We start from the raw sequence: 57671 nt of genomic DNA, 5'->3' as shown, positions 1-57671 counted from the left end.
AATTCTTTTTTAGTAGCATTCGCCAATTGCCGTTGTCTCACCGTATCAAACATGGCTCGAGACACCTGCTGACCATAAGGAGAATTGGTAAAATAATCGCGAAATACGCTGCGTAAAAATGCGGTGTTTGCGAGCTGAAGAGAAGACTCAGCGGCAGGAATGACCCCCTGGGCGCCATATTGTTGAAGAAAGTTACCAACTTCATTCAAATCAACACCTTGGGCTAAAAGCGAGTTCTTCATGTTTTGCTGAAAATTGGTTTCACTCATCGCCACAGTCAATTTACTGTGCAATGTCGGACAATCTACAACCACACCTGCTGGATTATTGGCCTCGAGGTAACTTCTACCTTCTAGGTTAACGTTCTCAACCCTCATCAAGGGGAAGATGTCCCGCGGTTTAGCTGACAATAACTTATCAATACCATTGCTAGCATTTGGCGTGATTAAGTTGCTAGCAACAAAACACTCATTCAGATATGAGTTGAGTGTTTTGCATACGTTGTAACCCTGGTCAGCATCATTTGGGATACAGGTATCTGAATAGTTGGTATCCGACAAATTCACAAAGTGTTGGATTGGACTTAAAGCCTGCCATGAGTCAATGTCAGCTATAGAAAACGCCTGAGCCATGAAATCTGCAATTGTTGTACCGGTGGAAGTTATCAGCCAGCCACCGATAGCTGGCAATAATGGTACATTATCTATTATCTGGAAAGATGAATCGCGCTTTGAAACAACTCTTACGTCTGTGAGACTCTGAGGGCCTAACAAGGCCAAGATCATAATAATTGAGAACACAAACCCCTTTGCAGGAAAGGGGGCCTTTTCTTGATTCATAGCCCAGTTTAGTGTGTTCCAGAGAAGGCCAAGCACCAATGCAGAGGAGATCATTAGATAAACATCATTCGTTGACCATAGCCTTGCTATGCCACGAAAGACTTCAATCAAGAACGTTGGATTACCGACCGAGTAAATTTCCCACATACCTGGCCCACCCTAGCGACTTTTGGAAATTAATTGGAGAAGAGAAATAGTTTGCAAGCTCTTGTTATATTCAGCAATTTTGGGATTAAGAGACTTCTCAATGAAATCGTTATATTGATTGCGGACCTCATCAACATTTTTGCTCAGTTTACCCATACCAACGGGGAAAATAGCCCCCTCTTCCATAGTTGAGGTTTGCTTATCTAGCGCATTTTTTGTCGTAGTGATGACGTCTTGCATCGTGTAATTCATGGCAGACACTACGGCTTTATATGCCAAAAACTCGCTGTATGATTGTGCAAAGTAGTCATCGGTACCGAACGTTTTCATCATAGATAGCATATCCGCACCAAACCATTGCATCAGTTTTGCCTCATTAGCTGTTAATGGCTGGTTGGGTTGATGTACCAATTTTTGCCACAGGTTATAAATGTCCTTTCGTAATTTCGGTAATAGGCGTGATGTTGTAGTGGTTGCGGTAGATATTGATGTACAGTCTGCGTTGTTACATCGATAGTATTTGAACGCAAAGGACTCTGAATTCGAGCCTACATTTTGTGGATCGAAAAAGAAATTCACGAGAAACTCGGTTCCCAAAGATGGGTATGGATTTATACACGTCTTTTCATCAGAACTGGCTTGCGCAGTACACTCTGTAGGATCTGTGGAGGTTACCGTGGTCCCAAGCAAACTCATGACCAACTCAAACTTTTTCACTGGGCCAAACGTATTAAAGAATGCTCCATTTGCCTCAATATCTTCAAATGCTTTAAACGCCGAATTCATTGTTATTTTGGCGCCCGTTTCTGCTGCTTTAACAGAGGCAGACTTACCCGCTCCTGGGCCAAAATAACCATCAAACGTATCGGCGGCCCCCCCAACCTCAACTGTCAGATTGCTAAGGGCGTTGCTAAGTGCATTAGATTCTTGTTGAGGTGTGGCGTCGCCGCTATAGACTTCCGAAGCAAGCTTTTGACCTATCCTGCAACCATTAATATTGAAGCGGTTGACTTGATTAATGAGATCTTGAAGTTCTGACATTACACTGCCAGCCATAGGAGAAATCGAATCTATGGCGATTTTAAATGCATATGTGGCCGCGCCTTGCATAATTCCGCGTCCGACTTGTGACAATTCATCACCGGAAATCATCGAGAAACTTCCCGCAAAGAAATCTATATCTCCGCAATCACCCACACTTAGATTAGGTGTCCTTGCACTAACAATCGGTCCGACTTCAGTCCTAGGCGGCCGATATGAAAATCCACCTAAGTTCACGCCATAGCGACCGTTTTGGAGCTGTGAAACCCCGGGCGTTGAAGTGGAATACATACCATTAAAAATATCCTGCATGGGATCTGAATAAACAGGTAAAGATGCTGCCAATAATGTCGCTAATGTCGTTAACTTAAGTTTCAACATATCAGTTTGCTCTTACTTTGGAGGGTAAAAATGGAGTACCTATTGGGGAGTCAGACAGGTCAATACGGTCTTGAAGCACACTAAGAAGGACTCCTGGCTTATCAAGATCCGACTGGCTAATTTCGATATTCCCATTACTCAAGACATTGGAGCCCTTCACCGTCTGTACAGATTCAAACTCACTATCCGAGATCCAGTCATATTTATGGGCAACATCGATCAGCGTATTTTGAAGCTTAGGTAATGAGGCGACGCCATTGCTAACAACGTCGAATTTGCTAGCATCATTTGAAACAAGGTATGTGGTCGGCGTGGTTGTTATATTGAAATCCCGGGCGACCTTTCCATCGTGATCAACTACCGTCTTATCTTGAGGAATTGTGGGAATAATCCCGCCATCAAGTGAAATATAAAGTACATTCATCCCATATTGCTCTTCTAGCGACTTTAAAATCGGTAATTGCTTAAGGCAGTAAGGGCAAGTGCTAGAGAAGAAAAACCAAAGACCTGCTTTCTGAGACACTTTGTTGATCACCGGTCTTTGAGCCTTCAATAAATCACGTTTGTACTTAGACAAGACGAACGATTCAGTAGGGCGGCGATGCTCCTCGGACAGCCAGTTTGCATCTTTACGAAAAAAATCCGTACTCGAGCTAGCAAATTTTGAGCTCATATCGATCATTACGCGTTGAGCCGCATAGTAGGCCCCTAAGTTATCAACAGTCGGATTACTAATGGCTGTCATGCGAAGCTTGGGGATGTTGTCTTTAAGCCACTGGGCATCGATGGTGACAGTCTGATCTTGAGGTACATCATCATTTACTGGTTCTGATGGCGAAGGTAACTCTTCAACTGGTATTTCCTGCGGAGGGGGGGACTCATGCCAAAACCAGCCTCGTTTAGACTGGTTATAAAAGTCATCACCAGCTACTGTACTGGTACACACTAGGCCAACAATGGGAAACACCCAGCAACGATTGAAGATACGCATATCCACCCCTTTTTGGTACGTAAGGGGAATAATATGGCTTTTTTGATGCTGGGTTACTTAGTTCAATGCTCAAATCGAGCATTGAAAATTATACCTATCCTGCAGCTCGCTGTCCTTGGATTGATTTAACTTCATGATTCTCTATCGTATGTTGCCTGTGGAAATGATTCATACTATCTAGTGCAACGGTGGCAACGCGCAATTCACGCTCTTGCTTGGCGATTTTTTCCTGGGTACGTAATCGACGTTGAGCAGCTTGTGAAGCGAGTTCTTTGGTATTAACAGCTTCATTCTCAGAATTATTTTCTAATAATGCTGCCTCAGCACAAACCCAGCATTTATTTCTAATGTGCAATGACTCGTGAATAAATCGATTCTTACACCCCTTTGATGAACAAGTGGAAATCATATACTCATGATCAATGACTTTTTCTAGTAAGCAGCTGAACCGGGATATATCACAAATTTGCTCATCTATAAGAACAGGAAATTGACACACTGCCAATTCAAAAGCATCTATTACTTTATCAAGACGTACACCCGCTCGCAATTGATGGTCGCCAGTTACATTTCCATATATCTTAAATAGAATATTACTATATTTAAATCCTACATGAGTACGAGTCCAACTAGATGAGAAACCTCGCGAAAATGAAAGATTTGCATCTCTGGCATCTATTTTATTTAAAAAGCGTCTTGACACTCCTGGCAAATATTTCATTATGAGAGATGGCAACATTCCCCCTTTTGCAGCCCTCTCTGCTAAAATATAAGACTCACCCAATCTGCTTTCTGTATCTACATTATGACTCATAGATCATCCTACACATTCAAAGAGAATAAAGAATATTCAACACTAGCAATTCCCTTTGCCCCAAGATCAAAAAACGACACCAAAGGAATAGACTCATTAAAAACAAACAGCGGTGGTACACTTTCGTAGTAATGAGAGGTATTAAAATCAAAATAATCAACTTTAATTTTTTCAATTACACTATCTGTTAGCAACAGAAGACCTTGACTAAATGAAGGTGCTAAAAACACTGCTCTTAATACAACCTCAAAAATTGAAGATTGATAACGCAAAAAATCGTTACCTAAAACATCTTCGCAATTGATATTATTATTTGAGGTCAATCTATTATTAATAAGCTGGCCTATGTTTTCTTCTGCGTCCAAATGATTTACCCAATACTCAAACAAACAGGTGTTGGCAAAATCCTTCCTCGTTGCAAGTACCCAGAAATTTAACCTATTTACATAGTTGCTCCAGGCATGTTCATCAACAGCCCGCAACAATGAAACTTCTTCAGGTTTCAAATTGAATAGCATCATCCCAAGATCTGGCGTCTGAGAAACGCACTGCTTCAACGCGATCAAGTATCGTGCCTGCGCCTTCAATAGCGCTTCAAAACATTTCCTCTGTTCCTGTTGCATATCGCAAAATCCTAATAAACCACTTACGTAACACAGACCTGTTTTACTCTATACTTATTTAAACATACCACTTGCTGTAAAGATATGACTAGTGTCAATTTTTTAACCGGTAACCATTTTTTGACACAACAACGAAAAAAATACGTCACAAAAGTTCGTGGCAGACACCGTGGGGGAGTGCCCAATGTGACGGCTTGCGCCATGGCTCCGTAGCCAGATTGGTTACTCACATTCCGCAATGAAAATGTTGAACAAATTTCTATATACGTAGCAAAAAACATTGCAAAAAAGTGCGCGATTAAGTTCGTACCATTTTTCGGATAGGCCGTAGCAAACCGCTGACGGTTTGCTACAGATAGTTATTTAGGTAAACAACAACTCATCCTCCTGGGTCAGAGGGTTTGCGTTTTCAACGCTCATTTTGGGCGTTGAAATGTGATGCGCCGATTTGCCAAGGTGAAAAAATACTGGTGATTAACTGGCGAGGAAGTTCTGTGTCACTTGAAAAAGATAGTTTAGAAACGGCCCTAGAAACCATCACCGATGTCTATGATGAAATGGTAGATAAGGCTCACCTATTAGTTACCAGCTACTGGACCGAATGGAAGGATGAGAATAAGCGGATAGCCAATCTCAATCAGCGACTAGGTGATGAGAACTATGTCCATATGGGGCGTATCGCTCCGCGTTTAAAAAAGGCCACCAATACACACCGAGTATATTTGGTCTGGACTGATTACAAGGTCACCCCATATAGAAAGTTCCAAAATAAAAGATCTGGCGTTGATATAAAGCCTAGTAAACGAACGGGTTACACCTGGTCACTTATGTCAAAACGGGCAAACACATGGGAACGAGCTTTCTTCGACAAATACGAACCTCTGTTTATTAAGTTAAGAAAAGTTCTGACTTTAATAGCGGATCAAATAAGCATGTTAAAAAAAGCCTTAAAAACAATATAGGAGATGGTCATATGACTACAAAAATTGAAGATACTAAACGCACCCCAAAATCAAATAGCAAAGACACTATTCGCAGAAAAACCGGTGTGGCTGAACTTGAATTCAAATCTGAAGCTGTATTTCTATTCATGAGAAGTCGCTCAGGGCGTACTCTGAATAATGCAATGTACAGAATTGCCGAACTATTCAAGATGACAAATAACGCAAATAACCTAGAAGTATTCAATCAACTGAAAGAGTGGTTCAGCAATGAGATAATTGGCAAAGCGCAAAAAGAAATTGAGAAACTTATTGCACATTATGAGAAACTACAAGAGGAGAGTATCTCAAGCATTAATTTTGTCGACATAAAAAACCCAAGCATGAAAGTCAAATTTGATGTTATCCATAAAAGTCACATGGCAGTTATTGATCTGATTTCAAAAATCGACTTCATAATGGATGATATTGAAGCGATGGAGTTATCATCTTCATGGAACGAAGATTCAGTTGAAAAGGATTCGCGAACACAAGCCCTGTATATCCTCACTCAAATTTCGATGAAAGTTTTCAGTACCACAAAGCCTGGGAAACGAGAAGGTGGAGCATTTAGTGCTGAATTTTTCATTGAGGGGTTAAAGAGTGGAGTCTTCACTTTATATCCTGATGAAACCATTAAAGGTGAGCCAGGTGTTAATGAGGTAAATAAACTCGACGATACTGAGGGTCAGCCAGCAACTAATTTAGATGATACTGACAAAGGTGAAAGCAAAGATTCAACAGTTGAAGTTAAATCCGAACCGGCAGCAATTAAACCCAAAAAAGCTAAGGCACCTATTGAATCTGAGCAGGAAGAACTGTCAGAGGCCGTCTAATGAGTTTAGGTATTAAGGTTAAATATCTGCTTGCCAGAACGAAGGATAATATCCAAGAACGTTTTGGCAAACATTTTTCAATTAGGAAGGCGGATAGACTCAATCAGCAGATTGAGTCTGAAGCTCAGGTATTAGACAACCTATTACACTATCCTCTAAAGAATTCGCTTATCCCAATTTCCAGTGCTGAAATGTTAATCAGACGGCACGATGCGAAAATCAAGATAATAGAAAGAGACATCGGGCTGGCTATAGATGGTGCCCAGTTTGCCCAACGTGATTTGGTATTGCACACCATTCGGGAATTTATAGGCTATTGCCATCTCATCCCTGCTTCTGAAATGGATCACCATCAATACATTGGTGGCCTGTTAGAACACTCCCTAGATGTGTCTATTCGCGCTCTTCAGAACGCTATGAGCTATATGCTAGATGAGATGGGCTTAATCGACGAGGACCAAGCCAGGAGACCTCGGTACGAATATGCCGCCTGGGTATGTGGATTGCTTCACGATGCCGGCAAGGTTATATCAAATGTTCAGGTCATTGGGGAAAATGGGGAAGTATGGCACCCGCTGAACGAGAACATTTTTGAGTGGGCCCAGAGAAACAATATTCAGCGTTACTCCGTCATCCATAACAAAAACCGACTGCAGAATGACCATGAAACCAATTCGGTTCATTTCTTGCCGCTCGTGTTGAACCGAATGGCTAAAGACTACCTACTTGGAAGCCATGACGATTTGTACTCTATGATCACTCAAACATTAGTACATTATCACTCCTATCGTGGCTACCTCTTCAACGCGGTGAGAAAAGCAGACTCAGATTCAACCTACGCTGACTATGCCCGTGTTTGGTTACATGACTCATCTCGAAAAAAATCACTCACAATGGGAGTCGTCAATGCGCTTCGTATGTTGTACTCAGACTGGAAAGTAAATAGACCTGGTTCTGACGTTTTTATCTTCAATGGTGAAGTTTACTTGGCTGCAGAGCGACCAATCAGACAGGTCATCGAAAAGTGTCTCGAGTACGATATAAAAATCCCTACATCCAGCCGAGCGCTCATTAGCATTCTCATCGACAAACGAATCCTGTCTGCAATGAGCAGTAAGAGTACGTTCGCAAATTTATACCTGGGAAAATACAGTGAAAACGACATCCACCAGTTTATCGAGCACCGAACAGGTGAGTTGGCGAAGACCTCGCCAATAACAGTTATTAAATGCGAATGGCCAAACTTTGTCATCGGCGATAATCCGCTCCCGAACAATGTCATGGGCTCGCTGCGCTACAACACTCAGAAAACTCTCAATGTGCATCAACTCTATAATGATGATGGTTTTTCAGTTGTCACCCCCAAAGTAGAGATACCACCGGAGGAACCAGCAGCCCCTAAAGAGCCGCTAGGGTTAGTTCAACCAGCGGAGAAATCGCCACAATCAGCTCCTTCACAACCAGGAACTAAGAAGGACTCCCCTAAACGCGGCAGTGCTAAGAAACCTAGTTCCAAAAGGAGCCCAGCAAAAACACCTCAACCAACGTCCTCCTCGACCGAGAAAGAAGCAGCTAATAGAACGACCGAGGTCGACCAAGTTGATGCATCTACTCAAACAAATGGTCAGTCTGCAACCGATGCGCCACTGCACTACCCTTGGATGACGAAGAAGCGAAGGGCGAAACCGTTGGATGAAGCTTTACTGAAGCTGTTAAACAATAGTGCTCCCGATTCCATCTGGACAAATGACAACCAGGAGGTCTGCATAAACTTGGACTTCCTCACCACTGAGTCAGGCCAAAACAGACCACAAATTCTTAATGCGTTGACCTTCCTACAAATGCTGAAGCTCTTTGACAACAAGCGAAATACCAGCGTAATGAATCTCAAGGGTACCAAGGTAACCTATATCGTATTGGCCGATGATGTGGCTGCTCATTTTAAATTAGACAAAATCAGTAAAGGCCAACCTTGCCAGGATCAGACTGAAGCACAACATAGCCTCCCCCTCGAGGATTCGACCGCCGCAGAGACCACCAGCGATACTCCTGATGCACCGGTGGCCTCCAGTGATGTTCCTGATACACCGGAGACCACCAGCAATACTCCTGATGCACCGGTGGCCTCCAGTGATGTTCCTGATGTACCGGAGACCGCCAGCAATACTCCTGACGCACCGGTGGCCTCCAGTGATGTTCCTGATGTACCGGAGACCACCAGCAATACTCCTGATGCACCGGTGGCCTCCAGTGATGTTCCTGATGTACCGGAGACCACCAGCAATACTCCTGATGCACCGGTGGCCTCCAGTGATGTTCCTGATACACCGGAGACCACCAGCAATACTCCTGATGCACCGGTGGCCTCCAGTGATGTTCCTGATACACCGGAGACCACCAGCAATACTCCTGATGCACCGGAACAGGTCCCAAAGAAAAGTACGCGACAACGTAAGGTTCCCACTCAGCCGGTGATCGACCATAACGGTGAAGAACCATTATCGGTTCATGAGCCAGAAACAATGCCGTATCAAATGCTTTTAAAAATACTGAAAGACATTGATAGCTCACTCACCCGGAGTCAGCTCAGGGCAATGCTCAAGGCAGAAAAAATTTCACCTATGACAGATTCCGAAGGAAACATTACGGTCTGCATTCCCTCTGTTCAGCTTGAAGAACTGAAATGGAAATTGAGAAATAACAATGAGAAATAGAAATAGCATCACCTTCTCTGAAACCATCTATCGTCCTTTGTACGAACTTAACTCCGCGTATGTATACGTAGGAGCTGGGATCACGACAGCCATAGTGGGAGGGTTCAATACGCAAGAAACCGCGGCAGATATGCCACTAATCTTCGCTGGTGGCCTTGTCGGCGTTGGTCTAATTAAGATGCTCGCAGCCTATCCTAAGATGAAGATGCAACTGAAGCTCTTTGTCAATAAGTTAGAGTTCATTGATATTGGACTTCTAAGGTTTATTAACCGGGCAGAGCAAAACTCTCAACCCGAGAACTTCCACCATACAAACAAGCGTGAGTTATTCATCGGTAGAGGGTTCGAATGGGGGCCTGTACAGGCCCAGCGCGCATATCAGATAAGTGATATGACTAACAATCATGAAGAAATTGAGCTGCCATTTGCCCTCAAACCAATTGTCAAATATTACAAGAAGCACACCCTTTCTCTGGGTGGCAAAACATGGATACACGCTCTCGGTGACGAGCAGGACATCCTGGTGAACGAGGAGGTCTTCTATGGCCATACGTTCATTACAGGGCAAGTGGGCTCAGGCAAAACGACACTGCTACGTCTGTTAGGTACCGGTTTTCTACACATGGGCAACGCACTGATTATCATCGATCCTAAAGATGATCATCAGCTTAAGAATGGATTACGTGAAGAGACCCAAAAGCTAGGTATCGAACATAAATTCTATGAGTTTTGCCCTGCCCGGCCGAGTGAGTCTTGTGCGATTGATATTCTCAAAAACTTTGCCACGCCATCTGAGATCCCCACGCGTATAGCTTCATTGCTTAAGACAGGAGCTAACGCAACAGATTCGTTCATTGAATTTGGTTGGCAAACTATCTCGCAAGTCACTGACGGAATGATTTACTGCTCAGAAAGCCCCAAATTAACCGAGATATACCGTTACATGAGAACGGGCAAGTCCGAGTTGCTTCAGAAAGTGCTCTCAGTATTTTATCGCAAGCGATTTGGCAACAACTGGCAGGAAGAAAAGTCAGAGATCATGCTAAACATGGGAGAGACACTTCTACTTGGCATGTTGAGTTTCTACAACACCGAAATCCCCAGTTCTGAAAAGGAAGCTGCTGTCGATGATGTGGTCCAATTCGTCACACACAACCATGAACACGCTCAAAAAATGCTGGCTAGCGTTTTCCCATTATTCAAGGTGTTATGCAGTAACCCTCTAGATGAGCTGCTTTCTCCTAAACGTGACACTGATAGAGAAGTGATCGACATCAAGCGGGTCATTCAAAACGGTGGTGTGATTTACTGTGCCTTAAACTCGATGAATGACCCCCGTACTGCTGGCCACCTTGCAAAATTGCTACTTGCCGATGTGTCAGGCTGCTTAGGATTCCGTTACAACTATGGCAATGGGGAAGAACGTCGCCTCAGTATTCTTGTCGATGAAGTACACGCCGCGGTAGCAGGAAATGACTCGCTGCTCAACAACCTGGCCCAGGGTCGTGCAGCCAAATGTCAGTTTGTTTTGTCCACACAAACCATACCAGATTTAATAGACCAGACAGATGACGCAACGGCAGAGCGCTACCTTGGCCTATGCAACAATTACTTCTCAATGAAGGTAACGGACTATAAAACTCAGGAATACGTGTCCAGACAATTTAGCAAGACAAACATTCGGGATGTCGGCGTGCAATACGCCATCCAGTCGGCAACCGGACAAGGGTTGACCGAGTTTTCCGGTGGTTATAAGGAGAACGTGACCAAATCCAGAGAAGATATGTTCCCGCCGGCACTCCTAGGTGACTTACCTAAATTGCAGTATGTGGCGCGACTTGCAAACGGTCAAAAACTCAAATGCAAGCTCCCCATTATCACAGGAAAGAGTCAATGAATATCAAACAACTTACCGCTAAACATGGCGGGGTGCAGCAAGTTTATGACCGTCTTCACAGCTACGTGGGTGGCAACACCCTATTGGTCTGGAAGGATCTAGCTTTAATTGACTCAATCATGGTCAAAGCGTCGCTCGCCTGGGAGTCAGAGTTCGACAATGGTATTGAGTCCCAATTCACGGCATTTGCACAGGCCATTTTGGGGGAGCTATACAAGATCAGCCATTTCAAGGTGAGCTACAAAGTCACGGCGCATGAACGGATCTACTGGGATTGTGTGAACCAGACATTTGACGACTTCCGCAAGCAGATAGAGCTCGAGTCCAAATGGGCTAAAAAGTGTAAAGTCAGTGATTGTTTCTCTCCTACCGCAACCTGTGATTGCTTGCGAGTCGAATATATTGAAAAACAATCTGAAATACCGGAAATGTGCATCTGCATGTTGTTAGCGAGGCATGTATTTGATCGCCGGCAATTGAATATGCTTGGGCTTCCCTTGCCGAATATGGATAGCGTCTATCGCTTAGGCCAACCAATTTAAAGGATTGCTAACTGATGGCTGAACTAGTCAAAGAACATGGGGCAACCAAGCTGCTAGGGGTTATCCTACTGATTTTCACCCTTTCACTGATTGTGGTACTGGCGTTTGTGCCAAGCAATACTTTTCAACAACAAATGGAGACAGAGGTCAAATCTCTATCGTTGCTGCTCAACAATACACGGTGGAGCTATGTCACCAACGACGTATCGGTGAACTACTTCAAATACTACGAAAACTCAGGGTTACGAGAAAAGGTCGATCAAACGTTAACCCCAAAAGGAGACTATAAATTAAAGCAAATCGTGCAGAACTATAAGGGAGAAACTGTTCTAAAAAGGGCTGCCACAAACATCCACATTATGACTTACCAGATCATCTATAGGATCACAGTGATCCAATTTTGGCTCTGGATGATGCTGCCAATGTTGTTTGCCATGATTTACGAGGGTTACACCGCAAGACAGATAAGACTCTACGAACCCGAGCAGATCTCAATAAAAGGGAGCAGGTTTTGGACTCGTTCACTCGTCTACCTAGTAATCATCACTTTCACCTACCTGGTGTTACCAAACCTCCTGGGCCAGTACGCCCCCTGGTACCCGGTCGCAACATTGTTTCTCACTGGATACGCAATCCGAAACACAGTGAAAAACTACATGAAAATTGCTTGAGGAATCATATAATTATGGATAAGAATGCAGAACATGAGCTACTGTCGGTTGCCAAGGACATTTTAAAGGTCTACAAGCGAACCACCTATGGCAAAGTTGGGTTGTTAGCCTTTGTCATTGCCCTGGGGCTCGCTACAAACCTCATCAATAATTTCAATGTCGAAGCTCAACACATAGCGGTAGTGAACATCAACGGTGAGTTAGGTGGCGGGTTTAATGACAATGAGACCAGTTCTGGCAATACCATTGCGGCAAAAATAGTGGAAGCACTGAATAATAAGAAATCATCAATGTTAGTGATCAACGCCGACTCCCCCGGCGGATCACCTACGGACTCTCAGGTCATCGCCGAAACCCTGATCGAATACAAACTGGCCCGCGGGGAGCTGAGCCCAAAGCTGCAAGGCGAAATCCAGACCAAACTAAACGCAGCCTTCCCCAATTTTGAAGAACATCCTACAACTTCAGAAGCATTGAGTGGTGACTTATCACGCAAACCAATTGTCGCTGTTGTAGGTAAACAATGTGCCTCTGCTTGCGTCCAAGCTATCATTCACGCGGATTTCATAGTAGCCCAGCAAGCATCGATGTTTGGCAACATCGGGGTAAGGATCGATAGCCTCAACTGGTCTTCCTTAGCAGAGAAGATAGGCGTAACCAACGTCACTCTGACATCCGGCGAGAACAAGGACATGCTTAATCCATGGCTCCCGCTGAACAATGAACAGATGCAGCTGGCGAACTCTACTTTACTTCAGCCAGTGTTTAACCAATTCAAAAAGGATGTGAAAACCGGTAGAAATGGCAAGCTCAAAGTTACAGATGATGTTTTATTCACTGGTCTAGTTTGGACTGGAGAGCAAAGCAAAGAATTGGGCCTTGTTGACGCGACAAGCAATGGAGTCAAAGTGCAACGAGCCCTGGAATCGTGGGCTGGGGTCAAGTACAAGGCCTACACTCATAAGCAGTTTAGCCTCTCTTCATTCCTGGTAAGTAAGCTCGGTATAACGTGGTAAAAATTAAGATGTTCATTTTGAGCATTGAAACGTAATGCACAGATATTTCGCGATGCTAAATTGATGTTGTTTTAACAACTCGGGAATACGATTCATGGAAAACACAATTGCTTTACCTCGTTACGAGTCAACCGCTGTCGGATTAAATTTTAAAATTCTCGCGGTTGTCGCTTTATTTGTGGTTGGTCTGCTGCTTTCAATTGATGCTACTGCTGGTACCGGCGGTGCTGCTTTTACTTCTATCTGGACGGAGATCTCTGGCTGGGCTGATGGTGTGCCGGGCAAGATCATCACCCTATTGGCTTTCTTTGCTTCTCTTTTTAACGTGCTTAAGCAAAACTACTATCTGGCAGTCGGTGCCTTTCTCGGTGGTATGTTATTGAGCCAATCAGTTCAGATCATCAACATCTTCCTCACTGGTACCATCTAAGTTCTACCTACTCATTCTGTTTGATAGAAGGCCGCTCATTGAGCGGCCTTTCTGTATCAGTTCAATGCTCAAAATGAACACTGAAACCGATGTGTTTTTTATTCAAAGCATCAAAATAAGTGTCAGTTATACACAGCACAGGGTTCTGCCATGAATACATATCGAGTACCAAGACGAATTAACGACCCATTGATAGTATTTTTTGTCACTCTCGATCAGTTCATTCCAATTTTTATCGCTTTGATTTTGGGATACACCTTCAAGGCGGCAGTTGAGGCAACCCTTTTTGCTTTCATGTATTTCAAAATCACTAACTACTTCACTACCAATCACCCTCGTGGATATGTCGAACATGCACTTTGGTATTGGGGGCTCATGCCTTTGAAACTTGGTAGCAAAGCGGCCGATCCTTTGAAACGGGAGTTTATTAAATAATGTCACTACTCAGAAATATGTCCGAGATCAAGACGTCTCTTAAGGAAGCGATTTCTGTACGGAATATCACACTGTTGAGTAATCTGCTCTTAAGTATCGGTGTTCTACTGTTCGCGATAAGGTTTATCACCTTTGAGCCCGGCGCCATAGCCTTGCCAAACGCCCCGTTGACTGACGTCATTGAGGTAAAGGGTGACTGGGCAAACTCTGGCTTCAAAAAAGGCCACGCCACGGCATTTTCTGAGCTAATAGGCAATGTCAGTAATGCCAACATCAACCTAGTGAAGGAGCGCTTTTTAGCAGCTAGTACACCTAACCTCAGGGATCAGTTTCAAGACGAAATTGACCGCCAAATTAGTATTATCAATGCGCGAAAACTAAAGCAGAAGTTTACGTTTGAGGATATTTACTTCGATGAATACCAAGATGTGGTATGGGTTTGGGGGCAAAGGGAGATCACCATTCCAAACCAAACCCCAATGAAAAAGACGTGGACGTATGAGTACCGTATTGGGGTTTCCGCCGGTATGCCTAAAATCTCATATTTCAAACAATACCCAGGCAAGCCAAATACCCGCCAACGTAAAGTTCCTTCAGCAGATTCAATTCCTGAATTAACAGAAGAAATGCGTGATGGTTTAGAAGCTAGTGGCTCTCAAGTTAAGGAGTTAAAAGAATGAGCAACAACCTGAAACTAACCTCCCTGCTGTTAGGGCTCTATGTAAGTCATGCAGTTGCTGCTGATCCCCAAATCCCTAACTCTGAAGTGGATTCTTTTACTTTACCCATTCAGACATCGAGTGCTCGACTACCAGCTGAAAAAATCAACAGGCAAAGCCCTGTCGCCTTCATTTTTGACTCTTTGAAGTCTGAGGTGCCAGATGACAATCGGCTACCAGCACAACCTACCGTTGACGGTTACGGCCGTCCAATGCAAGTAGCTATTAACGAGTCGGGAAACTCCTTTAGTGATTCACTACGCGCCAGTTATAAACCTGTACAGGATTACGAGCTTAAGCCTGGAGATAACATAGCTGTTGCAGTCGCTGCTGGGTTGATGAACCGGATTAAAACTAACTTCTCCATGGTGGCTATCCGCACATCAGATGACCAGTCCATCATAGAGGCGTCAGACGGCTATATTTACATCACCACTAACTCAATGGCACCCGTAGGTATCATGGTGTACGAGGAAGGGTTACCAGAAACTGCTATCTCTTTGGTGTTACAGCCTGACAACAATCCACCAGCAATGATAAACGTCGATGTGAAACTCTCCCCTTCACAAAAATATAAGATCGCTCAACGCAAAAGAGAGCGTGCAAGACTGGAAAAAATCGATAGTCTTGCCAGCGTTCCCCAGGAAGAGTTGGGTCTCGAATCTCATGTTAGCAGAATGAAGGCCTTACTATTACCAATCGCTCAGAATAACATCCCCACTGGATTCACCGAATCAGTTGAGATCCCCAGAACCCTCCGCCAACCTTGCTCGGTGGCCATTAGACAAAAAACAGCTCAACGCTATGTGGGCTCCAGGGAGTATATCGACGTAGTAGTCCTATATAACCAAACTGATTACGCGTATCAGATCAAGGAAGAACAATGCCTGAGTAGAGATGCTTTAGCAGTCGCTTTTGTAGACCAAGCGATTTTACAGCCCTATGAGTCCACTGAGGTGTATATCGTCCGGGACAAACTGTATGTAGAGAAATTAGAGAAGAGCAATCGTCGTCGGCAGATCAGCGCGGCAGAACTCGGACTTACTGGGGGAGAATAGTTATGACATCGATTGCAATCAAAGAGTTTTTTGCTGATCCCAAAAAACGTCAGTTGTTCATTTGGGGTGGAATTCTACTCTTCTTGTACATCATGGTTCCAATTTTCTTCAAGTCTGACAACAAGCCCAAGCTGATAGGCCAGGACACTACCGGCACAGAGTTTTTCTCTGTAGCTGAAGTAGAGCAAATGGAAGAGAAAAAGACCAAGGAGCTATTTAACCAACTGTCAGCAGATGCTCAAAACCGAGAAGTTGCTGCTTTCAACCAGGAACAGCGCCTCAAGGACCGTGAAAAACGCATGGAAATGGAGCTCTCCAAAATGCGTAACGACATGGCTCAGCAAAAACAATGGCTAGAGCAGTTGAAACAGGAGTTGATGAATAACAAAACTCCTATTGACGCCGGCGCCAGTAATTCTGACGTAAATGGTAATGTCATCCGACACGATCCCAATGCAACTGTAGCTCAAATAGTAGAGCAGCCTCAGACACAGGTGATCACAAGACAACCATTGGTCACAGGAAACATTCTTCGAACTGTAACCCAAGGCAAAGTGCGCTCCGTAAAAGAAACTGGGATGATCGAAGAACAAAACGTAGAAATGGTTACTGTGTCAGAAAACTCACAACAAGTGAAAAGCAATAACCCTCAAACATCCGCGGCCGCAAAAGACGCCAAGGAGAAGAAAGAAGACAATAACAGCACTTGGTTGTCAGCGGGGTCGATTTTGACTGGCACGCTAATCAACGGTATCGATGCCCCCACCTCTGGCGGCCAACAGCAAAAGATGCCAATGCCAGTCCTCGTGCGCTTAAAGCATGAAGCCATCATGCCGAACAACTTCACGCTAGATATACGAGAGTGTTTAGTCATTGGTACCAGTATTGGCGACCTAGCGACTACACGCGCCTTTATACGCGCTGAGACACTCTCCTGCATTACCGAAGATAACCAGGCGATCGAGGTGCCTCTTAACGCCTATGCGGTCGGCCGGGATGGTAAGAACGGCATTGACGGGACTTTGGTAACCAAATCTGGTGGTTTAATGGGTAATGCCATGGCAGCCGGCTTCTTAAGCGGTTTATCAAAGGCAGCGGCGCCTCAGTCGATCAACGTCTTGAATACCACTCCTGGGGAAAAATCTCTGTTTCAAAACACCGACTGGGCCAGTATGGGTCAAAGCGCTGCGCTCAATGGTGCCAGCACTTCATTCGACATGATAGCCAAATACTATTTAGAGTTGGTGGACTCCAGTTGGCCAGTGGTAGAGGTGCTAGGCGGTAGAGAACTGGACTTTATCGTACAACGTGGCTTGGCGCTTAAAACAGGGAAATGAGAATGACTGATAAATCGAAAGGCAAAATGAGTAAGTTTTACTATTTTTTTGTGTTCATTCTAGCGGTACTAAGCGTCGTCCTTATTAGAAATACGCTGGTGGATTGGATTAAAAAACAGGTTCAAGAAGAGTGGGCGGCGGCCGAGGCCAATTCGCCCACGATCAAGGTCATTGATCAAAAAGCCCTGGCAGTCTATTTCCAAACACAAGGGTATGACATCCCAACTCAACTCGAATACATGGACATTCTCAAGATCTTGCTGGAGAGGAGTCATATACTCGCGGTAAACGCTTCAGCCGTGCAATTTGACATCGAGAGTTACAATCTCAGAATCAACTCCATAGATCAGTTACGTTTACAGTTAGAGAAGTTGGGAATCGAGAACCCCCGGAAAGCCAATGAAGAAGAGTATTTGAGAAGGGAAGCCACTCAAAAGGAGATCGTCAGCAGACTATTTGGTGTGTAGCTTCGCTGCATCAAGCCTGTGGTGCAATCAATTAAGGGATTGCACCATCACCAGCAGATCGACTTGAAGTTGGTCAGTATCAAGCCCAAGGTTATGAGTCTTATTACGCGTTTTCATATGCTCGGCCAACCCCTTTTTTAACTCTTTGTCACTATCATAATTCGCAGCAAAGCGCCTAAATGCAGAGAGATGGTAAAAATACTTGTAGATCACCGCCTTTCGCGCTTCTGAGGAAAACGGTTTTGCGTCTACTACTTTAAATGCGCCCAACGTCATTGCTCCTGTACTTCTATTCGTTCTCGGGATCTTGAACATCATTGACGATATTTACTCTGGCCACGGCGACATACGCTTCAGCAATCGCTAGGTATACCACCAAGCAAGCAAATACAATGGTTAAGTAGCCATCTAGCTCATGCATATCGCTTCGTAACGCCAGTTGGCTAAGCCAAAAAATCAAGGCAGCCCACAGTACCGTTCCCTCGCACTTAAGGAAGTAAAGGGCATGACTAGCGGCCATTGCGAAAACGATAAAATCAACGGCTACCAAATACACGAAACTCCCTTCATAGACATAGGAAGCCGCCTTTATATCAATAATCCCCCAACAAAAAATCACTACGGGGAATAGCAGCAGATTACGTAATGCTAAATGTGCCGCCTTCATCTTATCGATCATCGTGTTTATACCTAACTTGTCGTCTGATAAACCACTATTAGAAACCCTCTTGATTAACCCGCAACCGGCCGGATTCTATACTGGTAGCGGTACCCTGTTACCCGATTTCAATGCTCAAAATGAGCATTGAAATGGCATGTGATTTTTGTTGAGTGTGAAAAAATGAGCCCTCTTAATGAAAGGAAACCGTCAGATGCCAAGAACAATTTTGAAGTTAAACCTTCAGCTCCTCGCTGTTTTCGCTGCAGCACTTGCTCTCTTTGCTGGATTAGCTGTTCCAAATGTAATGGCGGCTGATTTAACTGAGCAACAAACCCAATCCAAGTTCGAAAATTTACTCCCTCTTAAAGTCAATAAGGTTAGTAACTCGCCCCTATCTGGTTTTTACCAATTGGAATCTGATAGGGGCATTTTTTATGCGTCCAAAGATGGCAAATTCATCTTCTCAGGGTCACTCCACAATTTTGAAGAAGGGCTATTGAATCTCACCGCGCTCCGTCAGCGTGAACTCGCCAACCAACAGCTTGCAGCATTTGCAGATCAGCTAATCGTGTTTCCTGCAAAACAAGAAAAGTATCGAGTCACGGTATTTACCGACCCAACTTGTGGGTACTGCCGAAAGCTGCACTCTGAAATAGCCGAATACAACAAGTTAGGGATCACCATCGCTTACGCCGCATTTCCTCGGGGTGGTGTGAACTCAGAAATGGACAAAATTCTCAAAGACGTGTGGTGTGCGAAGGATCCAGCTGTAGCGTTGACCAAGGCTAAGAGCGATATAGCACTGGCACATAAAACCTGTGAGAACCCTGTCGATCAGATGTATCGAGTAGGTGAATCACTCGGGATAACTGGCACCCCCGCCCTGCTGCTGCCTAATGGTGAGTTAGCACCAGGCTATGTTCCCGCTCGTCAATTATTACAAACATTGGAGAATGCAGGATGATAAAGCAGTCTTGTAAAGCCGTGCTGTGGTTAAGCGGCATTTTGTTTACCCTTCAGGCCAATGCCAGTTTAGATCTCGAACAAGCAGCAAAGCTCAAAGAATCAGAGGCCAAGATCCAATCTTCCTTCAGTGATGAAATTAAAACGATGATGGATAGTCTAGGCGATATTGAAGTCGTAAAGATGCTGCCAATCAAGAACGTCATGCTCATTCAGCTGAAAGATAAACCGCCAATGTTCATTTCTTCCAATGGGCGTTTTTTGATTGATGGAGACATAAAAGATTTGTGGGCGATGCAGCAGGTAAAAACCGCTGAACAAGCCGATGCTACTTGGTTGTTACACCTAGACAAGTTTGGGGATGGCAAGCTAATGGAAAAGCTGGCGGTGATCCCATTCGGTAACCAAAACCTGCCGAAACAAGCGCGTGTTTTTGTCAGCCCAACGGCCTCAGAATCACAAGCATTTATCAAAGAGCTGGATCCCAGCAAGGTCAATTTAGACCTCATTATCATGCCGCATCAAAAGGGAGCCATTACACCTGCCTTAAAAGCTTGGTGTGGTTACTCAACAACAGACTCGATTCAGATCCTTATGTCAGGAGAGACAGAAGGCGTCGCCCAACGTGATTGTTCAGAAGAAGATTTGAAAAGAGTGATGACCCCGATGTTAATGGCGATGTATCTGGACATCGACAAGGTGCCATATTTCGTGCGTATCGATGGCAAACGCGTCGCAGGTGTTCCTAAGAAATATCTAGAGTGGTTGGAGAACTCACCCAAAGATGAGGCCCAGGAACCCAACGAATCTGATGATAACGGTGAGAAATCAGCTACAACTACGGAGCAAGCAGAATGAAAAAGTCCATACTCCTGAGCAGCCTTGGGGCTGCTGTCTTGTTGGCATCTGGATGTTCAATGCAGGTTGGAGAAGATGAGTTTGCCTGTCCCAACAGTGGTAAAGGCGCCACTTGTTCATCGTCACGTCAAATTTATGAATTAACCAACAACCGGGATAACCTTGAGGGTTTGAACGTCTCGATGGGAAAAATACAAGGTAGAGTGGATGCTAATGGGGAGGTGATTCCCTTTGACGACGGTACATACAATTCCACCACGACAAGCAAAACCCAAACTGGTAGTGCCCCTGCCTTTCCACAAGATACCTCATATGATCCTGATAGTTTGAATCCCGTTCCAGTACGCCAGGAAGTCCAATCCACTGCGGCCAATGCTGACTTAACTGATCTCGGTCGAGCTCGAAATGACGTTTACAAGCCGGTAAATCTTCTGCGCCAAGATGAGTTGCCAGCAGCCGAACTAGTCGCAGAGCCGAAGAATCGTACTTTCGGCGCCGTTCAGGGAGTTCAAGATGAACATGGCAAGCTCATGGTACGCAGGCAATCACCTATGGCGTTAGCCCCTGAGCCGCTCGCGGTTCTCCAACAGCCAAAAACCATGCGGATATTGATTTCATCATGGACCGACAAGGACGGTGATTTGCACATGCCAGGCTTTGTTTATGTCGAAGTCGAACCTAAAAAGTGGGTTGTGGGTGAACAAGCTAATGATCGCCCAGGGCGAATTGTCCCGCTGCAAATTCAACAAACCAGCCAAGAAGAGTTACGCCGGCAGGAAAAAGCTAAATCTGGGTATAGCAGTCTCGGGGTTACCGAAAAAGGGATAAAGTGATGGGCGTATTCTCAAACTACTTTCACAAAGTCAAAGACCTCTCTAGATTTGATCAAGTTGAGGATTTATTTGGTTTTGTTGGCTACGAATCTGACTACTACATCATGGATGGTGGCGGAATGGCTACGGTTTTCGTCTGTAGCCCTGCTCCCGGGCCTATTGAGAAACAGAAAAATGCTCTAGATGCCATTTTCAATAAAGAATACCCGGCTAACACCACCATTCAAACACAGTTGGTCGCCGTACCGGATGTGAGTTATTTCATGCAGCAATTTGAAACAACTCGCGGTAACCGTCTGATGGGTAATGACAATGAGCTAACCACCTCTATGGCAGAGTCATTAGCCAACGATATCGAGGGGAAGGTGTTTAAGGATATGTGCAATGGAGCTCGAATCAGAGATTTCGAATTTTGGTTTACGATTCGGGTACCGACAGCAGAGCAATTGCCAAATAGCCGCGAAGAGCAGCGATATAAAGAGCTGATAGTCGACGTCGAAGAAGGTCTAAGAAGTGGTGGCTTGTTTCCCGCAAAAGCAAAGCCAGAGCACTTACTTTGGCGCCTGCAGTCGTTGTTCAACCCTTCTAAAGATGCGTTATGGCGCAATCCTATCTATAAACCAAACAATAGCCGCTCGTTCGCAAGTCAAATTCTGGAAGATGGTAACTCATTCCATTTTACACCTAACGGAATCGTTACTGGCAAACCTAACGCAGTAGATGAAGCTGGGGGACTAGAGTTTGAAAAAGAAAACCAAACTCATATCAGGATGATGTCACTTGCTAGCACATTTGAGGAGCTACATTTTGGACAAATGCTGGATCTGGTAGGTGACTACCGATACGGGAACGTGGCCCATGGTGACCCTTTCATGATCTCCACGTTAATGCTCTACCCAGAGCAAAGCAAAGCGAGAAGCGATATATCAAACAGTAGAAACTGGTTGATAGGCCAAGCCAAAGGGAAACTGCTTGAGTGGTTCCAAGGACTTGCCGCGCAGAAACAAGACTATGACCAAATGTGGTATGAGTTAGATGAGAAAAAGCGGAAAGTGGTCTTTTCCGGTACGCATGTAACCACCTTCTCTGCAACCGCTGAACGTGCCGATCGCACAGTGGCCAAGATGATCAGGTACTTTGAAACATCTAAAGTCACATTCACAAAAGAAAGCGTTCTCACAGGTCCCCTATTCTTCCAAACCGTCCCTTGTATGATGGACAAGGACTACGCTAACTTCCGCCGGCACTCAATCTACTCATCTGAAGCCATGAGCTACCTAACCCCTCACATGAGCTCTTGGAAAGGGAATACTCACCTTCCGATTGTGCCGATGACCACACGAAACGGACAAATATTCTTCTGGGATCTGTTTAAAACCGATGGCGGTTTCAACTTCATGCTTAGCGCGAAGACTGGCTCCGGTAAATCAGTGTTAGTGAACTACATAGTTAACTGCTATTTGAACTCTGGCGTGAAGACCGGCGGGTCACTTCTTAGAAAGCCTCACGAAAAAAATATGGAGCTAGTTGAGTTCGATGACGGCGCCCAGGTGTTTGTATTGGATAGCGGCCGCTCATATCAAAACTTAGCTGAAATGTTCCAGGACTCTCAGTTCATAGCATTTGATAGTGGCTTTAAATATTCCCTTAATCCATTCAAATCAATCCACTCCTGGTCCAGTTTTACCAAAGATGGTGAAGAGCACGAAGGACAAGGCCCGATGATTCTCACCATGTTTAAAGCCATGGCCGCTCCTAAACACGGTGTTTCTGAATTACAACGTGCTGAAATGATGACTCTACTTACCAATATGTGGAATGAGAACGGGCAGGAGTCTACTGTCACCATGTTCGTGAATATGTGCCTTGAGCATGAACTTGAAGAAATGCGCCAAATCGGTATGCAGCTTCGCATCTTTGCAGAAGGCGGTATCTACGGCGAGCTGTTTTCAAACAAGTACCCACCTATTGATTTCAATGGTCGCTTAGTTGTCATCGAGCTAGAAGAACTTCAAAATGACATTCATCTGCAGTTGGTGGCCATTCTTAGCATCATCTCACAAATCCAGCACAAAATTTTCCAAGGGGGCACTGCCCGCCGGAGCCTCTTCTTGCTAGAGGAAGCCTGGCAATGGATGACTGGTGAGAAAGATGGCGACAAGGGAGCTTTGGTGGAGTTCGTTGGCGACTACCTACAAGCCGCATTCCGTAAGTTTCGTAAAGTTCGTGCCGCAGGCGGGGTGATCAGCCAAAGATTAATGGACTTCACGATGAACCCGGTTGGCCACGCAATTATGGCCAACACTGACTGGAAGTTGTTCCTGGAACAAGATGCTTCAGCAATTGACACTATTCGTGAAAATAAGGCGTTCTCAGCTTCAGATCACCAGTTTGAACTTATGAAGTCGGTCCGTACCAAAAAGGGTTCTTATTCAGAAATCATGATCTTCCACCAACAAATGAGTGAGATCTGTCGATTGGAGCTTGAGCCAGAAACCCTCATGATTTTCTCCACCGACCCGGATGACCGTGAGCTGATGAAGAAATATCGCGCCCTGGGCAATGACGTTAAAGAAGCCGCAAGATTGTCGGTACTGGAGAAACAAAGGTAACGATCAGGATCGGTTCTTTAGCTAAAACTTGTCAATTCCCCCGGAACTAATGACAAAAAAATGTATTTGGAGCGTATCTGAATACATTTTTTTGTTGTGCAGCGGGTACAAAAACATGACCGTAATCGCATAAGGGATTGATAATTAATAAAATCATGCAGTAATCCCGGTGAAGACAGGCAACAATAAAATGTCCTTGAGGCATAAAAGATCACATTCTTGTTGTTAACAACAGCCATGCCCTATTAAGTAATTGAAATAAAAGGAAATGACATAAAACCACCATAACAAGAAAGTGATCGCTAAAAAATGCTCGGAATCGACATATAGAACGATATATCTATTTATAAACAATGACATAAAACATTAAAGGACAAAAAAAAGGATAATGATCAGGCCTATTTCGGCCCATCAAAATGCCAAGAAGATGATCCCAGGATGCCAAATAGATGATCTCAAGATGACGGGAAAATGATCTAAAGGAATAATTACTATTTTTTCAGCAAGTTACAAAACCAGTATGTTAGCGAAGAAGCATTTCCCAATAACAGAGAAATGAAGTCGGAAGTACCATTCGCACAAAAACACAGAGATCTAGTAACAGAAACAGTCACATATCCAGGCCAATATCATGCAATCCAAAACAACGGAATTCGGACTAGTGAAAGACAGAATCGTGTATTTTTGGATGACAAAAACCTGTTTGTAAGAACAACGGATTTGTGTAATATTGAGCTTACTCATTGTGGCAGAATGATTTTGACAATAATACAGGGTTAGAAAATGGCTCGCTCAACTGATGATCCAATGCGCGTAGAACTTGGCCTCCAGGAAACAATGCCTGAGGTGTTCAAAAAATCACATGAACTTATCTTTTCTCGTCAACGATTGTCGTCTCATGAACAAAACGTTTTCAATCTTATGATCGCTCATATGCGAGAAGACCATTGGGCGGGCCAAACCCCCTCTTACGAATTCCCTGCACAAACACTTAGTGATTGGTTTGATATTAAATCAAACCACTTGAGCTCTACGTTGGCACCGGTAGCGGACCGATTAGCAACCAGGACTGTCGGTTTTGTGAATGAAGATACACAGGAATGGGACTACTTGCCGCTCCTATCGAGAATCCGATACAAAAACGGAAAGCTCACCATTATCCCTAACCCCCAGTTGAAAGAGCAGTACATAGACCACCAGAAAAAGGGATACGCCCTCATTAACCGGAAGCCTCTATACCGTCTCAGACGTACCTATAGTAAGCGCCTCTATGAAATGATCTCTCGATTCAAAGATACCGGCTTTAAGCAGCGCCCCCTTAAGATTCTGGAGCTGAAAGGGTATCTGGGTCTTTTAGATGAAAATGGGAACCTGAGTAAAGAGCATAAGAGTCTTGAGCCCACGGGCGTTTTCATTAAACGCTGTGTAGCTGATGCTTTTGAGGAAATAGCTGAGGTCTGCAAGCATGAGCTAATGCTTTTCAAGAGCGACTCAGGACAATTGGGCTATAGCCTAGTTAAGAAAGGTAGAACTACCGTTGCCATTAAGTTTCACTATAAATGGATGGCCGGCAAGATCAGCATGAGTGAAGATACAGCTAAAAAGACAATTAGCACGCTTGAGACCAAGCTCAGGATCAAACGAGAAGAGCTGAACATCGAGGAATTGACCTTGCTAGCTGAAGCATATCAAGTGCTTGGCGACCCGGACACTGCTAGCGAGATCTACATGCGCGTTGAGCAAAGGCAGCAAGAAAAGGTTATAGAGCCTGAGGTTAAGGCCAAAGAAGAGAAAGAGTCGTTCTTGGATAAGATTAGGCAGATGAAAGAAATGAACGATGTTAGTTACTGAGCCTAAGATACGATGACGATAATATGATCTCTTTAGCGACGTTTAAATGATCTTTAAGCCAACATTAAAACGATCACGAGGAGAACATAAAAATGATCCTGCGCTGTCATTACAATAGTCATTTTTCACCTCAACTCTTATAAGTTAACAAGTAAATGTGATCCAGAAAACGAAAAAATGATCTAATCCTTGCTAAATCGGGTGGTTTTCGTTCAAAACCATTGAAAAGTGGTCATATTTTAGACTTGTGGATAAGTGGCAACATACAAATGATCTTCAATAACACGATAAAGATCCTTTTTAACACTAAAACGATCCCTAAAAACAGCTAAATGATCGTTTTTGACAACAGATTGATCGTAAATGACAGTTTTATGAAAAGGTTACATTTTTTTGTTCTCATAAAGCACTGTTTATAAAGAGGTTTTTCAAGAAATCATCATCCCCTATAGATCTTATAGTTTCTATATTTTTGATATTATATATAGATCTTATAAAGAAAATTTTCCTATAGCATGAAAAGAAATTGCCTCGTTATCCTATCTCGTTAGATGCATGACTCTACCGGAAACACTTGAGAATATTGACTACCAAGTAGCCAATAAGGAAATTGAACGAATGGATCAGCAGGACGATAAACCACAAACTGTTAAGGTGCTCGATCATGTTCGCTAATACTTCAAGCAGATTAGGCCAACACAGGCCAATTGCTAAAAGAAAGATGAGTAAGATCGCCATCCCCTTGGCACCATTTTGAAGATCTACTCTACTCGGTACCGAATGCAAGATCACTGAGTAGATAAAAAATCCCCATAAAGTCACCAAATAGCCATTTTGGGGCGATAAGTGTATTGCCATAGCTATCTGCCCTACCCTCTTGGTTAAAACGCTAAAATCGACACCTATGGACTCGGTAGCTATATAGTTACTGATAAGGGTCGTAACCTCAGGTAAAACCGCTTTAGTAACAAGCCAAGCAGCTGCTGTACACCCAAACAAAGGGGCGATAGAGATCAACAAATTAGTGATATGCGAATACCACCTCAATCGGTAACTGTGATTAACATAGCCCAATGAGCCATCAGCTGCAGGTTCGTAAAATTTTACAGATTGAATCTTGTGGCCACAGAACACGGCGACAATCAAATGTGATAATTCATGAAGTGGAACACCGAAAATACCTATGATTGCGTAGACCGTAGGACCTGTTCGTTTAGCTAGTTGGTTTCTAAGGAAGATAATCATCGCTAGACAGAATACTGCTAGCGATGATGAAGAGAGAAAGTGAAGAATAGGTAGGCTCATTACTGGTAACGGTTATTGCAGGGACATACACCATTTCGATATACCAATTGCCATGCCTCCTCTAGCACTTGTTTGTCCAGAACCGGGTTTAAATCCCGGCCGAGTAAATCGTTCACGGCCCTACCACTGATCGCTAGAATCTCAAATTTGTTACTAAAGCCATGAATAGCAATTTTCTTATCTAGTTGTGCGAGTGTCAAACTACTGAAGGACTCGTGCATTAGCTTAGTGATCTTTTCGGCCAAGTGACTGGCTTTAACATTACGACGAATGTACTGTCTGATTTGCATTTGAGCTTTATCGGCAAGTAAGAACCGGCTTAAATCATTGTTCATTTGTCACCCTATCCTGATGTTTTGGTATTCATGTTCTTTTGTTTTTGGGTGACATCGATGACGAAATTGATGAGATATTGTCAGATCTTTTTCTATGACACTCAACAAGTATTGCCATTGTTCACCATCGTTATCGCAAACAGGGTCATTACCGTTCAATTCTAGTGCTGCTAGTTGCCTCCACTTAAACGTTGACGCGCCGGCAAGCAAACCGGATGCAAATTGACGAATGCTCGATAGCCATAAAATTCCGACAATTGACAATAGCATATTCAAGGTCATCAATAGTGCTAGCAGATCACCAAAATTGGCCACTTTTGAGCAATCGTTCTTCATGCTGGTTCCTTTTTCGCAGTACAAGCGTAAACCATATAGCCATCGCCTCCAGGCGCGGGCATAACTCCATAGTCAACTACTAGGCAATCTGAGAGCAATTTGAACCTACCCTCAACGAGTGCTTGATGATCTTTAGATCTAATGGCCTTTGCTTCGCTTGCATACGCTTTCCCTGTTGAGGTCACACCTACGAAATCAACACGATTATTAGGGTTCTCAAGGTTGTGCCATTGCTGATGTAGCCAGGCGCTCGCAGTTAGCCTCGGGTTCTTGTAGCCTCGACCGACGATTGTCGCTGGGCTAATTTGGCGGTTTAAAAGTTGGTTCAGTAAAAGCTTGTATTCATCAACTGTTTTCATAGTCATACCTGTTTGTAATGGGTCTATGGTTAATAACTTAAACGAGGTTGAGAAACCGGCAACCGCACCTAGTATTTAGTGTTAAAGGTTCGCAATTGAGATTTGGCTTTCCTTAAGCAAGTTTCCCAGGAGAGGCAATTGCTTGGCTAATTGCTCGAGTTGCTGAACTTCTTTAGGTTTGAACATAGCTGCCCCTTTTTTCATTGTTGTAGAAAAATCTTAAATTGACCGATCATCAAAACTCATCGTTACTCTGCAACACTGAAAACCATTCGAGTGTTCAAATCCACTTCTACTTTATCAAAAACAGCCAGTTGACCTGCGCTGTTGTAAACGCCCGATAAAGGCTTGGATTTTGATAAATCTACGTTATCTATCGCTAAGATATATCCGCCTCGGTTAACTGCAATCACTACGCACGTTGTTGTAGCTGGTCGCTGGAAAATGGTTGACTCCGAGTTGTGGTTTGGCACTAAAACACTTAATGGTTGTTCTACTACAACGGAAATGTGAGGATCATTTGCAATAGTCTCTACCAGAGCTAAGGCAACCTGTAATCTCTCAGTACCGTCAAGCAATGATGTTGAGCTGCCTCTTTGGGGGCACCGATAAACGAAGTATACCGGCGCGGTACCCGCTTTTAGTTTCTGGTAAATTGCTAGATTCCATGTGGAAAGCGAGTCTGTCACTTTCGCCAAGAAAATAGTCTTGATCATATTTAACGCCTAAGCTGCAAGGTCTGTTATCACTATATCGTCAATATCATTACCCGCATCTGTATCACCTTGCCTCTCTAGTTCGCTAATTGCCTGTTTTAGCTCGATCATGCGCTGTTTGCATTCAAGCAGTTGGTCTAACTTATCGAATCGTCTATATTTGTGGTCATTAGCCACTGCTAAACGAGCCACTTTAGTTGAAATCTCAGTGCTAAAGCGTTCAATTTGCTGATCAAAGTTGGTGATAAACGAGTTAATTGTATTGAGGATTTGTCGACCGATACTAGAGGCCTTGGAAATATCCAAAGAAAATCTGTAATCAGTCTTACTGCTCGCGATTAATGAAACGCTGCGGCCCTCAACTTTAGCCGATAGCTCATATCCTGCAAACTTCCCTAACTTGATGGTGCGGTCTTTATAAAAGCCCTGGCTTATAGATTCCAAGGTCGGTGCCAATGTTTCAGAAATATTGTTCGCGGCCTCTGTGTATTTATTGAAGGTTAAAGAGGCATCATTGATGTAGCAGAATTGGTCACCTGCTTGCACAGTATGGTTACCAGAGGCCATATCCTGGGTTACACCATCAAGAAGGCGTTGATATTTACTAATCGCCATTTGGGAGTTCTCAATTTCCCATGAGGCATTACGCTGATCGCGAATATAGGCGTTACGTTCTGCGTCTAGGCGTTGAATGGTTTTCGTGAGTGTGACCATTTCAAGGACAAGTGGAGAGCCCGATGTTTCGGCTTTTAGCTCCGCAAAGGTGAGTTCAGTATTTGAAATATCATCTGCAACAGCTGAAATTGTGTTAGCGCTATTAAACGCCGAGATAAACTTTTGTTTGTTCTCTAGCACTTGGAATAGGAAGCTATCAAGGCTGTTCTTAGTCGCAATGAAAGTTACATCGAGCGTGAAGGTATCAGGGTTCGCTTGATATAAGAGGTTACCCTGGCGTATGCCCCGGCCTAGTCTTTGTGTGAGGTCTGAGGGGCGATAAGGGGCATCTAGAACAGTGATCCCTACAAGTCGTTGGTTTACGTTTGCACCACAGCCAAGCGTTGAAGTCGACGCCACAATGACACGGTAAACACCAGTGTTTAACTTGCTATATAGCGCTGTCTTTTGCAATGGCGTTTTGAAATCTTGAGCAAAGACAATCTCGGCGGGATTTACGCCTTGAGCGATCAGACCTGCTTTGATCTGGTCATATACACAATGGCGCCCGTCCCTATTTGGCACCCCAATATCAAGGAATATAATTTGGGTACCCTTTTCAGCGGTGGTCGCATGGTATTTTTCAGCGGTGATCTTAATACAGGCTAGGATCTTGTTGCCGCACTCATCAACCGGTGTGTGAGGCAATAAGAGTCGCATATCGACACTTGCTTTTTTAGCTTCACTCATTATAACAAGCATGTTGTCATTTTCGATTGGCGAGGCCTTAAAGTTTTTGGCTCGTTTGACTAGAGATTTTGAGTAGGCGAGCTGTGCTTCTGTCGCCTCTACAACCAGCTGCCGAGGCATACCACCAGTGACGGGGGGGATTGCAGCATAGAGCTGATTGTTATGAATGAGCTTTGGCAAATATGCCGCAAGCTCTGATTCATTAACACAATCAGCGATTGACCCCCAAAGGGCTTGCAATTCGGGCAGATTAGCAAATTCGCGCAAGCGGGTAACTGTTTTAAAGCCTGCACCAGTGGCGGCGACTTCAAAATCACTGCTGATTTTAGCAAAGCATGATACAAAGTCATCGATAGATTCTATTCCTTGCGCGAGCAACAAATCTTCATCTAGGTATCGTATGAACGTATAAGCCTCAAGTAATGTGTTAGAAATCGGGGTACCGGTTGAGAAATAAACACCAAGGCCATTCTCATTTTTACGTTTCAGAACGTTGATCTTTAAATACCAGTCCCATGCGCGCTTACTACCTGTGGGGGTACCACATCCCCGGACATTGGTTAAACGAGAGCTTTCATAGGCGAGATTCTTAATATAATGAGCTTCATCTAGTACCAGCATATCTACGCCAAGATCAGAGATAGACAAGCCCGATTTACGTTTGTCGGTCCCGAGTTCTAACAAGCGCTCTTTGAGCTTGGCTTTCTTATTTTCGATACCCTTGACTGTGAAACGCGCATCCGATTTTTTAAGATTAGATAACGCCGTATCGAGCTTGGTCAGTTCAAATTCGATAATTTCCTGCTCGATATCATCATCAGCAGGGATTGAGGCGAAAGATGACTCGGGGCAAATCACGACTTTCGCGCCCGTTTTAAGGCGCATAAGTGTTGCTTTACGTGTGCTAGGGCTCAAGTCATCCGGCGATAAAACCGTGATTTGGTCTTGTGGGTATAGTTGCAAGTAACCAGATGCAAATTGGCTTGTTAGGTGATTTGGAACAACAATTATACAGCGTTGCTTAAGGCCTAGTCGGATTGACTCATGAACCAGCGCGGCAATGGTAAAAGTCTTCCCGGCTCCCACTTCGTGAGCAATTAACAGACGCCCCTCGCAAATAGCGCGATAGACGGCGTTTAACTGGTGGTCGCGTAATTGGATTGCTTGATTGCTGTCTGGCAAAGCGAGTACATCTGCAGACGCGTTCAAGCGCACCAGTCGGTTAAACTTCTCGTTATAGATGCTCGTCAATTTGGCTTGAATGTCCGACCGTTCCAAAAGAAAAGCATCCCATTCTGCCAAAATCTTTTCGCTGTTTAGTTCGTTCTCTAGGCTTGCTTGTTGATCTACGACCCGGCCCCCGTTTTCCCCCTTGAGGGTGACCTGAATGGATCGGCCATTCATTAGACAAGGGAAAAGCTTACTAAAACGATAGGCAGAGTCTGAGCCTAAGCGCGTTTCTAACTGGTACGGTAGGCAGAACAAATGGAAATGCCATTGGTTAGCAGCATAGGTTATGTCAATTTGAGTGTGACTATGAAGTTTGTCACCGCACAGCAATGTAACGAACTCACGATAGACGTCAGCAGGAACCCAGGACGCGCCTAAATGTGTTTTAAACTGGTCAAAGGTTACATCAGAAGGGATCACTGGCATTAACGCAGCCTGATAGCGTTCTTTGACTTCGTTAGAGCAACTAAGACTCGATACGGCTGCCAGTTTTGATTTCACGTCACCGGATAGAAAAACGTTTTTGGTTACCCATTTGCCGTTATCGTTAAAGATAGACAGGCCTTCATTGTTATTTATGAATTTTGATTCGGAGATTGAAAGTAGTCTCGCGCAATATGCTAGATCGATGAACCCGTAGACATTCATCGAGGCTATTAGGGCATCTTCTACAGTGTTTGCAGATGTCGGCGCAGACCATGGCATCAGTACGCGCTTTGAAAAGATTTCTGCTTTTTTGGCGCTAGCTTTGACGGCCTCGATCCCAAGTTTTTTTGCCGCTGCCTGGGTTAACCCTGCGTTGTAATTGACCTCAAGAGATAGCAAGTTGTAGTTAGTTGGATCTAGTTTTGCCACTCGCTGATTAGCGGTATCATGGATAAAACCATGTGCTTTGACAAAGGCGTCGTAACGGTCGTTTAACTCGGCCCTTAGAGTGTCGAATTCATCTTCTACATGATTGTTTTGCTCTGCTTCTAACAAGGTCATTAAGGCGTGACGAATACCGCACATTTTGATAAGGCGTAGTTTGGCGGTGCCAGTGAACTCCGTATCTTTCCAACTATCATCCTCAGCCAGTTGGTAAACTTCACCATCTGAGCCAACAGCAAAAGACCCAATGCGGCACCCGGCCTTTTCTGTGATCGTTACTTGTGGGTTTAAAGCTGGTGCTATGCTGGTGGCTTCGGTGATACGGCCCTCAAATGAAAGCGGGGCAAATAGCGCTTTTATCGCTTTTGTTGTGGCACTTTCGAAGTGGTCATCACCAACGCAGTGAACATTGTTGCCCTGAAACTGCGACAGGCATTTCATTTTGCCGATGATGCGATCAGGGTTATCAATAAAATATTGATTTATGAGATAGTCGTTTTGTTGTTCATCAGTAACGTTTACTGATTGCGTCCAATTAGGGTTTGAGTCTGCGCCTTGCTCAAATACCAACACATCTACGGTGGCGTTTGCGCCCGTGGTGACTTCAAAGACTTGTTTAGGTAGACGAACCGCGCCTTTTAAAGTCGCGTATTTAGCAACTAATTCGCGGCTTTTAGATAATTTTGCATCCATGAAGGAGCGCGACACGATAGCAATCATCCAACCTTTCTCGGCAAGCAGGGAAGCGCCACGAGCCATGAAATAGTTGTGCAGGCTTAGACCACTGAACTCAGTGTTTTGGCGGTCAAAAATAGGCGCTTGGCCGAATGGTGGATTATGGAAAATTACAGACTGTTTTTTAAGCTTGGCTTCTTCGAAGCCACAATTATGTACCTGGGCGCTTGGGTATAGTTTTTCTAAAATTGCAGATGAAATCTGATCTTGCTCAACAAGATGGATTTTGAAGCTATCCACGAGTGATTTAGGCATGGTGCGGATCAATCCACCGACCCCAGCTGAGGTATCGAGAAAAGAGCCTGTATCGACGCCAGAAGCTATCAGGCCGTCATAGATAGCGGCAGATAAGAAATCGGGCGTATAGAACGCTGAGAGCGTCGATTGCTGCGCTTTCTTGTATTGCTCTGGTGTGAGCAGGCATTTTAGCTCGTTGTAGCGTTTAGCCCACTTGTCATTGTTTGGATCGAATGCTTGAGGACAAGCGCCCCAGCCGACATATTGAGCGAGTTTTAATTGATCGTCGTGGGTGGCTTCTGCTCCTGCTTCTTCAAGGTGGTTAAGCGTTTTAATAGCGGCTACGTTGAGGTTATAGCGAGTAACCACGCCAATTTTTTTAAGAGGGAATCGCGCAAAGAAATCGTTAGCCTTTACTTGAACTCGCAAGTTGGTTTTCTTATGTTGCTGTGATTGCTGAATAAACTCGGCTAGCTCGGCTTGATCACCAAAGAAAAAGCCCATTTGACCGCCAACGTATTCGATATTTTGCATTACACCCATAACGTTTTCATCATCTGTAAATCAATCTGAGTACAATGAAAACACGGTTTGAAAATTCGGCTACTGCGCGGGGAAAGGTGTTAATTAGCGAGGAAAAATCATAGTTGCGAATGGTTATCGAAGTGGTATTGGTGAGGGCTCATTTCACGTTAAGCAAGCTTTGGTGGTAGCCGGCCAGGTTCAGCATTTGGGATGACACACGGATAAACAGACATGTCGCTTTAGGTAGTGTTTGCGCGTAATGATGCTGGTGGATTTAGCTGGATGGTTAAGTTTGAGGCGATAGTCTTAACACTGGGGGATTTGAGGAGTTATTCACTCATCCATTGCATAATCAGATAGGGCTATATCAAAGGCAGCTCTTGCTGCTGCCTTTGCCTGCTCATTGTTGCTTTGGTTTAACTAGGCGTAGTCAGTAAAACCGAAACCTCTAGCGGCTTGTTCAGCCGCGTTGTGAGCACGAGCGATTTGAGGGTTTGAGGTCATTCGTTAACTCCATAGCCATATACAGCCCACACCTGCGGATCAATTTTCATTGGCTGAACCGATGCGCTCAATACATCAACAAATGCTCCATGATGCTCGATCTTGGTATATCGAAGTAGTTGCCAAATTATTTGAGTGGCTTGAGCTGACACTGCACGATTAACGCCGAAGTCTTGCTTCTGTAATGCCATTTCAGTTGAGCAGGAAGGCTGATCTTCTTTGTTGTCATCAATCTGCTCAAGCATGGTGTGGTATAAGTCGTATACGTTGGGTAGTCGAAAGGAACTTAGTATTTCTGGCGTGGCATGACCGCATACCACTTGACCATCGTGCTTACCATTTCCAACATCGAGCCATAATAGCTCGGACTTATTTTTGCTGGAAGCGAAGAACTGTCCAAGTTCCACTCTGAATGATGCCTTATCGACCGCTGTAATGATAAGGTGATAGTCATTTATGAGAGTCTTATTTGGGGTAAAATAGTTTGGCTGTGCTTTCCATGCTGTGCCCCCAAAGCTGTTAAAGCGATTGATCAACACTTCTGCCTTGTTCTGGCCTATATCACCCATGTAGAAGCACTGGCGCCCCACATTGAAGATAGAAACATCATCACCATCAAAGAGGGTTAGATCGATATATACTTCCTGATTTGATAGCTGGCGTAAGAGTGAGTCCATCTGGAATAGCTCAGTGGCTATCTGGCTACCGCTGCCGCCTGCGCCTATGAGGGCGATTTTAATTGGCTTATTCAGTAGTGAGGGGCTTAATGAATAGTGCATGAGTCTTTACTTTTAAGTTAGTGATACTTAAAGGTAAAGCTGTTTTGGTAATCCGCAACCGTGTTGGAATTACTGCTTTGAGTTGATGGTCATAACTTTCCAATCTTGCTGAGCAACCTTCCAGAAATTCGAATTGAACTTCAATGTTTTTATAGAGAATAGTAAGGCGTAACATAGACGATTTAGCGTAGATGCAGCATAAGGAGTCGTGCTTATAGACCACTGTAAATCAACATCTTTGATTGACTCCAATTTCCATGTTATGGCTTTTACATAGCGAGGGTTAGAGAGCAAAGGGGATCGTAGTTCTATCATGCGATTTTCATTGACCAGGTGGCAATATCCAGCAAGCCCGTTGAGACCGTGGATCACATTTTGCTCTGTACCGCTAAAATGAAGCTTAATAATCTCCATTGTCCCTGACTTTTCTACGCCAAACGATAGGCCGGACTTGTTAGGAACACCATCGAGTCGCCATGTGTTATCGGATTTCCAGGTAATGAGTACCGCGAATAGAACAAACAACACACAACACCATTTTTCAAATGGACTCAAGGTGACGACAACGATGCTTGAGGGGTGAATGTAATCATAGGTGTACCAAAACCCTACTAGCAGGAAGCCAATACAGGCGAGTAAGGTGCTTGATTGACGAATACGGGAAGGTACGGCATTGACCGATTGCAATCTGAATAGGCAATAAATAAAGCCCAACATCAGCAAATACATGACTTTATCTGGTGGCATAGGTTTATTGGCAATTAGTTCCAAAATACCTTCATAAAGGAACAGGACAGTGAAGATCGCAAAAAAACTGAATATGGTTGGTGAAAATCCGGTAAACATACATATTCCTCAACAACGAAAAATGGCGGCTGGTGGATACCACGCCGCCCTACCCTACTAACCGACCATCTGCTCGTACTCTGCTTCAGTAATGATCTTGGTTCCTTTAGCCTTTGCTGCATTGAGCTTTGTAGCTCCAACATTCTCACCGATAACAAGGTAATCAGTAGTACCACTAATCCCTTTTTGGACGTTAGCTCCAAGGGATTCAGCTTTTGCGCTCATAGCATTGCGGTTTTGCTGCATTTTGCCAGTGAAAACAAGGTTAAGTCCACGAATACTAGAACCCTGAACAGTCAGCTGCTTCAAGGGTTCCACGGTATCAATCACGTTCAGCATGGCTGTTAAATATGAAAAGTTATTAGCGTTATCTGCAATTCCCTGACTAATCGACTATGAGGTTAGTTTACCAAATCCGTCAATGGCTAAAAGATGCCCGGCGGTCAGGTTGGTGGCCTCCGCTATTTCGCGCCACTGCCCTACCCTGCTTTAACGTTCCCAGGAAAGCAGAACAATATTGGCTATTGTTTAAGACTGCTGATTGCCAATACTTTTTCTACAGCATTATTAAGCTGGCTGTACCATAGCAAGCATTGGGCATGTGAGGGCGACCTCGCCCATTGTTGAACCTGCATATTGGCGTATTGAGGGTGAACGCGCTCTAATCGTGCCAGGCGAGATAGGTGAAACAATGATTCAATAATCAAGTAATCCCATGATTCTACATGCCAGTAGCTCGCGTTTAGCTGGTAAATTTTAGCTAGCTTGATGTAATTAAAAGCCAAGCTTGATACTGTCAAATAAGGGGCTTGAGAAGCAAGTAAGATCGTATCTTCATCAATGATCATAATGGTTATGCCAGCTTGTTTATCAGTTCGTTTAACGTGATTCCGAGAGGTTGCAGTTCAGAGACTAGGATCTTGTCTCCTGCTTTCTCTTTCTTCGCGTAAAAGGCTTCAACACTTTGGTTTTTGCGTAAGACCTGCTTGCAGTTTGAGTGAGTAAACCGAGTGTTAAAAAATTCTTCCTCGATTTGTTTGATGGTATCAGCGCTAATTTGGCTTGGCATTTTCATTGAGCCAAGACAGACTCGGCAATCTTCATAAACATTAAAAAACGGCGAACGATAAATTTTTGTGTTCAATTCTGGACGCTTGTTAAACGGTAGTGCGTACACAGAAAGCGTTGAACCAATCGTTGAATAGAAGAACAACAGTGGCGGCAACTGGACTTTATAAGCGGTAGTCGTCATGTAAAGGGTTCGGGTCTGGCGTGATGTGTGCCACATGATTGTGTTTGAGTTTTTAAGCAACACATTTGAGGCCAGAAACCCTTTTTGATGCGGGTCATGCTTAAATTGAGGCTTTACAGACAGGTTATTGAGAGAATCTATGAGATCTGACGCTGAGTGGTGCTGTGCAATCCCAAGGGCGCCGTTTATTACATCGTGACGCGTGATATAGGTTTTGGTGCCGCTAGTGTTACCATGAACCACTAAGGCGAATTGTGGGTTAATCTCTATCTCGTCTTTGATTGAATGACCAATGAATTGTTCAACAAGCGTATTAGTGTTAGTTTGCTGGATATTCATTTTTATGCCTTATCTGAAATTTGGTTTAACTTAATGGTATCGTCGCTTCGCTACTCGGCAACTGAGTTCAACACAGTGAACATCAAGGCCACGATGCACGAAGAAATAGAGTAGTTATGGAAAAATTGCTCACAGTCTTGTGAGAATACCAACCCCAACGCCGCTTCCTCCCCTCTTTGCCAAAAATCTTCGGTGATTGCGTCTATGACTTCGGATTCTGCTTGGTGGCCATAGCTAAAAAATAGCTGAAACTCTGATTCGGTATCCGACTGATTTTCAAATGGGAAATGAACCTTCCCAATGTTGCTCTTAAAATATGAAAAGGCATTCAGTAACGGCTTTAATGCTGGGTGGCTTTTCACTAAACCGCCCATTGCGCGCATCACATCATCATGTTTTTGCGCTCTATACTTAGCGACTACTTCCTTATGTTCTTCTAATTCTACTCTGTTGATAAGGTATTCGACGCCGTAGTCAGTAAGAAATGTTTCAACATCATCATCAAGTTTTAATGCCTCTACGAGTTCTTCTATCGTGTACTCAGGATGCTTATTGATATATTCGTAAATTGGCTTAATGCGGCGCAGTAATTCTTCATCCTCGCCAAATGTTTCTTCAAGAAACCAGTTTGCAGAGAAGTCTGTCAGTTCCAATATCGGGGCTTCAAACTGATATGGCATAATGCTCTCAACAAAGTAATATAACCCGGTCTTTAATCGTGGATTAAAGCGCAACCATTCAATATCAAAGTTAGTGTTATAGGCTGAATTAAAGGTGACTCTTGGACTAAGAGTGTTTTCATAGGAATCACCGTGAAGCCTACTGTCCAGATTGATCCCAAACTTTAAGTCAGCCATTCCGTTTCGGTATGAAAGCGCATCATCGTAGCCTTTTAAGAAGGATTCCTTTTCGCTTTCTGGCCAATCATTGATAGCAGACGCTATGATCTGCCTAATTGCTTGATGTTGTGTCTCAATAATGGTTTGCACTTTGCTTGCAAACGGGTTCCATATTTGATCCGTTAACAGTTCACAGATTTGAACTAGCTGTTTTGTTGGATCTTTGATAGCAAGAGTCTTTGCTACCTCCGACTGTGAGCAATATCCTTTCTCAATACCGAATTGCAACATATCCGCGATAAATGAGGAATTTTTTAAAAGTCTTTGGTTTTTGGTTGAATTGATCGTCTTTACTTTCCCAAGTTTAGGGACGCTTAAGCCTGTGGCCTTACTATGCCAAATGCGGTTAACGTGGCTTAATCTTGGTGGGTTGACGCTCATGGTGAACACTCTTATTGCTGATTAATAGTTCAAATTTAAACCCCTTTTGAGATCCCGCAACCCTGAATAGACGGCAGATTGTTCCGCACTAAAAGCAAAAAAAAGCGTCTGATTTTAATCAGACGCCGATAGGTTAACCCAATGGAGGCACATGCCTCGACTCGATGTGATGGGTTCTAACAGGTAACAGTTTAATCTTGGTAGCGAGCAATCGGTAATCCTTTACGCTGCTCTCTGCCTTCTTCTGTTTATCCAGCGTTTTTTTGCATTTCTTTTTCCATGCTAAGAGGCAATTATCCATTTTTTACCCCTTGGTTTTAACGGGTATCAATTGAAACTCATATAGAATTTCGGTTGCGTCATCAGACAATACACCGTCCTCGGCATAGAGCCGTGTGTGCCTTATCATCGGGAACTGTTGGGTAAGAATGCGTTGTACTTCCTCTAGTTCTGCCGTTGGCGCAGGGTCGGCGATCACTGCTGCACCTATTTTAAATTTTCTGATAATCGTAGCTGCTGAGATCATGGTTAGCTCCTTATCCCTAAAGTGATTCTTCGTCATCTAGTTCAGTGTCAGTCTCACTCTCCTTTACTGAGTCTGAGAACGCTGGTTCAACAGCTGGGGTGCTTTGAGGTGCTGTTTGGGTCAGTGGCGCTTGAATAATCTCGGCACTTTCAGCGAGATTGAATAACTCGTTTGTCAGCATCATATCAATATCACTGAGAGAGCCAGTAACTACGATTGGACGTTTGAGCAATTCGGCTAGCTCACCTGTAGCAGAGTCTTGAACTTTGGAAGTCAGTACCACTCTGGCCTTATTGTTACCCAAAAATGCGATTGAAAAGTTCAGACGTTCAGCGCCACCAATTGTGTTTAATTGAGTTAGTTGATTAAGCATGGTCAAGTTCTCTTTCGTTCAAATAAGTAAGTTGATAGGGTCATCTTGCCCTACCTTCTTGAAGCCGCAACTGCCCCCGACTTATGCCGAGGGCGTGTTGGTTACTTGATTAATTTGATGTATTCGTCAGGAGCGAAGCCTCTCCAATCAAATTCTGTTTTGAGGATTGTCTCGATGAATTTGCCCTTGCCAGCACTTGACGCCTTTTTAAAGCTATTAGTTTCTTTGCTCTCCATAGCCTTATCAAAACCAGCTTTGATACAGAGCGCGGTTAATGAACCAACAGTATATTCATTCAAAATCTCTTTAGTAGGCGTCCACTTGGCAATAGCTGCCGCTTTTGCGTGTTCAGAATGGGTTATGTTCTTGATCATCATCTGAGTGAAGTCTAAGCCGCTGTTACTATCTTCTTTTGCGAGGAATGCGATCACGTTTGCAATCTCTGCTTTTAACACTGCTGAGTCAGCACTTAAAGCTTTTGATAGATTGGTGTCGAAGGTTGAAGCACTATCAAAATGGTTGTTGCTTGGCTTGTATCCTGATGCCGTTCTACGCAGAGCTGCGTAACTTAAAGCCAGATGGAATTGTTCTTGAGGTAGTAACAACTCAGCAGATACCTGACGAAGCATAGCCTTATTTGTTTCAATCACCTTTTTGGGGATTTGGCAGCTTACAGTTTGCGTTTTTTTCTGGTTAGTTTTGTCCGCTGATTTCTTTGATGAAACTACGTCTTTTGAGACTGTGGTAATTTCAACGTCAAGGCTCTCTGTTGCTTTTTCATCTTCAACAATGGGAGGATTCAATGCAGCAACACACCTGTTGAAGCATAATTTGTCAATACATTGGTTTTGGTAGGTTGTCCCTGTAACGCGACCGAGGCGGTCATCAATCAAGATCACTCGCTTATCACAAGCCTGACAGCCAGTGTTAAACTGATCTTCTCCTACTGAAATGGCATCAACGGTGTTTCTGTCAGCTTCATCAATCTGTTGAATTAGTAGCACTGTGCCGTATTCATCTTTAAGTTCTGCTGTTCGTGTTTCAAGCCAGCTTGCAGTTTTATCTTTGAAGCAGTTCAAGTTTGAGCAAGCTGCTTTATGGTCATCTAGCCCAAACAGGCCAGACTGTGCTGCGCTATTATGTGAGCAGGTATTACACTCATTGGTATCGAACTTAGCGAATGAAAGGTACTGCTGGCCTTTTGATGCCCGTTGACGCAGATAAGAAACAGTCCATTTCTCAGTAATGATCTTCTTCAATGTGCCTTGTTGAAGTTTGGTAGAGAACGGGGCTAATAGTAGAGCGTGGCCAACCGTGATTGTACCTTCGGTTACAGCACTTAATACTTCTTCACAACACTTTAGTATCTCGATCCGCTCATTTACTTTTCGCATTGGCCAACATAAACGGTCAGCAATTGCTTGGCGATCACCATTGTAGAATGCAGAGAGTTGCTGTACCGCTTTGCATTCATCGACTAGGCTCAAGTCCTCTCGGTTCAGGTTTTCTTCTATCTGAGCTTCAATTGCTTCTGCATCAGACATGGGTTTTATCAATGCTGGAATGTCGTGCAGCCCTAGCTCTACTGAACCGTTAAAGCGACCAAAGCCAGCAACAAGCTCAAATCGGTCACCAGCAGGGCGAAGTAATACTGATTGTAGTACCCCCCTTTTTTGGATGCTTTTTTTCAATTCGTCAAACTTCACAGGGTTACGCTTGCTGCGATAGTTACCGAATACAACCGGGTCTATCTGGCTGAGAGGAATTCTTGTGTTGCTTGTTTCTGTAGTCGCTTGCTCGGTCATTTCGTCACCTTTACATTCGTTTATTTGTTCAGATGACTAAATGTTCTCACTAGTTTTAAAAGGTGCAACTGTGCCAGTAAGACTGAAAGTTCATATTTGATTGAATCTTCAATGGTGTACCATTGTTACTTTGTAACTATCAATTTCCACTGTAGATATGGAAATTCTGGGCGAGGGGAGGGAGGTCTAATCCGTATTGGTAGTCATCCAAATTTTGTGGAACATGTTCAAGAATATTTATTGTACGTAAAGCATAAGGTTTCCTTTAGGCTGTTATCTCAATTTAACAGCCCATTTCTTTTACAACGCCTCGGTGACACAATTAAACGAAGCGCCCCAGGGCGCTTCTATTTTATTCTACGTGATTCTTGATTACTCAACTTTGAGGGGGGTTCTCTATCTATAAGACTTTTAGCCTGAGTGATTTTCGCTTTCACTCATTTCTTGGCCATCTACAGTATTTGCGAGGGCAGGGGTGACTTGAAGTTTTCCTAGTGAACAATTCAAGTCAAACGATACATTTTGATTGAATGCTATTGATAGAAGAAACCTTGAAACTATGCTCATTGTTTCGATCGTTCCTAGATTGACCAAACTTTTTGCCAGAGTTTCATTCAGTTCTTGCTTGCTATTTGCCATCTCTATTACTCCTTTTCAAAACTAGTTGATATTTCCAATCTTGAGTCAGGGTTAATAACCCGCAACCTGGTGGCTGTGTCAGACGCGTATGACACTATGAGCAGGTATTCAGAGTTCGTCAGGAGATGTCAGACGCGTTTGACACTATGAGCAGGTATTCAGAGTTCGTTAGGAGATGTCAGACGCGTATGACACTATGAGTAGGTATTCAGAGTTCGTTAGGTGATGTCAGACGCGTATGACACTATGAGCAGGTATTCAGAGTTCGTTAGGAGATGTCAGACGCGTATGACACTAATTGCAGTTATCCAGAGTTAGATAGGAGATGTCTCACGCGTATGACACTCGTTGTTGCTACAGATGTTTGAATTCAGAATCAGAAACATAAAGTATAATGAAAAAACATTATGTTTGTACAAAATGGATGTTGATTGTGAAATCGTATGCCTTTATTATGAGTTATCGAAAATCGAGGGAGTTTCAGAAAATGGCAGTTATTTTGTTAGCAAACAAGAAAGGCGGTTGTGGTAAGTCTATGACAGCGTATGGTTTAGCGGTCGCTGCGGCACATAAAGGGAAGAAAGTGTGTTTGGTTGATTGCGATACGAATGAAACCTGCCATAGCAATGTACGTAGACGGAATGACTACAATGAACAAAATGCAGAGCAAGAAGCGAAGCAGGTGCCATTCATCAAAAGCGAACTGAAGCGTCCTGACGATAATATTGCTAAAGATTTGCAAGAGTTAGATACATTTTACGATGTTGTGGTGGTGGACACCGGCGGATATGAAAACCGCGCTTTCAAAACAGGAATAACTGTCGCTGATGTGATATACATGCCATTTCAACCCTGCTTTGCTGATATGGAGCAGTTGGCGCCTACGATTAAGGTTATTGCAGAAACAGAAATGTTTATTCGTAACTCAGTGCCAGATTACAGTATTGACGCTCGTCTGCTTGTGGCTTTATCGCAACATAATGGCCAGGATCTCATTAAATCGGCCAAAGAAGAAGCTAAGTCACTTTTGCCTTATTGCAGCCTTTCCTCATGTGTTATTGGATTTGTGAAAGCTGTTCAGCAGTTACAACCGTTTGGACTGGCACTAAATGATGCAAAACACCCTAAACGCGCTATGTATGAGTTGTTATTATCTGAGGCACTTGGTGAAAGAAGCGTTGCATATCAACGTGGTACGCAATTAGATTAAGGTTTAGTGAAAAATGAGCAAAGCAATCGATCTAGGGCTGATAGAGCTAGCAGCAAATACGGCAAGGTATCCATCGGAAGAACCAGGTAAGCAGCAACCTGGAAACAATATTACTAAGAAACTACCTTGGAAAACGCTAAAAGGGTTTAGAGTTACAACTAACGCAAGTCAGACCACTCTGTATGAGGGGAACCCGCGTAACTTCGGCATCAAAGATATTAGCGATTTACTTCCTCTTATCAAGGAGACTGGTGGCAATAGTCAGGCTGTTGATGCTCGAATGGTTGGCAATAAAATTGAGGTGATAGCTGGTTCCCGTCGACGCGAATGCTGTATCGAGGCGGGTTTTCCTTTGACTGTAGATATTTACGAAGATATGAATGATGATGATGCTGATTATCTTGCTGCAACAGAAAACAAAGGCCGAAAAGACATTAACGTCATCACGGATAGCAATTATCTAAGATATAAATTCCTTAAAAAACAATCATCTGATAAATCACTAACAGTTGAGATGTTCGCTAAGCAACACAAGATGAGCAGACAGACAATGCAAGACCGCTTTGCGATCGCCGCTGTTCCGAAGCTGCTACAAAATGGTGCTAAACAATCAGATGCTTGGACTCTAAGACAGGCGATCAAATTAAAGACGTTGTGGAAGAAGCTGTCTGAATCCGGGGAAACAGAGGAAAGCTTGAAAGCAAATGCTAAGCTCAAGATACCTGTGACAACGCCGTCCATGATGCTCTCGCAGCTGGAATTGTTAGCAGAAGTAGAAAAGCCTGTAAATAACCAAACGACAATAGGAGTAGGTGAGGGCAGTTGGGTTTTAAAACAAGACAAAAAGGGTAAGTTGAAGCTAACAACTAGCGCCCCTGTAACTGAAGCCCAAATGGAACAACTAGTAAGTTTCATTCAATCACTGGAATGAAGGTACCAACAGACGCCCTTCTTCAGGCTAAGTTAGTTGCAGATTGACTTAGACACAGTACCCCCTGTTGACCGCAGGTTTTTTAGACGAGCGTTAGGGGTTGCGGAAAATTTAGCCTGTGCGATGATGTACTTAGATGAATTGAGGAGGGTATTTGTAATGTTTGTATGGATAGCCCTAGTTGTCTTTTTCTTGTATCTAGTTTGGTGGATAAATTGCTTGCGTGATAAGGGCGATACTGAAACCAAGGAAAACAAGACAGAAAAAGGTAAGGTCTCTGTAGCTCCACAGTCAAAAAATAGCCATTCTAACGATGAGTGTGAAAGCTCCCTACTTATTGAAGAACTGTCAGGGGCTCCACTGCTTCTTAAAGGCCAACCCTTTAACAATCCATCTAAGTGGTCGGGCTACAGAAAATTCTAGATTCATAACTTTAGAGGCCGTTCAACCAGAGCGGCCTTTTTTAATCTTCTTATTTCCCCTTAGTTACAAGTACCTGTGTATTTAAGACATTCATATCCGAAAAGCACATCTTGTCCAAGTCGGATGAACAAGGTTCATCCGGGTCTGGGGGGCAATCATACGCGAGTGGGCATTATTAGCGTGGTAAGTTCTTCAATCTCGCAGCATAGGAGAACAGCATTGTTTCCATTAGGGTAAATTCTTACGAACTCTCCTGATTGCCTTGCGAGCGCATCTGCTAGATAGCTGGCATTGAGGCCTAAAGTTAATGGTGCACAGTGGATTTCTGCATCCATATCCTCAAAAAACTCATTGTTCCCAGAACAGGCTACAGAGATGGTCAAGGATGTATCGATTTCAAGTCGAAGTGCAGACAACTTTTCCAAAGCTGCTACTGAATGTAACCGCTGTACCAGACTTCGAAACGATTTTAAGTCAACCTGAATGTAGTCGTGACCAATTGCAGGGATCACGCGGTTTACATCGGGATAGCTTCCATCCCCCAGCGTGGAGACAATTGTGATGTCAGTGGATTGGAGTCTGATCATTGATTCACTGATTTCCATGATGACTTCCGTTTGGTTACTCAATCCCTGAGATAGAATCGCATTAAAAAGCGATAATGGAGTGAGAAAATGACCGCCCCCTTCACACGATAGTGAGTTACAAGATAGTTGAGACAGGCGGTGGCCATCAGTGGCGCAGACAGTAAGCTTCTGCGTAGCAGCTTCAATATGAAGGCTGAGATAGTTCAGATAGAAGCGAACGTCATTATTACCGGCAGCATAGCTCGCATAGTTGAATAATCCCGATAGGTCGCCAATAGAGCAGGTAACCTTTGTAAGACAATTATTCAGCTTGGGAGCATCTGGGTAGGCTGAGACAGCCCCTAGTTCCAGTTTTAAGCGACTTTTACCAGATCTGGCCAGCACATGGTCGTCGTTTAGCTTAAATTGCACAGAATCGCCGCTGAGGGCGTCTAGGACTGTATGAAGACGTTTGGCATCGAGGGTGAAGTTACAGTTGGACTTTATATTGCCTTCGATTTCAAACGAGATGCTCTGGGTGCCATTTGAAGCTCTAAATGTGACTAGGCCTGTCTCGGTAGAAGCGTTAACCAGCAATTGGTTAAAAATGGGGTTAATCTTTCCCCGTGCATGTTTGCAAACATTTTGGATTCGTGACTTCTGAGTCAGAGGAATAGTAAACATGAACGAACTCCTAAGTAGTTACAATGTTTACTATTTTCTCTAGCCTTTTTGAAGCGGCAACTGAGGGAGGTTTTTAGATCTCAGAGACCGATTCGTTGTAAGAAAGTCTTTGTAGGAAGTGGGCGTCGACAAATGCGTGGTTAGTTCCGTCTATCTTCATCATAAACTCTGCGTTTTGGTTATGGCTGAGCAACGATGAGTTTAAATGATAGATTTGGTGATAGTGACCATCTTTCATCGCGTAAAGCATAAGCTTACCGGTTGTGGGGTTCAATTGGGCGAACAGGGTCATCTTTATCCAGTTAGCGCAAAAGTGGTACTGGATGGAGCATACACCGCCAGTTTGAGAAAAAACGGCGATGATGTCTGTTTGAATATAGTCCTGAGACAGAGCTCTAGCATCACAAATGGAGAAATCATTAGAGGCTTTAACTCCAAGCTTGCAAATGTACTTGAATGGATCACCAGGCATCGGGAAGCTGTTGAACTTCAAGCTGAAGATCTTAATGACATTTCCTGAAATAATGGCCACCATGGTAAATGGTAGGAAAGCAATAGATTTCCTGTATGAAGAACAATATTGAACCAGAGAATCACTATCTAATCCTGTGTTGTAGCGGAGGTCCGAAATTTTAATGTGGTCGAAGCCGACATCAATATGCACCGGGATGTCTGTAGACTTAACCGGAATCCCTACGTCAGAAGGTGCTACTGTCGTTGTAGCGCTGTATGAGCAGTTTAATGTGTCATTACTGGGGTGTAGTTTGATTTCATTACGCAATTCAAAGCCTTTTTCTTCATATTCAAAGATCAGGCGCTCGAGCTCTTCTTTGACCTGGAACAGCGAACACCAAATCTTCTTGTTTTTGTACTGTTGGGTTCGACCATTGACCAGTACAGTGCGCTGGATGCTGTAGCAACAATCACCAAGGTTGACGAGCATTAGACGAACAATATTGTTCTGCGGCTTTTTAAGCACATAAACGTGACTCACAAAGGATTCAGCCATCTTAGAACCCCATTCCAAATTCATCGTTACACCATGAAGCAAGGTCAGAATCGTCCAATGCGAGGATAAGACTGTTTTTATCAGAATCGGAATTCTTGGCTTTAGAAGAGGGCTCTACAAAGGGAACAACAGTATTGCCTTGCTGTTGTTTGAACAGTTTATCTATCTGGCTAGGCTGCTTAGAGCAGCCACGATATTTGTGGTTGTGCAACGGCATCACTTTTCTCAATTCTTTCGCAACTTTGAATTGCTGGTCATGAATGCTGACCAATGTGTTGATAAACTCAGCGTGTTCAAAATTGTTATGAGCTGCAATCACTTTGATGCAACGACGCAAACAACTGAGTTTGTAGCACTCCATTTGCTTATCATCAGTGGTGTAAGGATTGACACCGTTTAGGCGTTGTTCCGAATTGGCTAATAGCGCCTGTCGAGCTTCGTCGAATGAGATTTGTGACATGAAGGATTCACCATTCTTTAGCGCGATAATGCAATACAGGCCTTGCAATTTAGATACTTCAGTGGCCGGGGTGTGGTAAACCATTTGTTGTCCATGATCGATTTGTAGCTCATCGTTTTCATAGACCGGGTTTACGATCACATTGGCGATAGCCGCGTGTTGCGTCAGCAGCTCTGCCAAGCCAACAAAGGTGTGGGAGATCTCAAACTCAAAGTTGAAATTGCATTCGTTATATTTTGCCTCAAGCGTGACATATCGAGGAGACAAAGATAGGCCTGCGTTTCTGTAAGGGTCAATAGCATTACTCAAGCTGTGAGGCATAACATCTTTGAGGCTATAGCAATCATGGCCAAACTCGAATGTAGGGCTTAGATCTGCTGTGAGTGCCTGCAAATCTTCACGTTGGCTGTCGTCGAGTGATAGCTGTTCAACAATTTGGTCTAAAATGTTTTGAATCATATTCATAGTGATCACCTTTCTTAAGCGACGGCTGCGAGTGCCTGTAAAGTCGTATCCATTAGGGTGCTTTTCATCATCTGGCGCCAATCTTTAGAAGCTCGACGGTAAAGTGCGATACGGCGCATTTCAGTAAGCCAGATCCCATTCCAAGGGGTATTACCCATTGTCATCTCAATCTGATTTTGCGCAATGGCGTCAAGTTCTTCGATGCTCATGTATGAGTAGTGAATGCTGCCGTTGGTTAAAACACTTCGACAATATCCACCGGTGCATAGCCCCCTAACAGCAGGGTCGATGGACAATGAAGTGACAAAATGCTCCACTTCGTTTGTTGATGGCTGTAAGCGGAAGTGATCTTGCTCATAGACCAGAGTTGCAGTGGCGTTTTGAATAACGCCGAACTTTGTCGCAATGGCAATTTCCCCGCGGTACCCAGGATGCAACTTCAAATATGGTTCAGCTGTTTCAACACCGGCCATCATCACATAGGCAAGCTTCTTGGCAGGATCAAGTGATAAACCAAGACGACAAAGAGTGACTAGAACCTCTCTCACAGACCAGGCAGCGGCGTTCACCATCGGTTGATACGAGTCCATCGAGCTGACAATTAGGTGGGTTAGGAACCCGATCTCTTCATTGAGGTCGATGGATTTATCCGCTTGCTGAGTAAGCAGATAATCAAAGTTTCTTTGGTATATTTCTTGAAATGGAATAGCCATATTTCTTTACTCCTAAACCTTATTACAATCACGATAACCGCAGTTGTGGAACCGGCAACTAAATCTCTATCACCCAAGTAGCTCGTGATTTAGTCAGTCCATACCAATTTTGCGTTTCGAAGGCATCTTTGAGGTCATTCAGTAAATCAAACATTTCCTCTCTAGATTCCATTTGCATTTTCTGAGATAGCTCATAGGTTTCGCAGTTATCGGCATCCTTATATTCTGTTGCGACGAAGCAAAAATATTCGACAGGGATACCAACCAGATTGGCGACATAGGTATAGAACACCTGTTGTAGGTCATAGCGAAGGTCTTTGACTTGATATGCGAACTTAGTTGGGTTGGTAGATTGAGTGGTCTTTAAGTCGACGGCAATTGCATCAAATCGAAGCCAGTCAAATCGAACTTTGAGCATCATTCCTGTGACTTTACAGCGAGCGATCACTGTCAACTCGGGGTAGCCATCGGAGAATAGCCAATCGGCCTTTGGGTGCGCTCGAGTGCTCTTTTCTACGCGTTTCGCGTCATCCCAGACAATATGATCGATAACGTGTTTTTCAACTAAATTTTCAAAAATTAACTGGTCTGGGCTAACAGCCAACAATTTTTCAATTTTCTTATCCCTAGTTAACGTAGTTGCTATTCCGTAAAGGTTGGCAACGCTGTTTAATTCATCATTTGTATAGATAAATGTCGGGTAATGCAGCCTTAGAAAATCGACGATCGCCTTTTCACGCAGCTTCTCAAAAATCGGCACGTTGGGGTCTCTCGCATGTAGGCGTTCAATCAATACTGCTTTGGAACCAGATACGGCTTCTCCTCGCTCCGCCAAGGCTTCTTTGAGTTGGTCAATACTCTCCAAAGGGGTTAAATCTTCAAAATCCTCTAGGACAGGATTTCGAAGGAACTTTCCATGGAAGTTATGAGGTTCAAGAACTCGCATGTGGCCATAAGTACCAGCATCAAAGGTGTAGGTTTGCTGCTTTGTTCTGGCGCGACAAACATCAGATAGATATTGTCGATAATAGTGATGACGCCCCTTGGCGAAGGTCTTTATGCCTGTAGAGCTTTGAGCATCGAGGGCGTGGTAGACCTCGTTTTCAATGTCGGTATAGATCCCCTCTACCAATTCGCCATTGGCATCAAGAAAGTTTGCCTTACCATTGCTGTCGTAGCCGGGCTGGACGAAATCAAGCCACTCATCGTGAGTACCTACTTGTTGATGAAGATTGATAGCTACGCTCATAAAACACCTGCCGTTTAATATTGGTTATGTCATTAGGATCTCCCTATTCTGAAAAGCCGCAACTGTCGTTAATTTCCTGAAATTAAAGTAATTTCGTCTTGGTTGCTGATTTTTCAAGATGTGAAATGATTGGTTGATGGAGCAACATGAGCGAATAAATTTTTCAACGACCATTTTGAGTTTTGAAATGGCTGATCAATTTTCATTGTTTGTTATAAACAACGAATAGAGAGGGGAGGGGCCAATGCTGAAATTCGTCGCAGGAACGCTATTGCTACTTGCTGGTGGAACAGCCACAGCTGCTGTACAAGACGTTTATCACCACAAGGGTTTGAGTGTTGAGCTCGAACAATCAGTTAGTGAGAGCGAGGCGGAGTTTAAAGAGCGTGCTAAGCGTATTTTGATGTTAAAGGCTATTTCTCAAACACCGAAATTTGTCACGTTGACAACCCACTTCGATAGCAATCGAGATGAACTACTCGAGGTCGGCAATGTGCTTCAAGGGGCAGAGGTAGAGCTGAACAAGTTTTCTATCACGAAAAGCATTGATCAAGTTGAAGCTGTAGTCTCGGGTGATCTGGTTGTTGATGTGTCGGCCATGAGAAAAAAAGTAGAAAGTGCACATAAACATAAATCGCTTCAAAGGCGCATTACTCATTTGCAGCGTACCAATAGTGAGCTGGTCAGTATTTTAAGGTCTATTCAATCGAACCAGGTGCTGTCTGAACTAAGTGGATCAGAGGTAGAAGATTACCTTTCTATGCTTGACGTGAAAGTGAAACTCGATGTTGTCAATGGCTCGGAGATATTGTCATTGGCTAATGCTGTAGAAAACGGGTTAACCCAGGAGCAGATCGTTCAAAGGGAGGTGGAGTTAGCCTATCGGACCTTCATCTATCCATTTATTGAGCACGCAAATGTGGATTATAAGATCGCCGCGGTGACTCCTATTGGTAATGGTCTACTTAGATTAACCATTAACCTCAAGATCGATAGGAATCCCGAAGCGATTTCAGCATGGTTTCCAAAAAGTCGAGCGATGATGGAACTGTGTGACAAATACTTCTATCACTGCGATTCGCTATACGAAGAAGGTTCGAAGAGAGGTGTTGCTGAGTATTTAGAACCGAGGTACTGCAGCAATAATTTGTTTGCCTTTCTACCTTATGGCCCAAGTAATCCACCTCGTTTTGTTTCTGGTCAGCATGATCCGGCGTGCCAGTTGTTAATGCCTCATGAGGTAAGCCTATCAGATCACAGCAAGGCCTTTTATAAGGGGTATCTGAGTGGAACGCTGATAAATACAGAAATGGACAAACCATATCTCATGGCATTTAAAACCTTGTCCCTTGACGCTTATTGGCTTTCTTTCCGCCTGGCGGACGAAGTGGTGAGATTGAATTTAAGTGACGTAACTGTCGAAAATATTGAGTTTTTTCTGTACCTGCCTGAGTCAGTTGCAGGTTCAGATTTTGATGTTTCAATGGCTATATCACGTGAGGTTTACCGTGTTAAGGATGCCTCATGGCGTGGGCTCAATGGAGAGTTACTACGTCATCAACCACGTGGTGTGATCTTTTACTGAATGATACATAGAAGGAATTGGTTATGAAGAAAGTCATCATTTTGAGTTTGGCAACTATGTGCCTAGCGGGCTGTGCCAGTGATCCAGTAGAGCAATTTAATACTCAACAAGAGCAAAAGCGCGATGCCGCGGTTGCCATGGCAAACGTAGAGTTAGACAACGTTCCTAAATGGTTCCTGTCACCGCCTAAGAGCGATCAGTATGGCATTGTTGGCGTGGGGTCGGCTAAGTCAAGGGATATGGCTATTGCGGTCAAGAAAGCGAAGCTGCAGGCGGAATTCGAGTTGGCCAAAAGCTATCGACAAGAGCTATCGGGCTCTGAACGAATTTATGAGCGTGAAGATGCGGCAGGGAATCTGGTACAAACATCGCAATTCTTGATTGATAAGCTGATTGATTCGGTGCCCGTCGTGGGCTATGAGCAGCTTGATCAGAAGGTGATGGTGTTACCCTCCGGTCAGTTTCAGGCTTACAGCCTGTTGAAGCTGCCTTATGATGAGTTCAACAAGGTGTTGCAAATCATCAAGTCGCAATCTCAGGATGCCCTAGAGCTAGAAGCCTTCAATGACCTGGAACGTCGATTAGAGTCGAAACGCCAGCGAGAAGAACAAGAAAAGCAAGATGATCATCAACGTAAATTAGAGGTGATGGATCAACAGCAACGTGTTCTTACTGGTGGGGCCCGGGTTACAATGGTTGAGGGCGATAGCCTGACTCAATCTGCGCCAAAGGGTGAGCCGGCCAGCACGCTTGCTGACCTATTTCAATAGGGCATCCTTGTGATCTTTCGCAATCATCTCATAGTGACAGGTGCGGTAACATTAGTTGTAGTCAAATCGCTTGAACTTGGCTTACCGCTATGGGCAGTGATAGGGGGGATATTTTTCGGGTCGTTGCTGCCCGATTTAGATCACCCCAGTTCGACGATCGGCAAGCGTGTATTATTTGTCTCAGTACCGCTTGCGGGGCTCTTTGGACATCGGCAGTTTACACATTCGATTTGGCCATTGATTTTCACCATTTGGTTGTTCAATTTAACCGAACATGCGAATGGATACGTGATGGTGCTGATGATTGGCTATATGTCGCATATTATCGCTGATATGTTGACAGATTCTGGAGTGCCATTACTGTGGCCCGTTCAGAAGCGTTTTGGAATAACCATTTGTAAAACAGGTGGTGTATTGGAACATATAGTCGCTTACGGCTTGCTGGCCGTAGCGTTGATACTTTAATTAAGGGATTGTATGAGCAAAGATAAAGATTTAGTCGAATCAGTCGTAAAAAGCAAGATGGAAGAACAACAGCAGTGTAGTGAGGTTATAGATACCATTGGAATAAAGGAGCTGGCCCAGCTACTCAATGACTTCAGTTTCTGTAATTCCACCATTCTAATTGACGATGATGATACGTGTTTTCGCATAACGATGGATCATGCTGAAGTTATGTTCTTTTCAAATGGCGAATGGCGTGAGAAGCAAGAGTACGTTGGGATGTTAATTAGCATCAACCGGGCTTTTGATGAGACCTTTATGAGCAAATTTAACCAGCAAACGATCATTGGCCGTTTATATACTGTAGATAAGGCGGCCGGTATTACCATTTTCAGAGGTGATGTGCATTTAATTGGTGGCGTAACCAAAAGGCACATTTACATGAAAATTAGAGCGTTTGTAGACTGCTATAAGGCATTGAATTTACAGCAAATCTCTCACTAGTATGGGGTGGGGTAATGGTATTGGCAATGAAATTGAAAAAGAATTTGAAATTATACCTGGGAATAGTTGTGACTTTGGTTTTCTGCATTTATTTCTTCAACAGGAGTGTTGATGAGGATGCCATTAGGCTTGCAAAGGGGAATTGGGTAGCCTCAGAGTCATTATGCAACGATAAAGTGTCTGGCATTATTGGTTTAGATCTGGATGAGACATCAATGCTGGAAAATGGAGCCAAGTACGACGTAGATCATTACCAGGTAGAGCTTATTAATCGAGAATTTACGTGCGGAATTGTTGGTACCGCTCATTTTACTTACAAAGTAACAATGCACCCATCCATGGTGTCGTTAGAAGTTGGGGTGATGGATGATCTAGCTGTAGCTCGTAATAATAAAGGTCAAGTGTATTTCAAGTTAACTCCTGAATTTAGAGCGCTATACGAAGAAATTAAGGCAAAAAGTTGAGTAAGTTGCGGCTTATTAGTTGGGTGAGATTATCAATGGAGTTGAATCAATAGAGGGACGAGAATGAATCGAGTATTAGATTATCACATCCAAGACCTGCACAACATCAGCTCTCATAACATCATTTGTACTCACCCGTTGTACAGAGGCAAGCTGTATACACGTCTAAGAGCCAAAGATTTGAAGAGTCTTAGCCTTGGAGCTAAAGGTGTTCAAAGCTCAATAGCTGCAGCTGAGTTGAGTCGTAGGGGGTATATTGACTCACGACTGGAAGGTACAAAATTTTTGGTCGAGATCAGCCTTCACGCGATAGATCGCCTTAGCATGTATCATATGCATCGATTTTTGAGTCAATACGATGGCGAGCAGGGAATAAGCAGCTGGTGTAATAAGTTGGTAAAGGAGGCGTTTAATCGTTACTCATCCGAGCAATTGGAACACCTGGCTGAACTAGAGAGCTTCAAATTACAACAAGAAGGAATGGTGTTCCTGATAAGGCCGCATGAATACCGTGATAATGTCTTTGTGTTAACGACTATTGAGCCCTAGCCTGAATTGATGTTACCAGGAAGAAAAATGAAACTATCGAAACTAACATTCGAATGATGATAACGACTAACTGCGCTGAGGGGCTAGAAGGTATTTTGTTGGACCCAAAACCCTTATTCAAATTGAGTACGGCAAGGCCAAGCCTGCTTTGTTTCTAATAACCGCTAAAGGGAAACACTCGTTGTATTTGGTGAGCCCAGAATTGCGATACAAAGCAAAAACAGAGATTGCAGGACTGGTAACGAAGGCTTAGTCTTCGTTATCTGACTAACTTAGGAATTTTGGAAAATATATGGGTATCGATATTATAGAGACACGAGGCTCAAGGCTTAAAGAAGTACGTGTAAATGATGCTCATGATCGATTAGTTATTACTGATCCCAGTAAAAACCCGGTGGAACATGATATCGGGCTTGAGTTGTTGATTACTGCCGTTTTTCAGAGAAAAAAATCTAAGACTAGAAAAGGAGATGGGAACCCGCTGATCTATGCTTTGAAGGGGTTGCACCATTTTTCAATATCAGAAGAAAGTAAGCTTGCGCTCTATGAGAAAATGGCTACTATTGTGTCTAATCATTATCAAGGAAAAAAGTTTGATACCGTTGCGCCATTACCTTCATCTAAACCTATCGCGCTTTGGTTAGCCACAACCTGCTGTGAAATATTGCATGTTCCAATAGAAAAAAATGCATTTTTCAAAGCCACGAACGCAAACGTATTAAATCAGCTTCAAGGTGTAAATGGTGGAAAAGAAGTAATTGAGTTGAGAAAGTTACTTGAGAAAGCTAAACCAAATGGTCAGTTTGCAATGAAAGATGTAGATTACGCTCAACGTCTTCACATTGAGCCTATCAGCGTGAATCCTTTCTACAGCCCAGCAGGAAAAATTCTTATAGTGGATGATTTAGTTTCCTCTGGTTCTAGCCTCAAATCAGCATATAACTCTTTGAAAAATAAAGATCCAGATTTGGAAATCGAATGCCTAGCTCTACTTGGGCCGGTCACTTAAACAAATTTGACACAGTGGTAGGCTTATGTATAATTCAGTTAGACCGTAAATGTGCTCTATGGTCTCTAAAGAAGATATAGACGAAAGTTTATGAGCCCGAGCGTGCACCGTAAGCGAGGTCAAACCATAAGGGTTAAGTATCGCTAAGTTAGGCATCGGCTAACAACATTAAGATAAAAATTACAAAACGCCCAGAGTAAAATCTGGGCGTTTTTGTATCCAAATCACGAGCAATCTATACGTTCATGTGATTAACTAGTTTTAGAGTTTCAATAAAGCTGGCTACTGAGAGCCCGGGGAAGTTAAGGACATATTGACTGCACACCATATGCGCTAGCATAACAGAGTCATAGCCTGTGATTGGAACAGCGATAGCTGGCTTTCCACCCTCCATGAGGTTAACAAACACTCCTGCCTTACCTCGATTTTCCTGCCAGGTGATCTTCATCCCTTTGTTCTTTTGGGGACCGTGATTGTTCCCTTCAAAACTCGTTCTTAAGCCGAGCAGAACTGCAGCAACAGAACATATCTCGGATTTTGTTATCTGCACCGCCAACTTATTACGCCAGTCAAACTGTCGATTACCGCCGGGTATGGCAAGCGCGCCTTCCAACATTACCGTATGCCATTGACCCTTTCGTGTGATCGACGGTTTCAGTTCGATTGCACCTTTCGTGCCATGACACTTGAGAGAGAAAAATGGTGGAAAGGCCCCACAGTACCTCACTGGAGAAGCAGCATTGGAATGACCATTCTGATACGTTCCAATTGGCCCAAGCTGACTCTGAGGCACATGGTAATTGGTATTCTGCGGTTCGTAAGTGTGTTCCTGATAGTCATGACCAAAAGTATTTGGCGGAACTGGTTGAGAGTATAGGGCTTCTCCGGCGTGCATATGAATTATCTCTGTAAATTGACAGTGATTCATGATTACACGACGCCTTGATCTGGCAACTCTCACAAAATAAAAAATAGCGTGAGCGTTTTGGGCATTGAAACTGAATGTGTGACTCAAACAGAGCTGTAGCATTCGTAATTGGAAAATTCGGATCTCCGACCAATGGACTTTGCTATGACTCATATAAACAAAACCATAACCATCGTGGCTGGCATATTTTTATGCCTACTTGCGACAGTGGCTAATGCTTACACCCAGATTCCTGACGTTAAAGCACTCGCTTTAGACAAGCTGGTGGTTAACCGTATCGATCAACCTGTCACAGTGCTCCAAACATCACCAATAACAACTGGCGATGGCAAGATAGCTAAGGGGTTCACCGAGGTCACTGTTACAGTTGATCCAGCGGCGCCAATGGGGATTTTGATAAACAATAAGCAGGTTTTACCAGGGGGGAGCGTATCTGTTGTTGTCGATCTCAGCTCATCTGGAGGAGTGATAAAGATTCCGGTGGCGCCGGATACCGCTAATTTGAGCGGCAAAATCCATTATGAGTTGGCGATCCCTAAAGTTACAGCTGAGTTATGTGACAGCGGTTTTTCCCTAAACGGCACCAATGGTACATGCCAAAAAGTCAATGTTTCCGAAATGATTTACGCTTGTCCATCTTCTTGGACAATGACAACTGATTTATCAAAATGTGTTCAGCAGACGCAAATAGCAAAGGTTAGTTGTCCTGCAGGGTATCTCAGTAATGGTGATGGCACTTGTACGTTGACTGAAACCAAGCCCACTGTGCCTAAGTGTCCAACGGGGTATGCTTACTCTGCCACCAATGATCGGTGTGAGCAGCTGCTATCACAACCGGCTTTTAAAACCTGTAGCGATCCAGCTTATCATTACGACTTTAACTCGGATGCCTGCGTTAAAACGGTAAATCAGCCTGTAAATTATGATTGTGCTTCAGGTTATTCATATAACTCGTCACTTAAGATCTGTGAGAGAACATTAACAGCTTCAGCTACGCCTGTTTGTGCTAGCGGCTATACCTACTCGACAACGAATAAACGCTGCGAAAAGACCGTAACCCAGGCGGCAAGCAAGGTATGTGCTTCTGGCTATACCTATTCAGCGACCAATAACCGCTGTGAAAAGACCACCACAACTAGCGCGACACCTGTTTGTGCTAGCGGCTATACCTACTCGACAACGAATAAACGTTGTGAAAAAACCGTCACTCAGACCGCTAGCAAGGTGTGTGCTTCAGGCTATACCTATTCAGCGACTAATAACCGCTGTGAAAAGACCACCACAAGCAGCGCGACACCTGTTTGTGCTAGCGGCTATACCTACTCGACAACGAATAAACGCTGCGAAAAGACCGTTACCCAGGCGGCAAGCAAGGTTTGTGCTTCTGGCTATACCTATTCAGCGACCAATAACCGCTGTGAAAAGACCACCACAAGCAGCGCGACACCTGTTTGTGCTAGCGGCTATACTTACTCGACAACGAATAAACGCTGCGAAAAGACCGTTACCCAGGCGGCAAGCAAGGTTTGTGCTTCTGGCTATACCTATTCAGCGACCAATAACCGCTGTGAAAAGACCACCACAACTAGCGCGACAC

56 protein-coding genes (2 of these 56 cut by a window edge) are annotated in these 57671 nt (G+C 43.9%); 28 read left to right on the top strand and 28 right to left on the bottom strand.

Annotation, left to right across the window (positions count from 1 at the left end; translation table 11 throughout):
* The 5 genes from ACSHSR_RS22600 to ACSHSR_RS22580 all read right to left on the bottom strand — a co-directional run.
* Positions 1-986: the start of a conjugal transfer protein TraG N-terminal domain-containing protein gene (locus tag ACSHSR_RS22600; RefSeq protein WP_249556669.1), read on the bottom strand. The gene continues 2851 nt to the left of window position 1, outside the view; only the first 986 of its 3837 coding nucleotides appear in the window; the start codon lies at positions 984-986; its stop codon lies beyond the left edge, outside the window.
* 12 nt (positions 987-998) lie between these two features.
* The gene (locus tag ACSHSR_RS22595; RefSeq protein ID WP_123115275.1) at positions 999-2408 is read right to left on the bottom strand and encodes a conjugal transfer protein TraH; all 1410 of its coding nucleotides are present in this window, start codon (positions 2406-2408) and stop codon (positions 999-1001) included.
* Position 2409: 1 nt separating this feature from the next.
* Positions 2410-3399 carry a conjugal transfer protein TraF gene (gene traF, locus ACSHSR_RS22590; protein WP_123115274.1) on the bottom strand — a complete coding sequence of 330 codons (990 nt, stop codon included), beginning with the start codon at positions 3397-3399 and terminating at the stop codon, positions 2410-2412.
* A 94-nt stretch (positions 3400-3493) separates the two neighbouring features.
* On the bottom strand, positions 3494-4213 hold the full coding sequence (locus ACSHSR_RS22585; RefSeq protein ID WP_086904790.1) for a hypothetical protein: 720 nt from the start codon (positions 4211-4213) through the stop codon (positions 3494-3496).
* Between the two features lie 8 nt (positions 4214-4221).
* Positions 4222-4836 (bottom strand): hypothetical protein, encoded by a 615-nt coding sequence (locus tag ACSHSR_RS22580; protein WP_123115273.1) that lies wholly within the window; start codon positions 4834-4836, stop codon positions 4222-4224.
* A 401-nt stretch (positions 4837-5237) separates the two neighbouring features.
* On the opposite strand from ACSHSR_RS22580, the gene mobI reads away from it, so the two are divergent.
* The 13 genes from mobI to ACSHSR_RS22515 all read left to right on the top strand — a co-directional run bounded on the left by mobI (position 5238) and on the right by ACSHSR_RS22515 (position 17938).
* Complete coding sequence (mobI, locus tag ACSHSR_RS22575; RefSeq protein WP_140374499.1) at positions 5238-5798, top strand: conjugative transfer protein MobI(A/C); 561 nt, start codon at positions 5238-5240, stop codon at positions 5796-5798.
* Positions 5799-5809: 11 nt separating this feature from the next.
* Positions 5810-6652, top strand: a complete 843-nt coding sequence (locus ACSHSR_RS22570; RefSeq protein ID WP_418074805.1) for a hypothetical protein — start codon at positions 5810-5812, stop codon at positions 6650-6652.
* On the top strand, positions 6652-9366 hold the full coding sequence (gene mobH / locus ACSHSR_RS22565) for a MobH family relaxase (protein ID WP_479631544.1): 2715 nt from the start codon (positions 6652-6654) through the stop codon (positions 9364-9366). The genes ACSHSR_RS22570 and mobH overlap by 1 nt, the downstream gene beginning before the upstream one ends.
* Complete coding sequence (gene traD, locus ACSHSR_RS22560; protein ID WP_123115269.1) at positions 9356-11263, top strand: conjugative transfer system coupling protein TraD; 1908 nt, start codon at positions 9356-9358, stop codon at positions 11261-11263. Before mobH ends, traD begins: the two co-directional genes overlap by 11 nt.
* A complete protein-coding gene (locus ACSHSR_RS22555) occupies positions 11260-11805 on the top strand; it encodes a hypothetical protein (RefSeq protein ID WP_123115268.1) in 546 nt (181 codons plus the stop codon). The genes traD and ACSHSR_RS22555 overlap by 4 nt, the downstream gene beginning before the upstream one ends.
* 14 nt (positions 11806-11819) lie before the next feature.
* A complete protein-coding gene (locus tag ACSHSR_RS22550; RefSeq protein ID WP_123115267.1) occupies positions 11820-12476 on the top strand; it encodes an IncC plasmid conjugative DNA transfer DtrJ family protein in 657 nt (218 codons plus the stop codon).
* Positions 12477-12490: 14 nt separating this feature from the next.
* Positions 12491-13492, top strand: a complete 1002-nt coding sequence (locus ACSHSR_RS22545; protein WP_123115266.1) for a S49 family peptidase — start codon at positions 12491-12493, stop codon at positions 13490-13492.
* A 94-nt stretch (positions 13493-13586) separates the two neighbouring features.
* Positions 13587-13922, top strand: a complete 336-nt coding sequence (locus ACSHSR_RS22540; RefSeq protein ID WP_123115265.1) for a hypothetical protein — start codon at positions 13587-13589, stop codon at positions 13920-13922.
* Positions 13923-14072: 150 nt separating this feature from the next.
* Positions 14073-14357: a type IV conjugative transfer system protein TraL gene (gene traL / locus ACSHSR_RS22535; RefSeq protein WP_123115264.1), complete on the top strand. Its 285-nt coding sequence runs from the start codon at positions 14073-14075 to the stop codon at positions 14355-14357.
* The gene (locus ACSHSR_RS22530) at positions 14357-15037 is read left to right on the top strand and encodes a TraE/TraK family type IV conjugative transfer system protein (RefSeq protein ID WP_123115263.1); all 681 of its coding nucleotides are present in this window, start codon (positions 14357-14359) and stop codon (positions 15035-15037) included. The genes traL and ACSHSR_RS22530 overlap by 1 nt, the downstream gene beginning before the upstream one ends.
* Entirely contained in the window at positions 15034-16134 is a 1101-nt protein-coding gene (locus ACSHSR_RS22525) for a TraK domain-containing protein (RefSeq protein WP_123115262.1), read from the top strand. Before ACSHSR_RS22530 ends, ACSHSR_RS22525 begins: the two co-directional genes overlap by 4 nt.
* 2 nt (positions 16135-16136) lie before the next feature.
* Positions 16137-17471 carry a TrbI/VirB10 family protein gene (locus ACSHSR_RS22520; protein ID WP_123115261.1) on the top strand — a complete coding sequence of 445 codons (1335 nt, stop codon included), beginning with the start codon at positions 16137-16139 and terminating at the stop codon, positions 17469-17471.
* A 2-nt stretch (positions 17472-17473) separates the two neighbouring features.
* Complete coding sequence (locus ACSHSR_RS22515) at positions 17474-17938, top strand: hypothetical protein (protein ID WP_123115260.1); 465 nt, start codon at positions 17474-17476, stop codon at positions 17936-17938.
* A gap of 27 nt (positions 17939-17965) precedes the next feature.
* Here ACSHSR_RS22515 and ACSHSR_RS22510 read toward each other — a convergent pair whose 3' ends face one another.
* Both ACSHSR_RS22510 and ACSHSR_RS22505 read right to left on the bottom strand, forming a co-directional pair.
* A complete protein-coding gene (locus ACSHSR_RS22510) occupies positions 17966-18214 on the bottom strand; it encodes a hypothetical protein (protein ID WP_123115259.1) in 249 nt (82 codons plus the stop codon).
* Positions 18215-18227: 13 nt separating this feature from the next.
* Entirely contained in the window at positions 18228-18617 is a 390-nt protein-coding gene (locus ACSHSR_RS22505) for a hypothetical protein (protein WP_123115258.1), read from the bottom strand.
* A gap of 193 nt (positions 18618-18810) precedes the next feature.
* Between ACSHSR_RS22505 and ACSHSR_RS22500 the strand changes: the two genes are divergently transcribed.
* From ACSHSR_RS22500 to ACSHSR_RS22480, 5 genes are all read left to right on the top strand, one after another.
* A complete protein-coding gene (locus tag ACSHSR_RS22500; RefSeq protein ID WP_249556666.1) occupies positions 18811-19563 on the top strand; it encodes a thioredoxin fold domain-containing protein in 753 nt (250 codons plus the stop codon).
* Positions 19560-20420 (top strand): thioredoxin domain-containing protein, encoded by an 861-nt coding sequence (locus tag ACSHSR_RS22495; RefSeq protein ID WP_123115256.1) that lies wholly within the window; start codon positions 19560-19562, stop codon positions 20418-20420. The genes ACSHSR_RS22500 and ACSHSR_RS22495 overlap by 4 nt, the downstream gene beginning before the upstream one ends.
* Entirely contained in the window at positions 20417-21253 is an 837-nt protein-coding gene (locus ACSHSR_RS22490) for a TraV family lipoprotein (protein WP_123115255.1), read from the top strand. Before ACSHSR_RS22495 ends, ACSHSR_RS22490 begins: the two co-directional genes overlap by 4 nt.
* The gene (locus ACSHSR_RS22485) at positions 21253-23865 is read left to right on the top strand and encodes a TraC family protein (protein ID WP_123115254.1); all 2613 of its coding nucleotides are present in this window, start codon (positions 21253-21255) and stop codon (positions 23863-23865) included. The genes ACSHSR_RS22490 and ACSHSR_RS22485 overlap by 1 nt, the downstream gene beginning before the upstream one ends.
* Positions 23866-24648: 783 nt before the next feature.
* The gene (locus ACSHSR_RS22480) at positions 24649-25716 is read left to right on the top strand and encodes a replication initiation protein (RefSeq protein ID WP_086903435.1); all 1068 of its coding nucleotides are present in this window, start codon (positions 24649-24651) and stop codon (positions 25714-25716) included.
* Between the two features lie 1304 nt (positions 25717-27020).
* Here ACSHSR_RS22480 and ACSHSR_RS22475 read toward each other — a convergent pair.
* The 15 genes from ACSHSR_RS22475 to ACSHSR_RS22405 all read right to left on the bottom strand — a co-directional run bounded on the left by ACSHSR_RS22475 (position 27021) and on the right by ACSHSR_RS22405 (position 42111).
* Positions 27021-27356, bottom strand: a complete 336-nt coding sequence (locus ACSHSR_RS22475; protein ID WP_086903433.1) for a hypothetical protein — start codon at positions 27354-27356, stop codon at positions 27021-27023.
* A 3-nt stretch (positions 27357-27359) separates the two neighbouring features.
* The gene (locus ACSHSR_RS22470; protein ID WP_086903432.1) at positions 27360-27692 is read right to left on the bottom strand and encodes a hypothetical protein; all 333 of its coding nucleotides are present in this window, start codon (positions 27690-27692) and stop codon (positions 27360-27362) included.
* A complete protein-coding gene (locus tag ACSHSR_RS22465) occupies positions 27689-28051 on the bottom strand; it encodes a hypothetical protein (protein ID WP_123115251.1) in 363 nt (120 codons plus the stop codon). Before ACSHSR_RS22465 ends, ACSHSR_RS22470 begins: the two co-directional genes overlap by 4 nt.
* Before the next feature lie 248 nt (positions 28052-28299).
* Positions 28300-28767 (bottom strand): hypothetical protein, encoded by a 468-nt coding sequence (locus tag ACSHSR_RS22460; RefSeq protein WP_086903430.1) that lies wholly within the window; start codon positions 28765-28767, stop codon positions 28300-28302.
* A 9-nt stretch (positions 28768-28776) separates the two neighbouring features.
* The gene (locus tag ACSHSR_RS22455) at positions 28777-33786 is read right to left on the bottom strand and encodes a DEAD/DEAH box helicase family protein (RefSeq protein WP_479631543.1); all 5010 of its coding nucleotides are present in this window, start codon (positions 33784-33786) and stop codon (positions 28777-28779) included.
* Positions 33787-34268: 482 nt separating this feature from the next.
* Positions 34269-35051, bottom strand: coding sequence for a PRTRC system ThiF family protein (locus ACSHSR_RS22450; protein WP_123115248.1), 783 nt, complete (start codon positions 35049-35051; stop codon positions 34269-34271).
* A gap of 69 nt (positions 35052-35120) precedes the next feature.
* Positions 35121-35897 carry a hypothetical protein gene (locus tag ACSHSR_RS22445; protein ID WP_123115247.1) on the bottom strand — a complete coding sequence of 259 codons (777 nt, stop codon included), beginning with the start codon at positions 35895-35897 and terminating at the stop codon, positions 35121-35123.
* Between the two features lie 57 nt (positions 35898-35954).
* Positions 35955-36206, bottom strand: coding sequence for a BRCT domain-containing protein (locus ACSHSR_RS22440; protein ID WP_164489346.1), 252 nt, complete (start codon positions 36204-36206; stop codon positions 35955-35957).
* Between the two features lie 212 nt (positions 36207-36418).
* A complete protein-coding gene (locus ACSHSR_RS22435) occupies positions 36419-36745 on the bottom strand; it encodes a hypothetical protein (protein ID WP_123115246.1) in 327 nt (108 codons plus the stop codon).
* 5 nt (positions 36746-36750) lie between these two features.
* Positions 36751-37488 carry a hypothetical protein gene (locus ACSHSR_RS22430; protein WP_345860454.1) on the bottom strand — a complete coding sequence of 246 codons (738 nt, stop codon included), beginning with the start codon at positions 37486-37488 and terminating at the stop codon, positions 36751-36753.
* A gap of 50 nt (positions 37489-37538) precedes the next feature.
* Positions 37539-38768, bottom strand: coding sequence for a hypothetical protein (locus ACSHSR_RS22425; RefSeq protein WP_479631542.1), 1230 nt, complete (start codon positions 38766-38768; stop codon positions 37539-37541).
* Between the two features lie 304 nt (positions 38769-39072).
* Entirely contained in the window at positions 39073-39294 is a 222-nt protein-coding gene (locus ACSHSR_RS22420; RefSeq protein ID WP_164489345.1) for a hypothetical protein, read from the bottom strand.
* Positions 39295-39310: 16 nt separating this feature from the next.
* Entirely contained in the window at positions 39311-39667 is a 357-nt protein-coding gene (locus ACSHSR_RS22415; protein WP_123115242.1) for a hypothetical protein, read from the bottom strand.
* A 101-nt stretch (positions 39668-39768) separates the two neighbouring features.
* A complete protein-coding gene (locus tag ACSHSR_RS22410; protein ID WP_123115241.1) occupies positions 39769-41472 on the bottom strand; it encodes a PRTRC system ParB family protein in 1704 nt (567 codons plus the stop codon).
* A 411-nt stretch (positions 41473-41883) separates the two neighbouring features.
* Positions 41884-42111, bottom strand: a complete 228-nt coding sequence (locus tag ACSHSR_RS22405; RefSeq protein ID WP_086903419.1) for a hypothetical protein — start codon at positions 42109-42111, stop codon at positions 41884-41886.
* Positions 42112-42505: 394 nt separating this feature from the next.
* On the opposite strand from ACSHSR_RS22405, the gene ACSHSR_RS22400 reads away from it, so the two are divergent.
* Entirely contained in the window at positions 42506-43321 is an 816-nt protein-coding gene (locus ACSHSR_RS22400) for a ParA family protein (RefSeq protein WP_123115240.1), read from the top strand.
* Positions 43322-43334: 13 nt separating this feature from the next.
* Positions 43335-44252 carry a ParB N-terminal domain-containing protein gene (locus ACSHSR_RS22395; protein ID WP_086903417.1) on the top strand — a complete coding sequence of 306 codons (918 nt, stop codon included), beginning with the start codon at positions 43335-43337 and terminating at the stop codon, positions 44250-44252.
* A gap of 578 nt (positions 44253-44830) precedes the next feature.
* On the opposite strand, the gene ACSHSR_RS22390 is transcribed toward ACSHSR_RS22395, so the two are convergent.
* The 5 genes from ACSHSR_RS22390 to ACSHSR_RS22370 form a co-directional block, all read right to left on the bottom strand.
* The gene (locus ACSHSR_RS22390) at positions 44831-45925 is read right to left on the bottom strand and encodes a DNA polymerase III subunit beta (RefSeq protein WP_479631541.1); all 1095 of its coding nucleotides are present in this window, start codon (positions 45923-45925) and stop codon (positions 44831-44833) included.
* Positions 45926-45998: 73 nt separating this feature from the next.
* Positions 45999-46934, bottom strand: a complete 936-nt coding sequence (locus ACSHSR_RS22385) for a hypothetical protein (RefSeq protein ID WP_086903414.1) — start codon at positions 46932-46934, stop codon at positions 45999-46001.
* A 1-nt stretch (position 46935) separates the two neighbouring features.
* Entirely contained in the window at positions 46936-47859 is a 924-nt protein-coding gene (locus ACSHSR_RS22380) for a recombinase RecT (protein ID WP_123115237.1), read from the bottom strand.
* A gap of 14 nt (positions 47860-47873) precedes the next feature.
* Positions 47874-48572: a recombinase RecT gene (locus ACSHSR_RS22375; RefSeq protein ID WP_086903412.1), complete on the bottom strand. Its 699-nt coding sequence runs from the start codon at positions 48570-48572 to the stop codon at positions 47874-47876.
* 58 nt (positions 48573-48630) lie between these two features.
* Complete coding sequence (locus ACSHSR_RS22370; protein ID WP_123115335.1) at positions 48631-49821, bottom strand: PD-(D/E)XK nuclease-like domain-containing protein; 1191 nt, start codon at positions 49819-49821, stop codon at positions 48631-48633.
* Between the two features lie 244 nt (positions 49822-50065).
* Between ACSHSR_RS22370 and ACSHSR_RS22365 the strand changes: the two genes are divergently transcribed.
* The 7 genes from ACSHSR_RS22365 to ACSHSR_RS22335 all read left to right on the top strand — a co-directional run bounded on the left by ACSHSR_RS22365 (position 50066) and on the right by ACSHSR_RS22335 (position 55146).
* Positions 50066-51406 carry a hypothetical protein gene (locus tag ACSHSR_RS22365; protein ID WP_086903410.1) on the top strand — a complete coding sequence of 447 codons (1341 nt, stop codon included), beginning with the start codon at positions 50066-50068 and terminating at the stop codon, positions 51404-51406.
* 23 nt (positions 51407-51429) lie between these two features.
* A complete protein-coding gene (locus ACSHSR_RS22360) occupies positions 51430-52176 on the top strand; it encodes a hypothetical protein (protein ID WP_123115333.1) in 747 nt (248 codons plus the stop codon).
* Between the two features lie 9 nt (positions 52177-52185).
* Complete coding sequence (locus ACSHSR_RS22355) at positions 52186-52641, top strand: metal-dependent hydrolase (protein WP_164489356.1); 456 nt, start codon at positions 52186-52188, stop codon at positions 52639-52641.
* A gap of 12 nt (positions 52642-52653) precedes the next feature.
* Positions 52654-53124: a hypothetical protein gene (locus ACSHSR_RS22350; protein WP_123115331.1), complete on the top strand. Its 471-nt coding sequence runs from the start codon at positions 52654-52656 to the stop codon at positions 53122-53124.
* 26 nt (positions 53125-53150) lie between these two features.
* Positions 53151-53588, top strand: a complete 438-nt coding sequence (locus ACSHSR_RS22345; protein ID WP_140374498.1) for a hypothetical protein — start codon at positions 53151-53153, stop codon at positions 53586-53588.
* A gap of 63 nt (positions 53589-53651) precedes the next feature.
* Complete coding sequence (locus ACSHSR_RS22340) at positions 53652-54137, top strand: hypothetical protein (RefSeq protein ID WP_086903405.1); 486 nt, start codon at positions 53652-53654, stop codon at positions 54135-54137.
* Positions 54138-54429: 292 nt separating this feature from the next.
* Positions 54430-55146 carry a phosphoribosyltransferase gene (locus ACSHSR_RS22335; protein WP_123115330.1) on the top strand — a complete coding sequence of 239 codons (717 nt, stop codon included), beginning with the start codon at positions 54430-54432 and terminating at the stop codon, positions 55144-55146.
* A 235-nt stretch (positions 55147-55381) separates the two neighbouring features.
* Here the strand turns inward: ACSHSR_RS22335 and ACSHSR_RS22330 are convergent, their stop codons facing one another.
* The gene (locus tag ACSHSR_RS22330; protein WP_345860682.1) at positions 55382-56074 is read right to left on the bottom strand and encodes a hypothetical protein; all 693 of its coding nucleotides are present in this window, start codon (positions 56072-56074) and stop codon (positions 55382-55384) included.
* A 144-nt stretch (positions 56075-56218) separates the two neighbouring features.
* Between ACSHSR_RS22330 and ACSHSR_RS22325 the strand changes: the two genes are divergently transcribed.
* On the top strand, positions 56219-57671 hold the 5' end (the start) of the coding sequence (locus ACSHSR_RS22325; RefSeq protein WP_479631553.1) for a hypothetical protein. 6032 nt of this gene lie beyond the right edge of the window; only the first 1453 of its 7485 coding nucleotides appear in the window; the start codon lies at positions 56219-56221; its stop codon lies off the right edge, out of view.

It is taken from the genome of Shewanella sp. VK101, from assembly GCF_056497865.1.
Note: the sequence above shows the minus strand (reverse complement) of the source record. Positions and strands in the feature narration are given on the sequence as shown.

Bases quoted from the DNA above. Each gene is read 5' to 3' on its own strand.
- ACSHSR_RS22450 (WP_123115248.1), bottom strand. From the start codon at position 35,051: ATGCACTATTCATTAAGCCCCTCACTACTGAATAAGCCAATTAAAATC.
- ACSHSR_RS22375 (WP_086903412.1), bottom strand. From the start codon at position 48,572: ATGGCTATTCCATTTCAAGAAATATACCAAAGAAACTTTGATTATCTG.
- ACSHSR_RS22525 (WP_123115262.1), top strand. From the start codon at position 15,034: ATGAGCAACAACCTGAAACTAACCTCCCTGCTGTTAGGGCTCTATGTA.
- ACSHSR_RS22505 (WP_123115258.1), bottom strand. From the start codon at position 18,617: ATGATCGATAAGATGAAGGCGGCACATTTAGCATTACGTAATCTGCTG.
- ACSHSR_RS22520 (WP_123115261.1), top strand. From the start codon at position 16,137: ATGACATCGATTGCAATCAAAGAGTTTTTTGCTGATCCCAAAAAACGT.
- mobH (WP_479631544.1), top strand. From the start codon at position 6,652: ATGAGTTTAGGTATTAAGGTTAAATATCTGCTTGCCAGAACGAAGGAT.
- ACSHSR_RS22540 (WP_123115265.1), top strand. From the start codon at position 13,587: ATGGAAAACACAATTGCTTTACCTCGTTACGAGTCAACCGCTGTCGGA.
- ACSHSR_RS22410 (WP_123115241.1), bottom strand. From the start codon at position 41,472: ATGACCGAGCAAGCGACTACAGAAACAAGCAACACAAGAATTCCTCTC.
- ACSHSR_RS22415 (WP_123115242.1), bottom strand. From the start codon at position 39,667: ATGCTTAATCAACTAACTCAATTAAACACAATTGGTGGCGCTGAACGT.
- ACSHSR_RS22455 (WP_479631543.1), bottom strand. From the start codon at position 33,786: ATGGGTGTAATGCAAAATATCGAATACGTTGGCGGTCAAATGGGCTTT.
- traF (WP_123115274.1), bottom strand. From the start codon at position 3,399: ATGCGTATCTTCAATCGTTGCTGGGTGTTTCCCATTGTTGGCCTAGTG.
- ACSHSR_RS22570 (WP_418074805.1), top strand. From the start codon at position 5,810: ATGACTACAAAAATTGAAGATACTAAACGCACCCCAAAATCAAATAGC.
- ACSHSR_RS22490 (WP_123115255.1), top strand. From the start codon at position 20,417: ATGAAAAAGTCCATACTCCTGAGCAGCCTTGGGGCTGCTGTCTTGTTG.
- ACSHSR_RS22495 (WP_123115256.1), top strand. From the start codon at position 19,560: ATGATAAAGCAGTCTTGTAAAGCCGTGCTGTGGTTAAGCGGCATTTTG.
- ACSHSR_RS22500 (WP_249556666.1), top strand. From the start codon at position 18,811: ATGCCAAGAACAATTTTGAAGTTAAACCTTCAGCTCCTCGCTGTTTTC.
- ACSHSR_RS22470 (WP_086903432.1), bottom strand. From the start codon at position 27,692: ATGAAGAACGATTGCTCAAAAGTGGCCAATTTTGGTGATCTGCTAGCA.
- ACSHSR_RS22530 (WP_123115263.1), top strand. From the start codon at position 14,357: ATGTCACTACTCAGAAATATGTCCGAGATCAAGACGTCTCTTAAGGAA.
- ACSHSR_RS22585 (WP_086904790.1), bottom strand. From the start codon at position 4,213: ATGAGTCATAATGTAGATACAGAAAGCAGATTGGGTGAGTCTTATATT.
- ACSHSR_RS22510 (WP_123115259.1), bottom strand. From the start codon at position 18,214: ATGACGTTGGGCGCATTTAAAGTAGTAGACGCAAAACCGTTTTCCTCA.
- ACSHSR_RS22460 (WP_086903430.1), bottom strand. From the start codon at position 28,767: ATGATCAAGACTATTTTCTTGGCGAAAGTGACAGACTCGCTTTCCACA.
- ACSHSR_RS22555 (WP_123115268.1), top strand. From the start codon at position 11,260: ATGAATATCAAACAACTTACCGCTAAACATGGCGGGGTGCAGCAAGTT.
- traL (WP_123115264.1), top strand. From the start codon at position 14,073: ATGAATACATATCGAGTACCAAGACGAATTAACGACCCATTGATAGTA.
- ACSHSR_RS22360 (WP_123115333.1), top strand. From the start codon at position 51,430: ATGAAGAAAGTCATCATTTTGAGTTTGGCAACTATGTGCCTAGCGGGC.
- ACSHSR_RS22380 (WP_123115237.1), bottom strand. From the start codon at position 47,859: ATGAATATGATTCAAAACATTTTAGACCAAATTGTTGAACAGCTATCA.
- ACSHSR_RS22400 (WP_123115240.1), top strand. From the start codon at position 42,506: ATGAAAAAACATTATGTTTGTACAAAATGGATGTTGATTGTGAAATCG.
- ACSHSR_RS22475 (WP_086903433.1), bottom strand. From the start codon at position 27,356: ATGAACAATGATTTAAGCCGGTTCTTACTTGCCGATAAAGCTCAAATG.
- ACSHSR_RS22385 (WP_086903414.1), bottom strand. From the start codon at position 46,934: ATGGCTGAATCCTTTGTGAGTCACGTTTATGTGCTTAAAAAGCCGCAG.
- ACSHSR_RS22365 (WP_086903410.1), top strand. From the start codon at position 50,066: ATGCTGAAATTCGTCGCAGGAACGCTATTGCTACTTGCTGGTGGAACA.
- ACSHSR_RS22330 (WP_345860682.1), bottom strand. From the start codon at position 56,074: ATGAATCACTGTCAATTTACAGAGATAATTCATATGCACGCCGGAGAA.
- ACSHSR_RS22430 (WP_345860454.1), bottom strand. From the start codon at position 37,488: ATGAATATCCAGCAAACTAACACTAATACGCTTGTTGAACAATTCATT.
- ACSHSR_RS22335 (WP_123115330.1), top strand. From the start codon at position 54,430: ATGGGTATCGATATTATAGAGACACGAGGCTCAAGGCTTAAAGAAGTA.
- ACSHSR_RS22550 (WP_123115267.1), top strand. From the start codon at position 11,820: ATGGCTGAACTAGTCAAAGAACATGGGGCAACCAAGCTGCTAGGGGTT.
- ACSHSR_RS22465 (WP_123115251.1), bottom strand. From the start codon at position 28,051: ATGAAAACAGTTGATGAATACAAGCTTTTACTGAACCAACTTTTAAAC.
- ACSHSR_RS22545 (WP_123115266.1), top strand. From the start codon at position 12,491: ATGGATAAGAATGCAGAACATGAGCTACTGTCGGTTGCCAAGGACATT.
- ACSHSR_RS22390 (WP_479631541.1), bottom strand. From the start codon at position 45,925: ATGTTTACTATTCCTCTGACTCAGAAGTCACGAATCCAAAATGTTTGC.
- ACSHSR_RS22350 (WP_123115331.1), top strand. From the start codon at position 52,654: ATGAGCAAAGATAAAGATTTAGTCGAATCAGTCGTAAAAAGCAAGATG.
- ACSHSR_RS22395 (WP_086903417.1), top strand. From the start codon at position 43,335: ATGAGCAAAGCAATCGATCTAGGGCTGATAGAGCTAGCAGCAAATACG.
- ACSHSR_RS22425 (WP_479631542.1), bottom strand. From the start codon at position 38,768: ATGAGCGTCAACCCACCAAGATTAAGCCACGTTAACCGCATTTGGCAT.
- ACSHSR_RS22370 (WP_123115335.1), bottom strand. From the start codon at position 49,821: ATGAGCGTAGCTATCAATCTTCATCAACAAGTAGGTACTCACGATGAG.
- traD (WP_123115269.1), top strand. From the start codon at position 9,356: ATGAGAAATAGAAATAGCATCACCTTCTCTGAAACCATCTATCGTCCT.
- ACSHSR_RS22515 (WP_123115260.1), top strand. From the start codon at position 17,474: ATGACTGATAAATCGAAAGGCAAAATGAGTAAGTTTTACTATTTTTTT.
- ACSHSR_RS22345 (WP_140374498.1), top strand. From the start codon at position 53,151: ATGAAATTGAAAAAGAATTTGAAATTATACCTGGGAATAGTTGTGACT.
- ACSHSR_RS22340 (WP_086903405.1), top strand. From the start codon at position 53,652: ATGAATCGAGTATTAGATTATCACATCCAAGACCTGCACAACATCAGC.
- ACSHSR_RS22405 (WP_086903419.1), bottom strand. From the start codon at position 42,111: ATGGCAAATAGCAAGCAAGAACTGAATGAAACTCTGGCAAAAAGTTTG.
- ACSHSR_RS22480 (WP_086903435.1), top strand. From the start codon at position 24,649: ATGGCTCGCTCAACTGATGATCCAATGCGCGTAGAACTTGGCCTCCAG.
- ACSHSR_RS22435 (WP_123115246.1), bottom strand. From the start codon at position 36,745: ATGATCATTGATGAAGATACGATCTTACTTGCTTCTCAAGCCCCTTAT.
- ACSHSR_RS22580 (WP_123115273.1), bottom strand. From the start codon at position 4,836: ATGCAACAGGAACAGAGGAAATGTTTTGAAGCGCTATTGAAGGCGCAG.
- ACSHSR_RS22420 (WP_164489345.1), bottom strand. From the start codon at position 39,294: ATGATCTCAGCAGCTACGATTATCAGAAAATTTAAAATAGGTGCAGCA.
- ACSHSR_RS22485 (WP_123115254.1), top strand. From the start codon at position 21,253: ATGGGCGTATTCTCAAACTACTTTCACAAAGTCAAAGACCTCTCTAGA.
- ACSHSR_RS22445 (WP_123115247.1), bottom strand. From the start codon at position 35,897: ATGTTTACCGGATTTTCACCAACCATATTCAGTTTTTTTGCGATCTTC.
- ACSHSR_RS22595 (WP_123115275.1), bottom strand. From the start codon at position 2,408: ATGTTGAAACTTAAGTTAACGACATTAGCGACATTATTGGCAGCATCT.